Here is a 57671-nt window from a genome sequence, read left to right as displayed (position 1 = left end):
GTCGATATCGCGGAAGTCGCTCTTGACCGGTGTGACACGCTGCCATACATCCTTGAGGCGGTCCTTCGCGTTTTCGAGTGCTTCGTCATCTCTGTCAATACAGATCAAACGGCCGGTATCATGCAAACGCTCCGCAATGCGGAGCGAGTGACCGGCGCCGCCGGTCGTGGCGTCCACATAAACGCCGTCCGGCTTGATCTGCAGAGCCTCAAGGCAAGGCTCAAGCAAAATGGATACATGATGAAATTCCATAGTTCCCTGCCCTTTTGTTAAAAATCAATATCTTCTACGTCCGCGGCAACAACTTCCGCGTCGATCTCGTCATTGTAAGCGCGCCACTTGTCGCTGTTCCAGATTTCCGCGTGGTCGAGCTGACCGATCACAGTAACATCCTTCTGCAGCTCCGCAAAGGTACGTAGGTTTGCGGGAATGAGGATTCGGCCCTGTGCGTCGAGCTGTGCATCGAACGCATTGGCGAAGTAGTAGCGCTTGACGCGTCTTGCCTTTTCGCCGTTGCCGAGCGTGCGGATCTTGTCCTCCAGACGCTTCCATTCGGCTTCCGGATAGACGGACAGACAGCCATCGAGGCCCTTGGTGACCGTGAAGTGCTCGCCCAGCTCCTCGCGCAGCTTGGCCGGCATTGCCAGACGACCCTTAGCGTCTATGGAATGCTTGTATTCGCCCTTCACTCATTCACACCTGCCCTTCCGCTTTGGTGGAATTCGTGACACTTTACCCCACATCTCTCCACCTTGATTTTATTATAGCGGTACGGAGAATAGATTGCAAGATATTTTTTGCATTATTGCACGAAAAATTCGGGCGTTTTTCTTGCAAATTTTATAGTTTTCGCAATTTTTACGAACAGTTGTTCGATTGTGTTCGCACGCGGTGTTTTCCTGCATTTTACTGCGAAGTGGAGAGTTATCCCAAAGTTTATCCACAGAGTGTGTATTTTTGTGCAATTTCAGCCGGACATTTTTCAGCCCGGTGGCGCAAAGTGGGTGTGAGGTTCTCTTTTTCGGCGTTGGTGGTGAGGAGTGGTGATGGCGTGGTGCAGACAAGGTGACGGTCGTTATCAAATAAAATTCGCAGGTGCCGTCCGCGACAACGCGTAAGCGAATTGTGCGGCACTGTCATGCCGCACCCAGCGTAGAGTTGCCGATATGTGTAGCAGTACGCTGTCTGTGAACTGCAAATTTTTCACGAAAGGCACGCAACGGTAACCCAACTGCCGTTCCTCTATTTCGCAGCGGTCGCCGCTCTCTGGTTTGCGCCAGACTCTCTTAGGAAAGGGGTGATTCACAAGAGGGTAGAAACCTTGGTGTCTACCCTCTTGTGCGCCCGCCGCGCAGGCAAGAACCGTTCGCTTCGCAAGCGACAAATTCCCGTTGTGCCGGTACCGCAAAGAACACGAAAAAGCAGCCACCCGAAGGTGACTGCCTGCATTTCGGTTTTACTTTGCGATGCTCTTGAAGCGCTGGCGTGCCTTGCGGACCTCCTCCAGACCGAGAGCCACTGCCTCCTCGGTACGCTTGAGGGTATCCTCGCAGTACTCATTTGCCACGCGGCGCAGCTCACGAGCCTGAATCTCGGCGTTGCCCTGTACTTCCTTGGCCTTGCGGCGTGCCGCTACGACGATCTCGGTCTCGGAGACCATCTGACGTGCATCCTCCTCAGCCTGACGGCGGATCGCCTCAGCCTCGCGCTTGCCGGATGCCAGCATCTCACTGCGCTTTGCAACAATTTCCTGTGCCTGCTGCAGATCGTTCGGCAGAGCCTCACGCAGCTCGTCCAGCATATCCAGCATGTGGTCGCGCTCTACGATGCACTTCTCGCCTGCCAGCGGAATGCCCTTTGCGTCCTGCACCATATCATACATGCGGTTAATGAGTTCCTCTAAAGTTGCCATTTTACTCTCCCTTTCTAATTCGGCGCACAATGTCCTGCATAATCCCCTCGGGAACAAAATCGGCGACACCGCCGCCGTGTACCGCAATATCCTTCACGATCGAGGAAGAGAGGTACATATATTCCGCACTTGTCATCAAAAACACGGTATCCAGCTCAGGATTGAGCTTGCGGTTGGCAAGTGCCATTTGGAATTCGTATTCAAAATCCGAAACCGCACGCAGACCCTTTACGATGACGCATGCGTTTTTCTGCTTGGCGTAGTCTGCCAGCAGGCCGCCGAAGGATTCCACCTCGACGTTCGGCAGGTCAGCCGTTGTCCGCTTTAAGAATCCCACACGTTCCTCGGCGGAAAAAGCGGGTTTTTTGTTCTGGTTGTGCATTACCGCAACGATCAGCCGATCAAACATGACCGACGCACGGCGGATGATATCCAGATGTCCCAGTGTAACAGGGTCAAAGCTGCCCGGATAAATCGCAATTTTCATTTATTTCATTCCGTTTCGCCACTCTGCCGCTGCAGAATGGTAATCATGGTAGCGCCGTAGCGGCGTTCCCGCACGACTGCGAAGCCGTGGGAGAATCTGTCCTCTACTGCACTTTCGCATATTATTATACCATTTACAGAGAGAATGTCAAACGTTTCTATCTGTTTCAGCGCATTTTCTAAGATCACGCCGCCGTACGGAGGATCCAGAAAGATCACGTCGTACCGTTCCCTGCCTGCTTTGGAAACAAATTCCGCTGCCTCCGTGCGGTGGAGCGCCGCCTTATCCTTCACACGCGCACTTTCGACGTTTTTGCTCACGATGCCGTAAGCTGTCTTGTTGTGCTCGACAAAATCGCAGTGAGCAGCGCCGCGCGAGAGCGCCTCAATGCCAAGCTGACCGGTGCCCGCAAACAGGTCGAGCACCTCGGCACCGCGCACATGATCCTGTATCAGATTGAATACGTTTTCTTTTACCCGATCGGTGGTCGGGCGGGTGTTCATGCCGGGCACGGGCTGCAATTTACAGCCCCGCGCAGTTCCGGATACAACTCTCATGGTAGCCTCCTGCTGAAATTTTTTAACAATAACATCACTCTATCGTGTAGGGCGGGATGAGAGCACCCCGCCCTATGGAAACCCAGATACATCATACGGTTTCGTAATATTTATGAATCCTGATGAAAAAATTCGTATACGCTCTGCGCGGCATTCCTCGGCAGAATTCTCGCCAGCTCCTGCTCGGACGCCTGCTTGATATTCTCAATGCTGCCGAAGTGCTTGAGCAGGTCGGTTCTGCGCTTATCGCCCACGCCCGGGATTTTATCCAGTGTGGAGCCGCGCACCTTTTTGCCGCCCAGCTTGCGGTTATACTCGATGGCGAACCGGTGGACCTCCTCCTGCATGCGGCCGATGAGCGCAAACAGCGCCGGAGTCGCCGAGATGCCGAACTCACGGCCGTCCGGCGCAACGAGGGCACGGGTACGGTGGTGGTCGTCCTTGACCATGCCGAAGCACGGAACCGACAGCCCGAACGAGTCGAGCACCTCCTTGCAGACGTGCACATGACCCAGACCGCCGTCGATCATGAACGCGTTCGGCAGCGGCGCAAACTTCTCGTCGCCGTCCACATAGCGCTGCACGCGGCGCGTGAGCATTTCACGCATGGAGGCATAGTCGTCCTGCCCGTTGGCGGCACACGCAATCTTAAACTTGCGGTAATCGCTCTTTTTCGGCTGACCCTCGACAAATACGATCATCGAGCCGACCGTATCCTGTCCGGCGAAGTTGGAAATGTCGTAGGCTTCCAGCCGGAGCGGCAGTGCCGCCATACCGGTGACATTCTGCAGCAGTTCAAGCGATTTATGCCGTCTCTCGGACTGCTTCTCGCGGCGTTCGATCTCCTCGAAGGCGTTTTTCTCCGCGAGGCGGGTCAGCACCCGGCGTTCGCCGCGCTGCGGCACGGCAAGCTCCACCTTGCGCTCTGCGATGGACGAAAGATATTCGCCGACGGCGTCCTGCTCCTCGATCTCGTGCGAGAGCAGAACGGTTTTCGCCACCGCATTGCGCTGTGCATAATACTGCTTGATGAACGAGGAAAGCACCTCGGCAGGGTCGCTCTCGGTGACGTGGAAGAACGTGTATTCCTTATCCTGCAGCGTGCCGCCGCTGTAATGCAGCACGCAGACACACGCGCGGGTCTGTCCCTGCACAAAGGCGATAACATCCAGTTCCGCGAACGCACCCGCGACAACATGCTGCTTGGCGCCCAGCTTCTGGATGGCACGCAGACGGTCGCGCAGGACGGCGGCACGCTCGAACTGCAGTTCCTCGGCGGCTTCGTTCATCTTCTCGGTCAGCTCACGCTCGAGTTTTTTTGCGTCGCCCTCGAACAGCGAGATCGCCTGTTCGATCAGCGCGTGATACTCCTCCGGACTGACCTTGCCGGTGCACGGCGCGCAGCAGCGGCCGAGGTGCAGATTCAGGCACGGACGGTCCTTGCCGATGTCCCGCGGAAAGGAACGCGCACAGCTTTTCAGGTGCAGTGCTTCACCAATCGTATCAATCGCTCGTCTTGCGGCGCCGCGGCCCATGTACGGACCGAAGTACCGCGCTCCGTCATGTACAGGCTTGGAGACAATTTTGAAATCCGGGTAGGACAGAGTGGTGTCCAGCCGCACATAGGGATAGCCTTTGTCGTCCTTGAGCAGAATGTTGTACTTCGGCTTGTACTTCTTTATCATCGAGTTCTCGAGCACGAGCGCTTCAAACTCGCTGTCTGTGACGATGATATCGAAGTCGTCGATATGGCTGACCAGCTGGCGCGTCTTGGCGTTCAGCCGTTCGGGCGGCTGAAAGTAGTTGGACACGCGGTTGCGGAGCAGCTTGGCCTTGCCGACGTAAATCACCTTGCCGGTCTTATCCTTGTGCATATAAACGCCGGGCTGCATGGGCAGCCTGCGCACGCGCTCCTTCAGCTGTTCTCTTGTCATGCGGACTGTCCTCCTTGCCCTCAATCGTCATTTGCAAAAATAAAAGCGCCGATCAAAACAACCGGCGCTTTTCCCTCAGGACGCGATAACTTAGTCAGTAAAATTGGATGTGATAAGCTCAACCAGCGCGGAAACAGCCTCTTCCTCATCCGGGCCGTCAGCGATCAGGTTGATGGTAGTGCCCTTGGTGATACCCAGGGACAGAATGCCGAGCAGGCTCTTCGCGTTTACGCGGCGCTCTTCCTTCTCTACCAGGATGGTAGACTTGAACTCATTTGCCTTCTGAATGAAAAAAGTTGCCGGGCGGGCATATAAGCCTACCTGATTGGTAACCTGTACCTCTTTTGAATACATATCTGCATCGCTCCTATTTCTTCAAATCCGTTGTATATAGTCTATCGCTTTTTTGCATTTTCGTCAAGGACTATTTCCAGATGTGCCCTTTGCTTTTTAAATGAATTTTTCAAAAAACGTACTGATTTATAGGGCATTATGCCCTATTCGCCGGTTTCCGATTCCTAAAACAGGTATTTTTAGGGCAATACCACATAATTCATTAAAAGAGATCTATGCGTAAACTGTGCAGGATTGCCTCAGCGCAATTCGACGATCGTTACGCCCTGCTCTCCTTCGCCGTAAACACCGCTGCGGACGCTCTTGACGCGCTTGTTTTTCCGCAGATGCTGCTGCACAGCCGTGCGGAGCACGCCAGTTCCCTTGCCGTGGATGACCGTGACAGACGGCAGTCCGGCCATGATGGCGCGCGACAGGAAGTTGTCCACCTCGAAGAGGGCCTCCTCGGCGCTCATGCCGCGCACATCGACTTCGCTTTCCGCCGAGCGGATGTTAAGTTCGCGTCTCGGCGCATCTCTTCTCGGCTGCGGCTTGGGCTTGGGCGCGTTCTTCTTTTCCTCCACGAGACGCAATTCGTTCTCCTTAACCGTCATCTTCATCGGGCCGGCCTGCACCTGCACGCTGCCGTCCCTGTCCGCCGGAGCGAGCACGGTCGCAATGACGCCGCCGACGTTGAGCAGGCGCACGCGGTCGCCCTTCTGCACCGAACGAACCTCGTCAGCCTCGACAACGCGCTTCTGAATACCGCGGCGCTGTTCGTTCTCGGTCTGGGTGATGACACCGCGCAGCGCCGCCTTGGCTGCCGCAAGGTTCTGGTCGGCGTTCTTCTTCTGCGCCTTCTTTTTGAGCGTTTCCAGCTCGTCAAACACGGTTTCCGCCGTCATGCGGGCATTTTTGAGGATGTTGTCTGCCTGTCCGCGGGCGCTCTCCATCATCTTGTCCACACGATCCTCGGCGGCATCGCGCTCGGCACGCATCTTGTCGCGCTCGGACTGCGCCGCAGAGCGCATGCGCTGCGCTTCTTCCTTCATCTGCTCGACACGGCGGCGTTCGCGCTCAAGCTCGGCCAGAACGTCCTCGAAACGGGCATCCTCGGTGGAGACCTGTTCCTTCGCCCGCTCGATGATGGTCGGCTGCAGACCCAGACGAGCCGCAATCGCGAACGCATTCGACTTGCCCGGAATGCCGGTCAGCAGACGGTAGGTCGGCTGCAGGGATTTGACGTCAAACTCGCAGGAGGCGTTCTCAACGCCGTCCGTGGTCAGCGCAAAGGTTTTCAGCTCGGCGTAGTGCGTGGTGGCGGCAACGCACGCGCCCATCTGGCGGGCATAGCCGATAACGGCAACCGCTAGAGCCGCACCCTCAACCGGGTCGGTGCCCGCACCCAATTCGTCGAACAGCACGAGGTCGCCCTGCCCGCAGCAGTCCATGATGGACACGATGGTCTTCATGTGCGCGGAGAACGTGGACAGGCTCTGCTCGATGCTCTGCTCGTCACCGATGTCGGCGTAAACGTGCTCGAACAGGCCGATTTCCGACTGCTCGTTCGCCGGAATATGCAGGCCGCTGGCAGCCATGAGCGACAGCAGACCGAGGGTTTTGAGCGAAACCGTCTTGCCGCCGGTGTTCGGGCCGGTGATGACGAGGGTGTCGTAATCATAGCCGATGGCGATGTCGATAGGCACCGCCTTGTCCTTATCCAGCAGCGGATGGCGCGCGCGAAGCAGCTTGCAGCGGCTGCCGTCCTCAACAAGCACAGGCGCACAGGCATTCATGTCGAACGACAGCTTGGCACGCGCAAAGATGAAGTCCAGCGTGGTCAGCGCATCGTAGTCCTGCTCGATGGCACCCTTGTACATGGACACGCGCGACGACAGCTCCGCGAGGATGCGTTCGATCTCGTTTTCCTCTCGGCCTTCGAGCACCTTAATCTGGTTGTTGATTTCCACGACCTGCTGCGGCTCGACGAACACAGTCGCACCGGTGGACGAGGTATCGTGCACCAGACCGGGCACATCGCCGCGGTGCTCCACCTTGACCGGCACAACGAAGCGACCGTTTCTCTGGGTGATAATATTCTCCTGCAGGTACTTGGAGCGCTCACCCGAGATCATGCGGTTGAGCGTTTCGCGCACCTTGCCGGACACGCGGCGCAGTTCTCGGCGGATGCTCAGCAGCTCGGGAGACGCGCCGTCTGCAATCTCCTCCTCGGAGATGATAGCGGTCGTGATAGATTCCTCCAGATCACGGTTGCCGGAGAGCAGACCGAAAATGGGCGTGAGCGTGGTCTTGGTTTCGTGCTCGGCATCGTACAGCAGAGCACGGCGCGCGGTCTGCAGCAAGCTTGCCACCGCCAGCAGCTCGCGCGGGTTGAGCGTGCCGCCGCGGTCCGCGCGGGACAGGATCGCGCCTACTTCTCGGATGCCGCCAAAGGCAGGACTGCCCTGACGAACCATCAGATCCTTCGCATCCGTGGTCTGCTGCAGCCACAGCTCGGCCTGCTCGTGGTCGTCCAACGGACGAAGTGCACGGCATTTCTCCTTTGCCGCCTGGGATGCCGCCTGTCCGGCCAGTTTTTCCAGTATTTCGTAGTATTCCAGTGTTTTAAGGGATTTTTCGCCTAATTTGTTCATTTCAAACTCCCGTAAAATCTTCTTGTTGTTTATTCGCTTTCGCAGGGTGCGCCGAGGTCGCCGCACCCTGCGATATAGCTGTGCATTATCTTATAACTGCGTTTACCCCATCCAAACCAGCACCGCCATAACCGCCAGCGACACGATGACAAGCACCATATTGCCGCGCCAGATGCGCAGCAGTGCTGCACCGGTCTCGCCGCTTTCCTCGGCAACGTACTGCCACTGTTTTCTCCGACCGGGGTTCCAGAACCAGATAAAGCCGAACTCAGAGGCAATGCGCTGATAGTCCTCACCCGGCAGGCTGGTCTTGCAGTCGTTCAGAAAGCACCGTCCCAACCACAGCATATATCCGATGGCGCACAGTACACCGAGCAGCAGCGCAAGCATTTTTACGCTCGGTATGAGCCAGAACAAGGCAATCACACAGACGTCTGTAAGAATCAGGTTTTTGGTTACCTTCCACATGGAAACTGCTTTGCGATCCATACCGCTGCTCCTTTCTCGGGATAGGTTTGCATATCTGATGATAGATCGTGCAGGCTCATCACTTCTACACTCTTTTACACAGTTATTTTATCGGCACCTGCAGCGATTGATAAAACTGCAGACTTTCGAACCCGCGTCCGAGGTGATACTTGACATATTCCTCCGCCATATTGCAGAACTGCTCTCTGGCGGGTCCGCTGAGTGCGAACGCATAGACCTTGTTCGGCTCGGCTGTCAGCACATGAAGCATCGCCCGCAGGGTACTGTCCACAAGCTGTGCATAACCGCCGACTCTCCCCGCGCACTTTGCGTCCGCGGCTGTGCCCGCCCGAACGGAAAAGCACACCGGCGGGTTCTCTATCACCTCGCCGCACACACCGCACGAGGTTAAATCCGGTGCGTAGCCGCTCTCAGCCATAATGCGCCACTCGAAAGCTGCCTTGACAAGCTCGGGGTCGCGTTTGCCACCCTCGAGTGCGTATAGCGCGTACAGCAGCAGACGGCACAAGGCCGGATTGTCAAAATCCGGCACGGTCAGAGCGGTTGTCAGCTCGTTTAAGTAGCACGACAGCGCGTACTTCTCAATATCGCCTGCCAGCGCGAAAAACGAGTGTACCAGGTCGGCGTCCCGCAGGGTGTACCTGCCGCCGCGGTCCGACAGAATGAACTCGGAATAGCAGAGCTGCCGTGCCGCCGGATTTTGCTTTTTTCCGCGCCGCGCGTTCTTGCACAGGATTTCAATCCTGCGGCCGTCCTCGGTCAATGCAGTCAGATAGCGGTCAAAGTCACCGAAATCCACCTCGCGCAGACCGAGTGCCCGCAGCTTGACCTCGGCCATTTACTGATCCTCGTAGCCGAAGTTGCGCATCTGGTACTGGTTGTTTCGCCAGCCCTCCTTGACCTTGACCCACAGCTCAAGGAATACCTTGGCATCCAGCATGCGCTCGATGTCCGCACGCGCCTGCTGCCCGATTTCTTTCAGCATCGCGCCGCGCTTGCCGATGATAATGCCCTTGTGGCTGGCCTTCTCGCAGTAGATAACCGCGTTGATCTCCACCAGACCGTCCTCACGCTCGTTCCAACGCTCAATGCCGACGGCTACACCGTGCGGAACCTCGCGGTCGAGCAGGCGCAGCATCTTCTCTCGGATGATCTCGGCGACAAGCTGACGCTCGGGCTGATCGGATACCATGTCCTCCGGGAACAGCTGCGGGCCTTCGATGGCGTATTTGTCGATTTCGGTGAGCAGCTCCTCTACGCCCTCGCCCGTGCGTGCCGAGATCGGCACAACCGCGTCGAATTCATGCGCTGCCGCGTAGGTCGCAATGACAGCGAGCAGCTCTTCCTTCTTGACGGTGTCGATCTTATTGATGACGAGGATCGCCGGCATGTGATGCTGCTTGATCTGTGCGATCAGGGTTTCCTCGGCAGGACCGATGTTCGGAATCGGCTCTACCACCAGAACGGCAACGTCCACCTCGGAAACCGTGTCCGTCACCACCTTGCACATGTAGTCGCCCAGACGGGAGCGCGGCTTGTGCAGACCCGGGGTGTCCAGCAGAACATACTGCGTTTCACCGCGGCTGAGTACGCCCGTAATGCGCGTGCGCGTGGTCTGCGGCTTGCTCGATACGATAGCCACCTTCTGGCCCACCAGCTTGTTTGTCAGCGTGGATTTGCCCACGTTCGGCCGTCCTACAACGGATACGACCGCAGTTTTTGTAATTTTGCTCATTTATTTATCTCCAGTACAGTAATTGAGAATTGAGAATGGAAAATTGAAAATGTCGCTATCCTTGCGCGAGTTCCGTCCGCGCTGCGACGAGCTATCCTTGCGCGAGTTCCGTCCGCGCTGCGACGAGCTATTCTTGCGCGAGTTCCGTCCGCGCTGCGACGAGCTATTCTTGCGCGAGTTCCGTCCGCGCTGCGACGAGCTATCCTTGTGCGAATTCTCCATTCTCCATTATTATTGAATTCTTCCAAAGTGGAACACGAACCAGACAGCAATCGGCACGGTGACCACAACCGCCATGCCGAGCCACAGCCTATACCACAAGAATTTGATGGCTGCCGCAAGCACGCCGTTTCCGATAAAGATACACGCGCCGACCGCGACGCACGCTGCCGCGCACACAAACACACCTGCCGCCGCGATATCCTTCGCGTTGCGTACCATGCCGTCATATCCGCTCGCCTGCTTGTCGCACAGGCGCTCGATGGCGGTATTCAGCAGTTCCGCGCCCATAGTAAGGCCGAAGCAGATACACAGGATGGCCGCTTCGGTCATGCTCACGCCGCCGAACACGCCGAACAGGATGACGTAGAACGCCGCCGTCATGTGCACGCGGAAGTTGCGCTCGTCATGGATACACAGCCGCAGGCCGCGGAAGGCGTGCAGAAAGCTCTCGCTCAGTTTTCGGATATTCTTTTTCATGGCTCAGTCCCGCGTCAGTCCGAGGAACGCAAGGTTGTCCTCTTCCTTGCTGCGCATCAGGCGGGTGTCCTCGTCATTGCGCTCGTGGTCGTAGCCAAGCAGATGCAGCACGGAATGCGTGGTCAGGTATCCGCACTCTCTTGCAGGCGAGTGCCCGAACTGCTCTGCCTGCTCACAGGCGCGCGTGTAGCACAGGATCATATCACCGAGCATGACACAGCCGGAGTCCGGTTCGGCCTCCAACTCCTCCTGCGGCTCACCGTTGAGGAATTCGTACATCGGGAACGAGAGAACGTCTGTCACGGCATCCTTATTCCGGTACTCGGCGTTCATCTCGCGGATGGCGTCGGCATCGACAACGGTAACGTCGATTTCGGCGTCAAAGTCCACCTGCTCGCTCGTCAGCACGCGCTCCGCGCAGGTGCGAATGAGCTCGCGCACGCTGTTTTCGTCCGCTACCTCGGTTTCAAAGCCGATATTGATCTGATGGTTCATCATTTTCCCTCCTTGCGGCGGGTCGGAAGGCGCTTTCCTGCCGGTTTTGCGGCAGGCTTGCCCTTGCCCTTTTTGTTTTCGTACTCTGCATATGCCTTGACGATGCGCTGCACCAGCTCATGGCGCACAACGTCTTTTTCGGTCAGGAAGCACTGGGCGATGCCCTCTACGCCGTCCAGCACACGCAGCGCTTCGCGCAGACCGGACTGCTTGCCGTCCGGCAGGTCGATCTGGGTAATATCGCCCGTAATGACTGCCTTGGAGCCGAAGCCCAGTCGGGTGAGGAACATTTTCATCTGCTCGGGCGTGGTGTTCTGCGCCTCATCGAGAATGATGAAGCTGTCATCGAGGGTACGTCCGCGCATATACGCGAGCGGGGCAACCTCGATGGAGCCGCGCTCCTGATATTTGGTAAAATTGTCCGCGCCGAGCATGTCAAACAGACCGTCGTACAGCGGGCGCAGATACGGGTCTACCTTGCTCTGCAGGTCGCCGGGCAGAAAGCCGAGCTTCTCGCCTGCTTCGACCGCCGGACGGGTCAGGATGATGCGGGAGACCTGCTTGTCCCGAAAGGCCGCAACCGCCGCCGCAACAGCGAGATAGGTCTTGCCGGTACCGGCAGGGCCAACACCCATAACGATGGTGTTCTTGCGGATAGCCTCCATGTATTTTTTCTGACCGAGCGTTTTCGCCTTGACCGGCTTGCCCTTTGCTGTGATGCACAGCACATCGCGGCTCATCGTGTGGACCTCGCTCTCGCGGCCGTCCTTCGCCAGACCGATGACGTACTGCACGGTCTGTGTGCCGATGGATTCTCCTCGGCCTGCCATGGCCAGCAGCGCCGTAATCGCGCGTGCAGCGATGGACACGCCTTCGTCCTCGCCGGTGATTTTCAGCTCGGTTCCGCGGCTGATGACCGAGACGTTCAGTTCCCGCTCGATCTGCTTGATGTTTTCGTCAAATGCACCGAATACTGCCATCAGCAGCTCGGTCTGCTCGATTTGCATTACCTGTTCTATGGTTACACCCTCTTATGTTTAATTAGTAATTAGAGTTAGGAATTAAATGTTAGTTTTCATCCGTGCAAGGCAGGAGGCAGGCGTTTTCCCTGTCGTTACCTGCTCTCCTGCGGATAGTGTTTATCTATCAAATAAACTGTATGCAAGTGTATGTATCTGTTGCAATAACTCGTTCAACATACAGTTGCATACGGTTACATACAGTTAATTTTCATATATCTGCAGCAATACATGATGTTTTACCGTAGGGTGCGGCAAGGTGAATTGCGGCAACGCCGCAAGAGAAGGTGCCCTGAGGTACGACTCGGCGCACCGTTGTAAACGATCTGCACATTGCCTAACCGTAGGGGCGAACATTGTTCGCCCACACAACGTAAAATCATACGTTTTTCCAATTGTGAATCCAGTTTCCAACCGCGACAATCAGCCACACCACCGAAACCGCCGTCGGCAGAAACATTGCGGCAGCTGTGGACGTCATAAAATTCGTCACACCGAAAAACGGCACGAGGAACACGGTAAACGGCAGCAGCATCGAATTTGCCGGAAGGATATCCGTCGTCATAAGCAAACCGGCTGCCGCACCAATCGCAATCAGCGCCGATGCAATCGTCAGCAGACACATAGCGGCATTGCTTTTCCGCCATGCATACACCAGCAGCGATACCAGCACGATAAACACCGCGCTGACGCAGAATTTGCCTGCGCTCGCGGAACCGCCGTGAAGCCAGTCCGAGCCGTTAGCAGCAAATGCCGCTGCGGTGCTCAGTCCTGCGAGAATCGTCGCGGGTTTACGGTTCATAGGCGTCTCCTTTTCTGTCTCTACGGCACCTGCTCCATCTCCGCATTTTCCTCCGGAACGGTACTGTCATCCACGGCCTCGGTGCCGATCTGCTCCTCGGCGTGGACGGTGAGGTACAGCACTGCCGCGCCGTTCTGCTCGGTGAGCGTTTCGCTGTGGCTCGTCACCATGCCGTCGATATCCGCGGCTGTCTCGCCCAGTGCGCGCGACAGCATAGCCACCCGCACGTCCTCGGCGGTGCGCGTCGTCGGCTCCCGCTCGTAGAATGTATACGTTTGTGTGACCAGCGCCACCGGCAGCACCACGCTGTCCGACAGCCAAAAATGTCTGGTCGTTATTATTTTATCACAAGTGCCCCCTGCAATTCCACTGCCAATATAGAAATTTAACCGTTTATTTCCCATCACCAGTGCATATTGATGACGAATTTTACCCGTATACCGCTTTCTCTGCTCGGTGAGCGGCCGCGCTGCCCGAACCGTATGCGTGGTGTACGCCTGCACGGTGCCGTGCGCATGCGCTGTGCGGTACTTTCCGCCTTCGCGTGTTGGCTCGACAAGACCGCTGATGAGCGTATCGCCGGTCTGCACGGCATCTCCTGCCTGCACCATTGGCTGTCCCTCGAGCGCACGCACCTGCGTTACCACGCCGTCCCGCGCGGCCACCACCTTGGTGACCGCGTGCTCGTCCAGCACCTCCGGTGGGTCGGTACTGCCGTAGGCGACCACGGTCAAGCTGTTGCCCCGCAGATTGAGCGAGAAAAACGTGATATTCGGCTGCAGCTGCATCATCTTCCACCGTATCTGACGGGTGTTCAGGTCCTTGATGGGCATGCCGATATGCACCCCCATTTCGCTCAGCTGCTGCATGACAGCCGTTTCGTCTATCGCCGGTGCGATCTCGGTCTGTATCGCCCATACATGCGTGCCGAGCAGCCAGCACAACGCCGCGGCGAATACGGCTCCGCCCCAGAGCGCCGTACGCGGACACAAACGCGCCGCAAGGAACGGCAGACCGCGTTTCCGGAGAATATGCACGCGGCAGCCGGTGCGGCCCATGTGCCGCCTGAGCATCCGGAAATCCCGGATGGACAGGGTTGCGTGCAGCTCATTCCATGCCGTGCGGTCCATCTGCCGCAGCGTGATACCCTGCGCCGCGCACAGGTTGAGAAACCGCGTCAGGCTTGCGCCTGTCACGCGCACGCGCACCTGCCCGCAAGCCAGCAGCCACAGCCGCCCGATCATTCGCGCCCCTCCTTTCTCACTCGGTCGTAATGTATTCCACCGACGAGATCACGCCGATCACCGCCAGTTCGTCCATGGAAAGCGCCGTCAGTTCCAGGTCTGCACCCAGAATGCGTACCTCGCACCCGCGGCATCTGACGCGCAGGATGCTGTCGTCGTATTCCTGTATGCCGCAGTGGTTCTCCACGATCACCCGGCTGTCTCCGAGGATTTCCACGCGCGGGCGGTTTGGGTGGAGGTCCTCCATGAGTTCGGCGTATAAGTTATCTTTCAGCATATCGCGCCACCTTCATATCGCATTTTACCTTCTCCGTAGGGCAGGTATAACGGTATATGTTATGTATCAGCGTACTGAAACTTTCCTGCTTCTCATACACTGTTCCGAGGTGACGCTATGAAGCTGTTCTTATCGCTGGCTCTTTTTGCCGCGTTTTTGCTTTGCCCGACCGCCTGCGCGGATGGTGTCCGCGAGGGACTTTCCCTTGCTGCCGCGCAGGCTTTACCGGCTTTATTTCCGTTTTTCGTTATCAGCGGACTGCTTGTCCGCTGTGATACCGCGCGGCTGTCGCCGCTGCTGGCAAAGCCGCTCAGGCGATTATACGGCCTGCCGCCCGAGGCTGCGCCTGCTCTGGTGCTCGGACTCATCGGCGGGTATCCGGTCGGCGCCGCGACCGCATGTGCGCTGCTCTCCGAGAGTGTGCTATCCCGCGAAGCGGCAGAGCGCGTGAACCGGTTCTGCAACTGCGCCAGTCCGGGCTTCTGCATCGGACTGGTAGGGCTCGGCGTGTTCGGCTCCGCGCGGGCAGGCGCGATGCTGTACGGGATACATATCGTTTCGGCTTTGCTCGTCGGATTGTGTTTCGCGCGTACCCCGTTATCTGCCGTGTCGCAGCGTATCCATAACCGGAACCGCACCTCATTCCCTTCTATTTTCTGCGCGTCCGTACAGCAGGCAGCGTCCACGGCGCTGACCGTGACGGCGTTTCTGACCATGTTTTCCATCCTGCTGCGGCTGCTTTCGCCGGTTTTTGCACTTTTTCCATACGGAAACGTACTGGACGGCATGATCGAGCTGACCAACGGCTTAGACGAGCTGGCCGTGCTGCCGCTGCCGCGCAGAGCGCGGCTGACGCTTGCGTCCTTTCTGCTGGGATTTGGCGGACTGGCTGTGCAGTTTCAGGTGCGCGCGCTCGCGGAAGCACACGATTTGCCGGTGCGCGGCCTGTTTGCCGCAAAGCTGCTGCACGGTACGCTCGCAACTGTGCTGACGGCTTTCCTGTTTTCTCTCTCGCCTGCCGTGCTGACGGTTTCCTCACCGGAGCTGACACCGATATCGGTACGGTTCCGGTATACACTTGCTGTGCTGTTCGTTTCCGCTTTGTATCCAATTTGGGGGTGGAAAAAGCGCAGGAAATGATATATAATATTTTATATACGTCCTGTATTCACCGACACCACTCGGCAGGACACTTTTTCACCCGATTTTATCACGACTGGAGTGACCACGCATGAGGCTCAAAAAGCTGCTGCGAAAAAATATAGAACCGCGCTGCACCTACTGCGCGCACGGCTCTCCGCTGGCGGACGGCGAACGCATTGCCTGCCGCAAACGCGGTGTGGTAAACGGCACCGATCACTGCCGTTCCTTCCGCTATGATCCGCTGCGGCGCACACCGCCCAAGCCGGCGGTTCTGCGCGGGCACTTCACCGATGCCGATTTTTCTTTAGGAGATACCGATGAAGAGCAATAATTTCAAAAACCGTCTTACCGCACTCGCGCTGTGCTTTACGCTGCTGCTCGGTGCGGCGCCAATCACCCGCGCCTATGCCGTGAATGACGAGAGCGATACCTCATCGAGCCAGTCGGATTCCGACAGCACGGACACCTCGTCCACCGATTCGGGCAGCACGGATTCTGCCGGCAGCAAGGATTCCAAGGACACCAAGGACGCGACTGCTGACAACGACAAGGACGTTATCGCAGCGGCAAGTGAAGCGCCGGCTGTAACGGCTACCGCTGCCCTGCTCATCAGCCCGGATTCCGACATGGTGCTGTATGAGAAAAATGCGGACGAAAAGCGTTATCCGGCATCCACCACCAAGATCATGACCGCGCTGCTGACGCTTGAGAATGTCGAGGATCTGAACGAGACCGTCACCGCCGAACAGGGCGACTTCGCCAAGGTCACGTCGGACAGCTCGAACGCGGACATCAAGGTCGGCGAGACCGTGCGCGTCATCGACCTGCTGTATGCGCTCATGCTGCCGTCTGCGAACGAGGCGGCGTACATGCTTGCCCGCCATGTCGGCGGCACGAGCGAGCACTTTGTGGACATGATGAACACCCGCGCCGAGGAGCTTGGCTGCACCGGAACGCATTTCTGCAACCCGTGCGGTCTGCACGAAGAAGACCACTACACCACCGCCCGTGATCTGTACCTCATTGCCCGCGAGGCCATGAAGAACGACACGTTCACCAACATTATCGACACCGTGCAGTACCGCATGCCCAAGACCAACATGCACGAGGAACGCATCATCCTCACCACCAACCAGCTGATCTTCAGCTCGTTCAACCCGTGGTCGTACCCGTACAACAAGGGCATCAAAACCGGACATACCTCGCAGGCGGGCAACTGCTTTGTCGGCTACGCGGAGTACGGCGATGCCAAGCTGTATTCGGTCGTGCTCGGCAGTGCTACCTCGTCCAAGGAGTACCCGACGGTAGCGGCCAGCTTCACGGACACCAAATCGCTGTATCAGTGGGGCTTCACCCATTTCAAGACCAAGACCGTTGCGAAAAAGGGCGACACGCTCGCCCATGTCAAGGTAGACCTGTCCACGCAGACCGATCAGCTGGTGCTGACCGCGAAAACCGATCTGGTGGCGCTGCTCCCTGCCGATGTAGAGACCGATTCGCTGGAAGCGACACCCAATCTGCCGGAAGCCGTTGACGCGCCCATCAAGGCCGGCGATGTGATCGGCAGCATGACATACAGCTGCAACGGCACGTCCTACGGCACGGTCGAGCTGGTCGCACTCAGCGATGTGGAAATGAGTCGCGTGCTCTATTACTCGGACAAGCTGAGCCATTTCTTCCAGAGCACCGTGTTTAAGATCGTGCTGATCGCAGCCGCAATCTTCATCGTGCTGTACATCCTGTTCAACATCACATTCGGCGGAATCCGTCGCCGCCGTCGCCGCAAGGCGATGCGCAAGCGCTACGATAACGATGATTATCCGCGCAGACACCGCCGATAAACAATCGCATACCGGCGGTTCAGCGAACTGCAAATACAGAGGCGGACCCATGTGTCCGCCTTTCATCTTACCCCCCAAAATCATACGTCAAAAGGAGCCTTTTCCCATGCAAATCATCGCAGACCTGCATACCCACACCAATGTAACCGACCACGCATTCAGCACGCTCACCGAAATGGTGCAGGCGGCCGAGGACCGCGGTCTTGCGGCTATCGCCATCACCAACCACGGCCCCACCAATCCGGACGGCCCGCACGAGTGGCATTTTTCCAACCTGGACCTTATCCCGCGCAAGATTGGCAAGGTAACGGTCATTCGCGGCATTGAATTCGACATCACCGCTCCGGCAGGCGGCATCAACGTCATTTCCAACAAGAGTCTCAAGCCCGTTGAGTTTGCGCTCGCGTCCTTCCACGAGTGCATGTTCCCGCCGGCGGACAGCAGCGTGCACACGGCGGCGCTCGAGGCCATCCTGTACAACCCGTATGTCAACGCGTTCGGCCACCTCGGCAACTCCAACTTCCCGTTCGACCACGAGTACATCATCAGCCGCTGCAACGACCACGGCAAGATTGTCGAGATCAACAACGCGTCTCTGTCCATCCGTAAGGGCAGCCATGACAACTGCATGGACATCGCCCGCCTGTGCATGAAGTATGAGGTGCCTATCTCGGTGGACAGCGACAGCCATATCTGCTACCGCGTCGGTCATGTGGAGGGCGCACTGGAAATGCTCGAGGAGATCGGTTTCCCGGAGGAGCTGATCATCAACAGCAGTGTGGAGCGGCTGAACAACTATTTCAAGGGCCGCGGCCTGCATCTGTTCGACGAGGAGGATTTGCTGTGAGAATCGGTATTGATCTGGGCGGCACGACCGTCAAGGCGGCGCTCTGCACCGAGGACGGCACGCTGCTGTGCAAAGACAGCCTTCCGACCCGGACCGGCAACGCAGCCGGCCTGAAAACGGATATGAAAACGCTGGCGCTCTCGCTGTGCAGGGCGCACAGCTGTGCAGTAGAGGACGTAACGGCGATCGGCATCGGCGTGCCCGGCTCGTTTGACAAGAAAACCTGCACCCTGCGGTTCGGCACCAATCTGGGTCTGAATAACGTCAGCTTTGCGGATGCGTTTTTGCCTGAGTTCGGCTGTCCGGTGCATCTGGATAACGACGCGAACTGCGCCGCGCTCGGCGAAGCGACTGCCGGTGCGGCCAAGGGCACGCGCAACATGCTGATGGTAACGCTCGGCACCGGCGTTGGCGGCGGCATTATCATTAACGGCCAGCTGTACACCGGCTGCAACGGCATTGCCGGTGAGATCGGGCACATGGTTATCCGAAAAGACGGCGAGCCGTGCAACTGCGGACGGCGCGGCTGTCTGGAGGCGTACTGCTCGGCGGCTTCGCTCGTGCGGTTTGCCGAGCGTGCGCTCGAGGACGGACGAAAGAGCGTGCTTGCTGTACACAAGGGTCAGCTGAACGCCAAGCAGATCTGCGATGCAGTAGACGCAGGTGACGCGCTCGCGCAGGAGCTGTTCGACGAATACTGCGGCAATCTGGCGAACGGTCTGGCAAGTTTTGTCAATCTGTTCCAACCGGAGAGTATCGTGCTCGGCGGCGGACTGGCGGGCTATGGCGAAAAGCTGCTCGAGCCGCTGCGCATGCTTACTTTCCCGCAGACCTTCCGCGGTGAGGACCAAAATACCGAGATCGTCTGTGCGTCGCTCGGCAATGACGCAGGTCTGGTGGGCGCAGCGATGCTTGCAGAGTAATCGCTTGCGAAGCGAACGAATCTTGCCTGCCCGGCAGGGGCACAAGAGGGTAGACACCAAGGTGTCTACCCTCTTGCCCACCGCCGCGGGCGCGGCGAACCTCCCCGTCAAAGGTTGGCGCCTATTCGCACCTCTCCAGTGGAAAGTTAAACCAAAGAAAAACCGGCCGCTCACGCAGCCGGTTTCAATTTCACAAAATGCAGGGAATGTTATTCCTTGTTCAGTGCCTCCAGACGAGCCTTATTCGCTGCGATAACCTTTTCCTGTACCGGAACCGGTGCCTCATCGTAGCGCTCGAACTGGGAAACAAACGAGCCTCTGCCCTGCGTCATGGAGCGCAGCTTGATCGCGTAATCGCCAAGCTCTGCCATCGGGCACTCGGCTACGATCTCCTGCTTGCCGCCGTCGAGCGGATTCATGCCCATGATGCGGCCGCGGCGCTTGTTCAGATCGCCGATAACATCGCCCATGTAGGAATCCGGGATAACGACCTTGAGCGAGCATACCGGCTCGAGCAGTACCGGATTTGCCTCCGGGATACCGGCCTTGTATGCCAGACGTGCTGCCATCTTGAAGGACAGCTCGTTGGAGTCTACATCGTGGTAGGAGCCATCGAGCAGGGTTGCACGCAGGCCAACCATCGGGTAGCCGGCCAGAACGCCATGCTCCATCGCCTCGCGGATGCCCTTGTCAACTGCCGGATGGAAGTTCTTCGGCACGGAACCGCCGAAAATCTTCTCCTGGAACAGGTAATCGCCCTCGGCATACGGTGCAAATTCCATCTTAACGTGGCCGTACTGACCATGACCGCCGGACTGCTTCTTATGCTTGCCTTCTACCGTAACAGCCTTGCGGATCTTCTCGCGGTACGGAACGATCGGGTCGGTCAGCGTAACCTCTACGCCAAACTTATCCTTCAGCTTGGAGCACAGAACGTCCAGATGAATATCGCCGGCACCGGAGATCAGGTGCTGCTTGGTTTCCGGGTTAAACTCGGTATCGAAGGACGGATCCTCGTCACGCAGACGAGCAAGACCGGTGGAGATCTTCTCCTCAACGCCCTTTACCTTAGGCGCGATTGCCTGCGTGTAGCACGGCGGCGCAATCTCGATCGACTCAAGCTCAACCTTGCGAACGCTCATCGAAAGCGTATCGCCGGTCTTGGTGGTAACCAGCTTGGAAACGGCGCCGATGTCACCGCAGCCGATCACCGGAACCTCGGTCGTCTTTTTGCCGCATACGGTGAAGATGTGGCCCATCTTCTCGTTTGCATCGGCACGCTTGTTGACCAGCGTCATATCCTGCTTGACCTCGCCGGACATAACCTTAAAGTAGGAGAAGCGGCCGTACTGGTCAGCGACCGTCTTAAATACAAATGCACAGGCAGAGCCGTTCGGGGTGCAGTTGATCTCAATCAGCTCGCCCTTTTCGTCCTCGCAGATCTCGACCGGCTTTTCATCGGGAGACGGCATGTAGTCCGCAATGCCCTTGAGCAGTGCGTAGGAGCCGATACCGGTTGCAGCAGTGCCGCAGAATACCGGCGCGAGAACCAGATCCTTCACGCCCTGACGGATACCGGCAATCAGTTCTTCATCCGAGAACTCCTCACCTGCGAAGTAACGCTCCATCAGGTCCTCAGACAGCTCGGCGATGTTCTCGCACAGGGCTGCACGGTGCTGGTCAATACGGTCCTTCATGTTGTCCGGGATCGGGATCTCGACACGCTTGTTGCCTTCCATGCGGTACGCCTTGCGGATAACGCAGTCCACAATGCCGACGGTATCGCGGTTGCCCTCAAAAATCGGGACAACGATCGGCGCTACCGATACGCCGAACTGCTTCTGCAGCTTGTGCAGAGAGTTATAGTAATCCGAGTTTTCCTCGTCGATCTTGGAGATGTAGAACATACGCGGCATTGCGTGCTCCTCACAGTGAGCCCAAGCCTTTTCGGTGCCGACGCCCGGGCCGGACTTGCCGGTTGCGACGATCAGCGCGGACTCCGCAACGCGCAGTGCACACTGCACTTCACTTTCAAAATCAAAGAAACCCGGGGTATCGAGCAGATTGATCTTGCAGCCGTTCCACTCTACCGGCGCTACAGCCGTGGAAATGGAAAACTTGCGCTTGATCTCTTCGGGATCAAAGTCACAAACCGTGTTGCCGTCCGCGATCTTGCCAACGCGGTCGGTTACACCGGCGATATTGAGCAGGCTCTCGACCAGCGAGGTCTTGCCGTCGCCGCCGTGACCCATCAGACATACATTACGGATCTTGTTAACCGGATAATTCGCCATAGTTTATATTACACTCCCCTGCCCTAACCTGTTATCGTGCCCTGCCGGCACGTTATACTCCTGGGCGCTTTGTTTCGCGGGAGCGATCCTCTCTTTGCGGGATCGTTCCCCTTCTTCGTTATTATACACCACATAAGCCAGGTATGCAAGCTGTTTTTTGTGCAATTTTCATGTAGCATTTTTCACAACGCCGTCGAATAACAGCGGCGGCCACTTAGTGTACGTTTCGCACACATTCTGATAAAAAATCCGAATTTTCCTTTGTTTTTTGCATTTCTGAAAGATTTTCAGCGAAATCACTTACTTTTGTTCATTTCTTACAAATAAAATAATATAATTTTAGTGCTACTTCACAAAGGAAGAAAAAACGCCCTTCGCATAATCTGACAAAGGGAAGCCTGTGACGGCATTTTGCACAGCTGTCCGTTCTGCCGATCTCAGGCAAATTCTGCCGCAGTTTTACAACACGATAGACGCATCTCCGGCGGTCAAGCATTTTTTGCAGTATCTCGAATATCGCAGTAACTGAGAATGGAGAATGAACATAACGGTTTCATTCTCCGTCCTCAATTCTCCGTTTTCCATAAAAAAGCCGCTTACCAATGGTAAGCGGCTTTTGATATCTTGCTTAGTTCAGGAAATCCTTCAGCTTCTTGGAGCGCGACGGATGACGCAGCTTACGCAGCGCCTTTGCCTCAATCTGGCGGATACGCTCGCGAGTTACGTTGAATTCCTTGCCGACCTCCTCGAGGGTGCGGGTATGGCCGTCCTCGATGCCGAAGCGCAGGCGCAGAACCTTTTCCTCACGCGGCGTCAGAGTTTTGAGCACCTCAACGAGCTGCTCCTTGAGCAGCATAAAGGAGGCCGCCTCTGCCGGTTCCGGTGCGTCGTCGTCCGGGATGAAGTCGCCGAGGTGAGAATCCTCCTCCTCGCCGATCGGCGTCTCGAGCGATACCGGCTCCTGCGCGATCTTCAGGATGTCGCGCACACGGTCAACCGGCATGTTCATCTCCTTGGCGATCTCCTCCGGGCTGGGATCGTGGCCCAGCTCCTGCAGCAGCTGGCGGGAAACGCGGATAACCTTGTTGATGGTCTCAACCATGTGTACCGGAATACGGATCGTACGCGCCTGATCCGCAATCGCACGGGTGATCGCCTGACGGATCCACCAGGTTGCATAGGTGGAGAACTTAAAGCCCTTGGTGCTGTCGAACTTCTCAACTGCCTTGATCAGACCGAGGTTGCCCTCCTGGATCAGATCAAGGAACAGCATGCCGCGGCCGACATAGCGCTTTGCGATGGAGACAACCAGTCGCAGGTTCGCCTCAGCCAGACGCTTCTTGGCACGGTCGCCGAGCTTGATATCCTTCTCAAGCTGTGCGCGCTCCTCCGCCGGAATGGCATCGCCTTCGTTTGCGATACGCTCTGCGGCCTCGTTGCCCTTCTGCATGCGCTCTGCGAGCGTTACCTCCTCCTCGGGGGACAGCAGATCGACCTTGCCGATCTCCTTCAGATACATGCGGACCGGATCGTCAATGGCGAACGTTTCAGCCATGGCAGAGGTATCGACCAGTTCTTCCTCCGGAACCTCTTCCACTTCCTCCGGCTCAAAGGAGTCGTCATCGTCACCGATGACCTTCTCAAGCACACCGTTCGTCTCGACCTCGATGCCCATGGTCTCGAGCGTCTCGTACACCTTGTCGATGTCCTCACTCGACAGCTCCAGATGGCTCAGTGCATCCGAGATCTCCTTGAGGGTCAGGCGGCCGTTCTTCTTGCCAAGCGCGAGCAGGTCGCGCAGGATCTGCTGCTGTGCTGCCTGCTGCTCCTGTGCGTTTGCGGCTGCATTTGCGTTTGCTTTCGTCATATCGTTTGTCCTCCCGCGTTTTGTTTTTTGATGCGTCCGAATGTAAGCAGCGGGTCCTCTCCCGCCTGCGTAATGGTTCCATCCTTGACGCGCTGCATTCGTATAGTGTTTATGTATTCCTGCAGTTCCCCTCGATGCTCTCCGGCCGGAATGCCGGGTTCGAGTATCGCGGACAGCAGGCTCATTTCGTTAGGCTCCAGCCATCCCTCAAAGGACAGCACATCGACCATCTGGTCGTTTCGGTTCAGCTCCAGCACGCGCTCGTATATCTTACGCAGCACCGGTGCGGAAAACCACGCCGGCTGCAAGTCCTTTTCGGCAACGGCAATCAATTTCTGATCCGAGAACAGAAGTCTAAGCACATTCTCCTCGGCCTTGGCGGATTTCATGTCGGTATACGCCAGCGACCTGTCCTTCGGCTGCGCCAATCCGACCGGAGAGCGTATCTCACGCCGTTCGGCGGCCTTTCGCCGCTTGCGCTGAATGCCGAGTTCGCGCCGAACCTCAACGTTCATGGCTTCGGCGGTCACACCTGCCATCTTGGCGGCACGTCCGGCGTAGACCTCACGTTCGATGGTGCTCTCGATGCCGGCGAGCATCCGCGCTGCATCTCTGAGGAACAGTACGCGTGCTTCATCGTCCTCAAGGTCGTACTTTGCGGCAATCTGCTCAATGCGGAACGCATTGTGATCCTCACTGCGTTCAATGAGATTGCGGAACGCATCCGCGCCGCGTGCCTTGATGAACTCATCCGGGTCCTTGGCTCCCGGAATGCGCAGCACCTTGACCTGCAGGTCACATTTTTTCAGGATGTCGATCGCGCGCTGTGCCGCCGCCTGTCCGGCGCCGTCCGCATCATACGAGATGACAATGCGGTCGGTGTGCCGCGCGATAATGCGCGCCTGCTCCTCGGTCAGCGAGGTGCCGAGCGATGCAACCGCGGAATCAAATCCCGCCTGATGCAGCGCAATGACATCCATATAGCCCTCGGCTAAGATAAAATAATCGTTCTTCGTGCTTTTTGACAGGTTGAGCGCAAACAGATTGCGGCTCTTGTGGAAGATCGGCGTTTCCGGCGAGTTCAGGTACTTCGGCTTGGAATCGTCCAGCACACGGCCGCCGAATGCGATCACATGGCCGCGCACGTCGATGATCGGGAACATGACACGGTTGCGGAACCGGTCGTAAATATGTCCCTTTTCACTGCGGCTGACCAGACCGGCGTCCATGAGTTCCTCGCGCGTATAGCCTTTGGCCGTCATCGCATCGATGAGCGCGTGGAAGGAATCCGGTGCATAGCCCAGTCCGAAGCGGTTCATCGTCCTTCGGGACAGACCTCGGTTGATAAAATACTGCTGTGCGGTTCGGTTTTCCGGCCGCCAGAGTGTGTCATAATAATAGCGTCCGGCGTCCCTGCAGAGCGCGTACAGACGCTCTCTGTGGCGCGCCGCTTTGCGCTCAGCTTCACCCTGTTCGGGTATCTGCATACCCGCCCGCTCGGCGAGATAGTGTACCGCATCCGGGAAGGTCAGACCTTCCGCCTTCATAATAAAGGTGATGACACCGCCGCCTGCGCCGCAGCCGAAGCAGTGAAAGATCTGCTTGTCCGGCGAGACCGAAAACGAACCGGTTTTCTCGTTGTGGAAGGGGCACAGACCGAAATAGTTCGCGCCGCTCTTTTTCAGCTGCACATATTGCGAAACGATCTCTACAATGTCGTTCCGCGCGGACAGCTCGTCCAGAAATATGCGGTCAAATGGCATTTCGTGTCCCTCCTTCCCTATTTATCGAACGAAAACGAATATATGATACCCATTTTCGTTAATCCTCAATCTTATTCCAGCTTTTCGGAATAAACAAATTCTTATAGACCGCTATCGAGTAGCGGTCGGTCATGCCTGCAACATAGTCGCACGCAATCCGCTCGAGCGTCTCCCCCCGGGCCTGCAGCACGAAGTAATCGTCCGGCAGTTCGTCAGGATGCTCGATAAAATATTCGTACAAACTGCGCAGCATGGATTTTGCGCGTTTTTCCTCACGCTGTGCAGCCGTGCCGTGGTACACATGATCGAACATAAACTGCCGCAGCTCCATCATGTCCTCGTGCATCTGCTCGTCCATGCCGATCTCCAGATACCGCTGACCGTACTCGATCATCGCCGTCACCAGCGTATCAATACGCTTGCCGTGCGTCCCACCCAGGCGTTTTCTCAAATGCTGCGGAATATCGCTCTCGCGGATAATACCCGCGCGTACCGCGTCATCAATATCATGGTTGATATAGGCAATGCGGTCGGCAAAGTGGATAATGCGGCCTTCCGGCGTACTCGCCTTGCGCCTGCCGGTATGGCAGACAATGCCGTTGCGCACCTCGCGCGTGAGATTCAAATTCTCGAGCACATCCACAACGCGCAAACTCTGCTCGTTGTGCCGAAACCCGAATGGACAAACCTCATCGAGTGCCGCCTCTCCGGCGTGACCGAACGGCGTGTGCCCGAGATCATGTCCGAGTGCGATCGCTTCGGTCAAATCCTCGTTGAGTCCGAGCGCCCGCGCAATGGTCCGCGCAATCTGCGCGACCTCGAGCGTATGCGTCAGCCGAGCACGGTAGTGGTCACCCTCCGGCGAGATAAATACCTGCGTCTTGTTTCCCAGCCGCCGGAACGCCTTCGAGTGGATAATGCGGTCCCGATCGCGCTGAAAGCAGGTGCGGTACGGACACGGCTCCATCGGGCGCAGCCTGCCTGCGGAGCTGTCCGCAAAGGTCGCCCACGGCTCAAGCACCGCGTGCTCGCGTTGTTCGTTCTGCTCTCGAATGGTCATATGTACCGCCTCCTCAGCCTCGGAGAATCCGTCACATAATAGTTATACAAAACGAAATCTGAAAATCCTCTTTTTTTCACAAAAATTTTTTCAGAATTTTGTGAGCCTTGCAATCCGGTATTTACTTGACACGCCGACCCATGAATCGGGTCTCCATGACCTCGGCGTAAACCTGCCCTGCCGTGGCTTCGGCGAGCGCTTGATTCAGCTTGTCCTCCCGACCGGCGGGCAGCGTCACGGTCAGCGTTACATCCGCACCGTAGTCGGTCTCCTCGACCGCGCAGTCGTGGTCCGGCAGCAGGTGCAGAATAATCTCGTACAGATTGTACGGGCACGCGATGAGCGCCACCGTGTACAGGCTCATTCTCTGCACACCGGCCGCCGCGACAGCCACCTGCGCGCCCTGCGTGTACGCGCGGACCAATCCGCCCGTGCCGAGCAGAATACCGCCGAAATAGCGCGTGACAACGCAAACGCAGTCGGTCAGGTTCTCGTGGCGCAGCACCTCGAGGATCGGCATGCCTGCCGTGCCCTGCGGTTCTCCGTCATCCGAGTAGCGCATCACATTGCCTTCACGGAGAATGTAGGCGTAGCAGTTGTGTGTCGCGTTCCAGTAGGTCTCGCGCATCTCCTTTATCTTCGCTACCGCCTCTTCGGCGGTTTCAACGTGCCACAGCCGTCCGGTGAACTTGGAGCGTTTTTCTTCAAATTTGTCCTCGCCGTAATCGGCAAAAGGCACAAAGTAGTCTTTTTCCATCAGCAAATCCTTAAATAATCAGGAATTAGTAGTTAGTAATTGCGGTATCGCGCCATGCGCGATGATTCAAAATGCGCTTCGCGCACCTTAATTCCTAATTCCTCATTACTAATTACTCATTATCCATAATGTATGTCGAAACTCTGCCGTAGGTCTTATCATCCACGACCGCCTCGACAATCGTGCCTTCTGCGGCATAGTCGGTCGAGTCGATCTGCGCTTCACGGTGCAGCATATCGAGCACGGCACCATCGCTGTACGGGATGCACAGCTTTACCTTATGCTTGCCCTTGCCGAGCGCCTTTTCGATGGCTGTCAGCAGGTCGTCAATGCCTTCTCCGCTCTTTGCGGAAATCTTCACGCCCTCATCCGGTCGAATGAACGGAATAACGTCCGGGTCGCACTTATCCGCCTTGTTGTACACCATCACGCGCGGAATATCCTGTGCGCCGAGCTGTGCCACAACCTTATCCACAGTCTGTGCATGAATCTGCCAGTTTTCGTCCGAAACGTCCACAACGTGCAGCAGCAGATCGGCATACGCCAGCTCCTCAAGCGTTGCCTTAAACGCCGATACGAGATGATGCGGCAGCTTGCGGATGAAGCCTACGGTATCGGACAGAAGGATTTCCTGCGTATCCGAAATGCGTTTTTTACGCGTGGTCGGGTCGAGCGTATCGAACAGACGGTCGTTCGCCTCGATGCCCGCACCGGTCAGGGTGTTCAGCAGCGTGGACTTGCCCGCGTTCGTGTAGCCGACAATGGCAACCAGTGGCAGCTCGGCCTTTTTGCGCTGGCGGCGCTGCACAGAGCGCACCTGACGCACCTGCTCCAGATCACGGCGCAGCTTGTCGATGCGGCTGCGAATGTGACGGCGGTCGCTCTCCAGCTTGCTCTCACCGGGTCCGCGCGTGCCGATGCCGCCGCCGAGACGGCTCATTGCCTTGCCCATACCTGCCAGACGCGGCAGAATGTACTGGTACTGCGCCAGCTCGACCTGCAGCTTGCCCTCGCCGGTGCGCGCACGCTGCGCGAAAATATCGAGGATGAGCGCCGAGCGGTCGAGTACCGTGCGGCCGGTCAGCTCTTCCAGATTGCTCATCTGCGACGGCGACAGCTCGTTGTCGAACAGGATCAGACTTGCGTCGTTCATCTCGGCAAGCTGCTTGACCTCTTCCGCCTTGCCCTCACCGATAAACGTGCGGGCATCCGGTGCCGGACGGCGCTGCAGCGTCATCGCAACAGCTTCCGCACCGGCAATCTCCGCCAGCGCGCGCAGCTCGTCCATCGTGCGCTCGTCCGCATCCTGATCGGCGTTGAAGCTCGGACACGACAGACCAACCAGAACCGCCCGTTCGATCTGCTTTTCTTCTGTTTGATTGGTAAACGGCATGGAAAATTCCTCCTTGCTGTTAAGGCAACACCGCATAATTAAAGCGGCGGCTCCTCGCGCAGGCTCCGGTCGCGCTGCCGCGGTGCTTTGCGGAAATTTTGTGCCCTGACTTTGGCTTCGGTTCCTTGCGCGAGTTCCGTCCGCGCTGCCGAAGTTTCACGGTAATACATCAAGTATTACCGCAAAACTGCGCCTCGTCAGTACGCAAAATTTACTCGCAAATCACTCTTGTTCAATTATGCGGTATTGCCTTAAATTGTCCTCTATATTTATTACACCCAAACGCAAAACCGTACAAGACTTGATTTTCCGTCCAATTTGCGGTAATATAAAGGCAGACAAAGTGAATATTTTTCCGTCACGGCAAACCGTGGCGGATTTTTTGTTATATAGAAAATGCCCTATCGTTGTAAGTCAGCGCACCCTGCGGTAACATCTGTTATCAAATTAAACTCGTAGTTGCTGTCCATAACAACGCGTAAACGAGTTGCGCGGCACAGATATGCCGCGCCTGCGCAGAGTAAACCACCTGTGTAGCAGTACGGTATCCGAGAACTGCGAATCGGTCGAGTAATGGACGCGCAATGCGCGCCCCTACAGACGGGTAACCCGACTGCCGTACCCCTATTTCGGAGCGGTCGCCGGTCTCTGGTCTGCGCCAAGCTAAGAAACAAAGGGAAACGGGAGTTAAGAGGGTAGAAACCGCAGGTGTCTACCCTCTTGCCCACCGCCGTGGGTACGGCGAATCTCCTGCCGTCCGCAGACGGCAACTCTCCGCTGAGGTTCAGCGAAAAACTTTCCGCCCGGACAGGATGAACCGCCTGCGCGGTTCAAGCGCACCAGACCGCCTGTGCCGCAAACACCCTTCCGCAATCTGCAAACAGATAACGAAAAAGCCACCGAAAACACGTTTCGATGGCTTTTCTCATTACTTGTCCAGATTGAAACGCTTCTTGAAGCGATCAACACGTCCGCCGGTGTCTACCAGCTTCTGCTTACCCGTGAAGAAGGGGTGGCACTTGGAGCAAACGTCAACGACGATGTTCTCCTTGGTGGAGCCGGTCTCAATGACATTGCCGCAGGCACAGCGGATCGTGGTCTGCTTGTAGTCGGGATGGATGCCCTGTTTCATGTTGTTTCACCTCTTTCCACGGATATGTTTACATATCTCCAACAGTCGTAAAATTATCTTACCACATGTTTTCCGAAAATGCAAGCATTATTTTTCATAAATCAGATTTTCTTCTTTCCAGCCCTCGAGCACGGGAATCATGGACGCAGCAAGCTGCTTTGCGCCTGCCAGATCGTGCAGCAGATAATTGCCGCACTCAATGCGGCTCGCGCCCGGAATCTCGCCCTCGTAAGCGGCGATAAACGCCATGCTCTCCTGCACGAGCGCAATCGCATCCGACGGCTTCATATCGCGCACGAGAAAATAAAAGCCGGTCTGACAGCCCATCGGACCGCAGTAGATGATCTGATCGGCAAACTTCGAGTTGCGTGCATAGGTTGCAAACAGGTGCTCGAACGTATGCCCCGCCGCAGGCTGGATGTAAGTGCCCGCATTCGGGTACACCATGCGGATGTCATAGGTGGTGATGTCGCCGTCGATACGCGAGGTATACATACCCGGCTTCAGTTTGTCATGGTTTACTTCAAAGCTGGCAATTCGTTTCATGCCTTTGCCTCCCTTTCAACACCAAGGAATCGAAGCTCCGTGCGGTATTCGCGCCAGAGCAGAATATACGAGATAAAGAATGCCGCGATCTCCGCGATCGGGAATGCATACCATACCGCATTCAGACCGAACTGCTGACCCAGCAGCCATGCCGCCGGAAGGATAACGACCAGCTGACGGCAGACAGACACGATCAGACTGTTCATGCCGCGTGCGGTGGCCTGAAACAGCGTGGAGTTGATGATGCCGAACGCCGCGCCGAGGAACGACAGGCTGATGGTCTTGAGCGCCGGAACGCCGACCTCGATCATCTTCTGTGCTGCCGCCGCATCGGACTTGTCCACAAACAGCATGAGCATCTGCTCGGGCAGCAGCTGGAACAGCACCAGACCAAGCGCCATAATGACGACAGCCGCCGTCAGCGTGATCTTGTACGCCCCCATCAGACGCTTGCGGTTGCGTGCGCCGTAGTTGTAGCCCATAACCGGCAGCGCACCCTGATTGAGTCCGAATACCGGCATAAAGACGAAGGTCTGCAGCTTGAAATACACACCGAGTACGTTGACCGCCGTCTGCGAGAAGGCAATCAAAATACCGTTCATGCCCGCCGTCATAACGGAAACGACACTCTGCATGACAATACCCGGCAGGCCGACACGGTAAATGTCCTTGATCGTCTGTCCGCGCCACTTGAACTCGCGCATGTTGACATTCAGCACCTTCTGACGACGGAACACGCCCCACAGACCAAGCGCCATGCCGAAGATCTGGCCGATAACGGTCGCGAGCGCCGCGCCGCGAATACCCATCTCCGGGAACGGACCGATACCGAAGATCATCAGCGGGTCAAGGATGATGTTGATGATGGCGCCGGTCAGGCCCTGACACATCGGGATGATCATGTTGCCGCCGGACTGCTGGATCTTCTCGCACATCATCGAGATCATAACAAAAATACTCATGCCGACCGCAAGGTGCGAATACTGGATAGCGTAAGCCGAAACCGCCTCGCTCGCACCGAATGCGCCGACGAATACACCCGAAAATCCCCAGCCAAGGATGAAGAATGCGATGCCGCCAACAACCGCCAGCGCTACGCCGTGCTCTGCCGCCGAGTCCGCGTGCTTCTGGCGCTTTTCGCCCAGACGGCGTGCGATCAGTGAGTTTACGCCGACACCGGTGCCGACACCGATCGCCACGACCAGCATCTGCAGCGGATATACGAGCGAAACCGCCGCCAGCGCATCCTGCGAATACTTGGCCACGAAGATACTGTCCACGATATTGTACAGCGCGTTGATGATCATGGAGATCATCGCCGGCAGTGCCATCGAGAAGATCAGCGGGCCCATTTTGGCGGTTCCCATTTTATTCTGTTGTTCCAAAAATTTCAGCCTCCCAACGTAAAAGGAAGCCGCGTTAGGATTTCTAACGCAGCTCCATACTCTCTTTCCTATATATAATAGGATATGATGCGTTATATTGCAAGTGTTTTTTACAGTTTTCCGGCAAGTTCGGCAAAGGAATGCTCGACGAACACATCGCTGACCTGCCGAAGCGTGTCTTCGCCTTCCGCGTAGGCGGGTTCTGCCATGCCGCAGAGCGCAAAACCGGCTTTTTTCGCCGTTACGCCCGCATACGGTGCATCCTCGAACACCATGCACTCGCCTGCTGTCAGACCGAGACGGCGGGCGGCTTCGAGATAAATGTCCGGCTCGTACTTGGGCACGCCTACGTCCTCGATGGTGAGCATGAACTCGAAATATTTCATCATGTCGCGGTCGATGAGCGCCTTCTCCGCGTGGCGGCGTGCCGTCAGCGTAGCGATGGCCATTTTGATGCCGCGTGCGCGCAGGCTTTCGAGGAAGTCGATCACGCCGTCCTTCGGCCGGGCAATCGTCTCATAGCGCGAGGTGATCATCTCGTCCATGCCGTCGAGCATCTGCTGCCGGGTCAGCGGCAGGTTCGGATAGCGTTTCAGAAAATACTCCGCGACCTGCGGCTGGGAAAAGCCCTCGCATACCGCGTAGTCCGCGTCTGTGATGTGAACGTCGAACTGCGCAAGGTAGCGCTGTGTCAGTCGCTTCCAGACTGGCATGGAGTCCAAAAGCGTGCCGTCCATGTCGAAAATTGCACCTTTGAAATTCTGCATTGACTTTGTTCCTTTCGAGAACGTATATCGTAGGGCGTGACGGCCTCGGCACGCCGCCTTTTCAGCAACTGCACATGATTTACACGGCGCGCCGAGTCGTCGCGCCCTACGGATGGTTGGTTATTTGGTTTTTCGGTCGATATATCTCGGCTGGAGCTTGGAATAGATGATTTTCTGCTCACTGTACAGGCCATAGTAGCCGGAGAGCATGTACGCGATGGCGATGACCAGCGCAAACAGCGCAAGGCTCTGACCTCCGAACAGCTCATACGCCAGCAGGATAGATGTAAGCGGCGAATTTGTCACGCCGCAGAACACAGCCGTCATGCCGAGACCGGCCGCAAAGGACGGCGCCAGACCGAAAAATCCGCCGTAGGCGGCGCCGAAGGTCGCACCGATGAACAGCACAGGCACGATCTCACCGCCTTTATAGCCGACGCCGATGGTGATGGCCGTCAGCACCAGCTTGAGGAAAAACGCCTCGTATGCCGCGTGACCGGCAATCGCGCGTTCAATGACCTGCATGCCTGCACCGTTGTAGTCGCGCGTGCCGAGCAGCAGGCTGATGAGCACCACGACCGCGCCGCCAACCGCAATGCAGGCGTACTGGTTCGGCAGAAAATGCTTGAACAGATGACCGATTTTATGGAAGATGATGCACACGAGCGCACTCAGTCCGGCGCAGACCACGCCGAACGCCACCAGCTTTACAATGAGCAGCACATCCGTATTTTCCGGCACACCGGAGAGCGTAAACGCGGTCGTGCCGCCGCCAAGCTGCAGCGCTACCTGATGCGCGATCACGCTCGCGAGGATGGACGGAAACAGCGCCGCGTAGTACATCACGCCCACGCTGATAACCTCCATTGCGAACACGCTCGCCGCAAGCGGTGTGCCGAACAGCGCCGAAAAGCACGCTGCCATGCCGCACATGGTGATCGTGCGGGAATCCTTATCATCCAGGTGCATCAGATGTCCGATATTGCCCGAAATCGCACCGCCGAGCTGCAGCGCCGCACCTTCTCGTCCGGCAGAGCCGCCGCACAGGTGGGTCAGCACCGATGTGATAAAGATGCTCGGAGCAAGCCGCAGCCGCACCGGATGATCCTGCCGCACCGAGGTCAGGATGAAGTTGGTGCCGCGTTCAAGCGGCATATCCATTTTACTGTACCAGAACGCAATAAACAGACCGACCAGCGGCAGAAAATACAGCGTCCAGCTATATTCCTGACGGGTTTCGGTCGCCCATTCGAGTGCGTGCTCAAACGCCGCGCCGACTGCGCCCACCACCACGCCGATAATGACTGCAAACAGGCACCACCGCGCAAACGCGCTGATATTGCGCCGCACGCGGTACCACGAACCGTACAGCCGCCGCAGCAGACGGCGTCCCGGCTTATTATTCTGAGGCATAGCGCCCCTCCCCTTCATGCAATCTCATTTCCGATAAGAATTGCCCCGCAGAGATAACCTGTGGGGCAATTTGTTAGTAAACTATGCTTATTTGCTCGTAGATGTGGTTTCCTTGAGCACAACATCGTGTGCGCCGCCCTCGACGATCGAGGTTGCGGATACCAGCGTGATCTTTGCCTTCTTCTGGAACTCCGGAATGGACAGAGAGCCGCAGTTGCACATGGTGGAACGTACCTTGCTCAGGGTCAGGCCGAGGTTGTCCTTCAGCGAGCCTGCGTACGGAACGTAGGAGTCAACGCCTTCCTCGAAGGACAGCTTCTTGTCGCCGCCCATGTCGTAGCGCTGCCAGTTGCGGGCACGGGCAGAACCCTCGCCCCAGTACTCCTTCATGTAGCTGCCGTTGATGTTGACCTTGTTCGTCGGGGACTCGTCAAAACGAGAGAAGTAACGGCCGAGCATGAGGAAGTCGGCGCCCATAGCCAGCGCCAGCGTGCAGTGATAATCGTGAACGATACCGCCGTCCGAGCAGATCGGAATGTAGATGCCGGTCTCCTCGAAATACTCGTCACGAGCGGCTGCAACCTCGATCAGAGCGGTAGCCTGACCGCGGCCGATGCCCTTCTGCTCACGAGTGATGCAGATGGAGCCGCCGCCGATGCCGACCTTGATGAAGTCCGCGCCGGCCTCAGCAAGGAAGCGGAAACCCTCGCGGTCAACAACGTTGCCCGCGCCGACCTTTACACTGTCGCCGTACTTTGCGCGTACCCAGGACAGAGTGCGGCTCTGCCACTCGGAGAAACCCTCGGAGGAGTCGATGCAGAGAACATCTGCGCCGGCCTCAACCAGTGCCGGAACACGCTCTGCGTAGTCACGGGTGTTGATGCCTGCGCCGACTACATAACGCTTGTGCTCATCGAGCAGCTCAAGAGAGTTTGCCTTGTGGCTGTCGTAGTCCTTACGGAATACCATATAAACCAGATGCTGCTTGTCGTCTACCAGCGGCAGAGAGTTCAGCTTGTTGTCCCAGATAATGTCGTTTGCGATCTTGAGGCTGGTGTCTGCCGGAGCGGTGATCAGCTTGTCAAACGGCGTCATGAACTCCTCGACTTTAACGCTGCGCTCCATGCGGGAAACACGGTAGTCGCGGCTGGTGACAATACCGAGCAGCTTGCCGTTCGCGGTGCCGTCATCGGTAACAGCCATGGTGGAGTGACCGGTACGCTCCTTCAGCTTGAGGACTTCCTCAAGGGTGGTGTCCGGCTTTACGTTGGAGTCGGATACGATGAAGCCTGCCTTGTAGCTCTTTACGCGGGAAACCATGGCAGCCTCACTCTCGATCGACTGCGAACCGAAGATAAAGGAGATACCGCCCTCCTGCGCCAGTGCGATCGCCATACGATCATCCGATACCGCCTGCATGATTGCGGAAACCATCGGAATGTTGGCATACAGCGCGGATTCCTCGCCCTTTTTGTACTTAACGATTGGTGTGCGCAGGCTTACGTTCGCCGGCATGCACTCCGCAGAGGAATACCCCGGTACCAGCAGATATTCGTTAAAGGTATGCGAAGGTTCACTGAAATAATACGCCATTTCGTCGTTCTCCTTTTCTCCAAATAGGTCGTTTTTGATAGTTAAGTTTATTATATCCTTTTTGCCCTGTAAAGTAAAGCGGGCATATGACGGTTTTTCACGATTTTTGCCGCATGCGTGTTATGCAATCCGTGCAAACGGCTGTCGCGAAATCAGCCTCTGACAGATAGAAAAATCCGCAGACGTTCCCGTCTGCGGATTTTTCATTTGGAAATGAGGAATGAATGATGGTGGCGTATTGAGGTTCTGCGGAGCCGTCCGGTATTTTTCCGGTGCCCCTTTGCTTTTGTTGTACTCAATTTACCATCGTGCGGCCGCAATGTCAATGCGTGCAAATGAATCTTAACACGCTCTTAACTGCTGTGCGGTCGAATGCCGTCAGGTCTCGTCGAGCGACACCCATTCGGTATCGCCGGTGTGGAAAAAGTACAGCACACATGCGCGGACCGGTCTGCCGTAAATCTCATGCACGGCACGCGCGTAGGCGGCCAGCTGCGGACGGTACTGCTCGGCTCTCTCGACCGCACCGCCCTTCTTGATGCGGTCGGTCTTGAAGTCAAGGATAACAAAGCCGTCCCCGGTTTCGATCAGGCAGTCGATAACGCCCTGCAGGAGCACGTTTTCCTCGGGTGCATCCGCCGCAACCGGAAAATACGCTTGCGCCGGAACAAGCACGGAGAACTTGAACTCACGCCGCACCTTATTTTCCGCCATAAAGGTTTTGTACAGGTCGGAGGCGAAAAACCGTTCGATCTTGTGTTTATCCACAGCATGTGCCTGTTCTGTGGACAAAATCTTCTTTTCCGCCAGACGATTCAGCTCGTTTTCCACGCCGTTTGACGCATAGGCGGCGTCAAAGTCGCAGAACTGCATGAACAGGTGGTGTGCTGTGCCGATCTCGGCAGGCGTCAGCTTCTTTTCTCCCTGCTCGAACAGCGGCGCGCGCAGCTGCACCTCCTTCCGCGGAGGCGGTGTCTCTTCGGCGGCCTCGTCTGCGCGGTAGCCGCGGCCGACACCGGTGGCGGTCAGCTTACTCGGCAGATCCGCAAGGTAAGCATGCGGGTAGTCGAAGTGCGGCTGCACAGTGCAGTTGTCGGTCTCCCTGTCCTCGAAACGCAGGATTTCAGTTTCCTGCGGCTGCAGGTCGCTCGGATAATACACCTTGAGCATAAACGCATCATTGTCCGTGCCGTGCTCGGGCACCTCCGGCGCATACTCCTCGCGGAACGCACGCGCGCACGGATGCCGCAGCAGCGGTGTCAGAATCCACGCAAGCGGCGTGCGTGCCGCACCCATGGCGTACTGCGGCAGCTCGTCGAGCGATGCCAGCAGCGACCATTTTTTCAGCGAATTCCGCAGGCTGCCGGTGGCTGCCGTCAGAATCAATTTTTCCTTTGCACGCGTCATCGCTACATATAATACGCGCAGCTCTTCGGATATCATCTCGCGGCGCATCTGCACCGAGACTGCAATGCGCTCGGCTGTGTCGTACTGCACACCGCGGTCACGGTCGCGGCACTTACTGCCGAAGCCGAGATTCTGGTGCACGAGCACCGGCTCCTTGAGGTCACTGTCGTTGAACTGCTTGGCGCAGTCCGCCACGATAACGACCGGAAATTCCAGTCCCTTGGACTTGTGGATGGACAGAATGCGGACCGCACCGCCGATTGCCTCGGCGCCGACCGTCTGGAAATCCTCGCCCTGTTCGAGCATGCCGCGCAGCAGGCGCACAAAGTCAAACAGGCCGCGGAAGCCCTGTCCCTCAAACGAGCGCGCCCGCTCGAAGAACGTCAGCAGATTGCTCTGGCGCTGTGCGCCGTTCGGCAGAGCGCCGTACAGACCGAGCGCGCCGGTCTGATCGTAAATCTCCCACAGCAGGCGGTACACCGGCTGATCGCACGCAAAAGTGCGCAGAAAGTCCAGCCGCTGCAGAAAGGTTTCCACCTTCGGGAAATCCGTTCTCGACTGCAGCAGCGCGTCATAATAGCTGATCTTGCGGTCCACAAGGCGAATATCCGCCAGTTCCTGCTCGGTGAATCCGAACAGCGGCGAACGCATCACGCCGATAAGGTCAACGTCCTGCCGCGGGTTGTCAATGACGCTGAGCAGCGACACCATCGTGCCGACCTCGGCAGTCTCCAGCAGGCCGCCGCGCTGTTCGGCGCTGGCTGTTACGCCGATGTGCTCCAGCTCCGCAATGTAGGTCGGCGCCTTGTTTCTGGGCGAGCGCAGCAGGATTACGATGTCGCCCGGCGTGACCGGACGCAGCTTTCCGGTCTGCTTATCCGTCACCGGAAAGCCTTCGTCGAGCAGCGCACGAATTCGCTTCGCGGCAAGCCGCGCTTCGAGTTCGGTCTTATCCGGCGCATCATCGTCCTCGCCGAGTCCGTCCGCGTCCGCGAGCAGGACTTCGGTCTTGTACCGCTCGTTTCCGGCCTCCGGATAGTAGTCCGCGCCGAGGTGCAGCGCCTCCTTGTCCGTGTACACGAGATCGCCCACGGTCTCGCCCATGACGGCGGCAAACAGATAGTTGCACGCGTCCAGCACGGCCGCTCGTGAACGGAAATTCTGCCCGAGCACGACACGGCGCGGCTGCCCGTCAGCGGCGTCTGCCACCTCACCGAAGCTGCGGTATTTCTCAAGGAAAATGGACGGGTCAGCCAGTCGAAAGCCGTAAATGCTCTGCTTGACGTCACCGACCATGAACAGGTTGGTCTCGTTTCTGGAGAGTGCACGGAAGATGGCATCCTGCACGGCGTTGGTGTCCTGATACTCGTCCACCGCAATTTCGGTGAACTGCTCGGACATGGTTTTCGCCAGTGCGGACGGCTTGCCGTCTGTATACAGCAGACGCACGGCAAAGTGCTCCAAATCGTTGAAATCCGCAGCATTTCTCGCACGTTTCGCTGCCGTAAAGGCATCGTCAAAGGCGTTTACCATGTCAATGAGCGCGAACAGCGCGGGGGCTGTCAGGCCGCGGTCGTACTCCGCTTCTTCTGCGGTGACGGTCAGCCATTTCTCCCGAATATTATTGGCAACGCCCTTCCACTCCTCGCGCATGGCCTTGATCTGCTCGAGGAACGCCTTGTCCTCAAATTTCCTCGCGGCCTTCAGTCGGTCAAACGAAATCGACCGGGCAGCCTTCACGCAGTCATCCCAGCTGCCGCCAAACAGTGCGTCCAGCAGACGCTCGGCCTGATTTAAGTCGCTCGTCAGCGCGGGCAGATAGTTGTCCGCCAGCTCATCAATGCCGGTCAATTCATCCACAGCCATGTGCAGAAATGCCGCACCGTGCTGTGCCGCCGACTTCGCCTGCTCGCGCAGAACACGGCCGTGCGGCGTGTCCATGCCGCGCGTGTACAATCCCGCGCGCACATCCTCGAGGAACGCCCGCGGATCAGGATGCGCCTGAATCTTCTCGTAGGTGCCGAGAATGACCTCGCCCAGCTTTTGGTCGTCGCGCCCCGCCGTCAGCAGATCACAGAGCGCAAAAAACTTCTCGTCTGCCTGCTCGTAGGCCGTGTCGAGCACTTCTTCGAGCACCTCGGCGCGCAGCAGCTTGCCCTCGTTTTCGTCCATCAGGCGAAAGTCGGGTGCAATACCGAGCACCGCCGCCTGCTCGCGCGCGAGCGACAGACACAGCGCGTGCACGGTCGTGATTTTCGCGCGGTGCACGAGGAACAGCTGCCGCCGCAGACGGGTATCCCGCGGGTTTGCGGCTACAGCCGCACCGAGTGCCGCACCGATTCGCTCACGCATTTCGGCTGCCGCCGCGTTGGTAAACGTAACCAACAGCAGGCGGTCGATATCGACCGGATCCTTCTCGTCCGTCAGCCGACGGAGTACGCGCTCGGTCAGTACGGCGGTCTTGCCCGAGCCGGCTGCCGCCGAAACCAGCAATGCGCCGCCGCGATCGTCGATCGCGGTCTGCTGATCAGGTGTCCACTTCGGCATTGTCGTTCCCTCCTAACTGCTCCCAGAATTCCTTGTCCTTGATGTTTTTCAGCCAGCGTACCTTATCTCCGGCGGTCTCGTCGAACCGGCAGGCTGCCCGGAAATCGCACCATTCGCAGTAGCTGCGGTCGGTCTTGCGCGGATCGGCTTCAATGCTGCCGTTTCGCAGAGCCTGTCCCATTTCGAGCAGCTTTTTCTGCGTGTAGCGTGCCAGTCTGCCGAATTTCGCCAAATCAGCTACCGCGGACTTGGCGGCAAGCGTCGGCTCATCCTCGCCCTTCCCGGTCTTGATAGAGACCGGAATAAACCGTCCGTCACCCTCCAGACCGTGCTCCATCGCCTCGAGCAGCGACATATCGTCGCTCAGCAGACCCGAACGCCGCAGCGCCTTGTCGCGCAGAATGCGCAGTCCGTCCTCGTCCGTGTCGCGCGCCGCATCCGGCAGCTCATCGCGCACCGGAACGTACAGCACGCCCGCCGGTACGATTTCGTTCAGCTCGGCGGTCAGGCGGGCACGATAGCGGTCCAGACCCTCCTGCTGCAGCGCGTACAGATAGATGATAAGCTGCATGTTGAGTCCATACCAAATGTCGGACAGCGAAAATGACTTTTTTCCGCTTTTATAGTCCATAACGCGCAGATAGAGACGACCGTTTTTGATGTAGCCGTCCACGCGGTCCACCTTGCCGGAGAGTGAAACCGACACATCGCCGTCCTCACACTGCACGGGCGGCAGGTCGCCGCTGCGCGAGAAGTCCAGCTCATAGTCGATCGGCGCAAAGTCGGATACGCGCAGTTCTTCGATCACGTTGTCGAGGATCTGCTCCACGGCGCGCACCAGTCGGCGGAACAGGTACTGGAAACGCGCGGTTTTGTTCTCCAGGCCGCCCAGTTCCTCCGCGACATACTGCCGTACCACTTCACGACAGGCTTTGCGCACGGTCGGCTGATCGGCATGGGCGGCGCCGCCCTCGCACTTTCCAAGAGCATCCAGCGCATGCTCGAGCACATAGTGGATGAACGTGCCGGTCGAGAGCGCATCAAACTTCGCCACGCGGCGCGGCTTGGCCTTCAAACCATACTGCATAAAGAATGCAAACCGGCAGGAATAGAACGTATCCACGCGCGAAGCGGTCAGATTAAGACTTTTTCCGTACAAGCCGTCAATCGTGTGCGGACTGCTCAGCGGTCCTCTTCCGCGCCGCTGCGCCTGCGCGTTTTTGACGCGCTCATCATCCTTATAGTAGTCATAGGCAGCCCGCACGGCGGCTGTCCGGTCGCCCGAAAGATACGCGCACGCGAGTTCGACCGCCGGTCGTTCCGCCTGCAGGCGGTCACGCACGGTCTCCGTCCGGTGGGTGGAAAACGGCACATCCGGCAGCAGCTCCCGCACTGTGTTCACGAAGTAGGACGGCCGCGTTTCACCGCCGCCTGCGTCGATGGTGTGATACGTCAGCAGCAGCTCGTCTGTCGGGCACGCGAGTGCCCGATAGAGCGTTTCCTGCTCCATCAGCAGGCGTTCCTCGCCGTAGGCTTTGAGTTCCACGCCGAGCGCATCCATTTTGTCGCGGTCCATGTCACTCAGCAGCGAAGTCGAGGACGGGGTTTTCGGTATCAGGCCGTCGTTAACGCCCAGCAGGATAACATATTTCGCATTTTCCGTACACGCACGCTCGATGTTGCCGCAGGTCACGCGGTCGAGCGAAACCGGAATCGTACCCACATCGTACTCGCCGAGCACCAGCCGGAACAGCTGCGCGAAACGGTCGAGCGTCAGCGGCATATCCCCGCACACCCACGCGAACTGCTCCATCGCAGAGACCAGGATTTCCCACAGCTGGCGGTATTCGTCGGCCAGCTGCAGACGGCCCGCCTGCTCGTGTCCGGCGGCGCGGTCAGTCATGCGCTGCGGCGCATCCACCGCGAGAAGAAATGCATAGAGCGCACGCACGCAGTCGCCTGCAGGCTGCTCACCTGCAAGTGCCCCGCGCAGTGCGGAGAACGGCGCGATTGCTCGTTTGCGGAGTATGTTCAGCTCGGCAAGCTGTGCCTTCGCGTTCTCGTCGATGGACAGACCATAGCCGTCCGGATGCTCGGTCCACTCGCGTTCCCATGCTCCGCCGCGGATGTTCCAGGTGAGCACATAATTCTCTAATTTGTCAATTTCATCCCAATCCAAGCCCGCAAGTCCGGTCTTGAGACAGGAGAACAGATCTTCATATCGGAAGTGATTTCGCACCGCTTCCAGTGCATTCGTAACCAGCGCCATCGGCGGACGAGACAGCAGATCCGGCTTTTCCGCGAGGAACACCGGAATGTCGTACCGCGCCATCGCCATTGCAAGGAACGCGCTGTACGGCTCGATATCACGTGCCGCAACCACAAAATCGCGGCAGCGCGCGCCTTCGTCCCGCACCTTGCGCCGAATGTAAGCCGCCGCGTGCTCGCACTCGTCAAACGGCGAAGCCGCCTCGTACAGCCGGACGCCGTCCGCACTCTCCTGTGGGGTACGCACCGGCAGCAGGCTTTCGCGCTCGAGCGCAGCCAGTCCCGCCGGTCGGGCCACCTTGCTTTCGCCCAATTCGATGCGCTCGACCGTCTGGTTATGCTGCTTTGCCATTCGGGTTAATTTCTGCACTGTTTTACAGCCGGTAAGGAAAATCTCCGGGTAATCCGTATCACAGGTTACCGCCGCAGAGAGCGGCACACCCGCTGCCAGCATGGCATCAACCACTGCACTTTCCTGCACGGTAAAGCCGAGAAATCCATCCAGATAGACCGCTGCGCCGTCCAGCGTGTGACTTTCTGCCAGACGGTCGCGCAGGTGTGTCAGGCGGTCTCTCGGATCGGGCAGGGACTCCTCGCACAGACGCTCGTAGGCTGTTAAAATCTGTGCAAGATCGGACAATTTTTCTGCAAGTACCGCATCCTCACTCTCCTCGGCAGCCGCAAACAGCGTCTCCGGCGCGACCGCACAGGTTTTGCACTCGTCGATCAGCCGCAGCGCCTCCTGCAGCAGCTCCGACTTGTCTGCCAGACCCTTCCATGCACTCAGCCCGCCCTGCACACGGCGTGCCGCCTCCTGCAAGGTCAAAAGCTGACCTGCCGGCGTCAGCATCTGCTGTGCCAGTCCGCCGACCTCAGAGAACACACGGTCAGCCAATCGTGAGAACGTCAGCACCTCGGCCGTGCGTGCGCCGTGGTTGTGCGTGGCTGCGGCAAGCCGCCGCTCCATCAGGTGCGAGTTCAGCTCGGGCACGAGCAGAATCTGCCGTCCCTCTCCCTTTTCACTCAGCGCCGCGATCTCCCGCAGGATGACCGTTGTCTTGCCGCTTCCCGCTCGTCCGGTCCAGATCCGCATGGCACACTCTCCTTTCGTTTCATAGCTATTTGATTATAGCACAACCGGAGCAAATTGAAAATTGGTAATGGAAAACGGAAAATTACCAATAACAACCGTATGGTCATTTTATATTTTTTGTGCGTTATCTGCGTATTTTCCAGTCTTTTTCGAACTTTTGCGGTGCTTTGTTTGCATTCACATATTCTGTAAAATTATTTTTTTCAAAAAACTCTTGCATTTTTCTCCGCTTGGGACTATACTTTCCTCAGGCGGAACAATAAAGGCTCTGCCCCGCAAAACCAAATATTTGATTCTTCAGGGCAGGGTGCAATTCCCTACCGGCGGTACAGCCCGCGAGCGGATGCCATTCGGCGGAAGCATGATTCGGTGAAATTCCGAGGCCGACAGTATAGTCTGGATGAAAGAAGAATATGCGGAAAGACCTTCCGCTTGTTTACTGTTCTGAAATGCCGATTCGGTGTTTCAGACTTTTTATTTTCACAATGCTTTTTTCAGCGTCCCGAAGATTCTGTCTTTGGGACGTTTTTTTGGCTGTCGCCAAACTATCGTGAAATTTTCTACAGAATTATTATATCAGGTGATTCTATGCAGGAGCAAAAACAGGAATATATGCGTCAGGCGTTGGCGCTGGCCCAGCGCGGAGCCGGTCACGTCAATCCGAATCCGATGGTCGGCTGTGTCATCGTCAAGGACGGAAAAATCATCGGTGAAGGCTGGCACGAGCACATCGGCGGCCTGCATGCCGAGCGCAACGCGTTCGCGCACTGCACCGAGGACTGCACAGGCGCAGACCTGTACGTCACGCTTGAGCCGTGCTGCCACTGGGGACGCACGCCGCCGTGCACAGACGCAGTCATCGAGCACAAGATCGGCCGCGTGTTCGTCGGCTGCCTCGACCCGAACCCGCTGGTAGCCGGCAAAGGCGCACAGATCCTGCGCGACGCAGGCATTGAAGTCGAGACCGGCGTGTGCGAGGACGAATGCCGCCGCGTGAATGAAGTTTTCTTTCACTACATCACGCACAAGACGCCGTTTGTGACGCTCAAGTACGCGATGACGCTGGACGGCAAAATTGCCGCGCACACCGGCGACAGCCGCTGGGTTACCGGCGAGACCGCCCGCCGTCATGTACACGAAACGCGCAACCGGCTGCCCGCCATCATGGTCGGCATCGGCACCGTGCTTGAGGACGATCCGCTGCTCACCTGCCGCATTGACGGCGGGCGCGATCCGATCCGCATAATCTGCGACAGCCGCGCACGCACGCCGATCGACAGCAAAATCGTACAGACGGCGAACAAAATCCCGACCTATATCGCGGTCGTCGGTCGAAATGAGCGCACCGCTGAACTGGAACAGCACGGTGTACACATTCTCGAATGCAAAACGAAAGACGAGCGCGTAGACCTTGCCGACCTGATGCGCCAGCTCGGTGCACTCGGCATCGACGGCATATTGCTTGAAGGCGGCTCGGCACTTGCGTTCTCCGCGCTGGAGGCCGGTGTGGTGCACCGCGTGCAGGCGTACATCGCCCCGAAAATCATCGGCGGTGCAGGCGCGAAAAGTCCGGTCGGAGGTCTGGGGTTTGACAAGATGGTGCAGGCGCTTCCGCTGAAGGACGTGACTTGCACGCCGATGGACGAAGATTTCCTGATTGAAGGGAGATTGTAATGTTTACTGGACTTATCGAAGAAATCGGTACGGTGCGGCGCATCGAGCTCGGTGCAAAGGGCGCTCGGCTGACGATTGCGGCAGATACCGTGCTCGAAAATACAAAAATCGGCGACAGCATTGCCACGAACGGCGTGTGTCTGACCGTGGTCGCGCTGACGGACGACAGCTTCAGCGCCGACGTGATGGCGGAAAGCCTGCGGCGTTCCGCGCTCGGCAGTCTGCAGAGCGGCTCGCCGGTCAATCTGGAGCGCGCGATGCCTGCCGACGGACGGTTCGGCGGTCATATCGTATCCGGCCATATCGACGGCACCGGCTCGGTTCTCTCGCAGCGGCGCGAGGACAACGCCGTGTGGGTGACGATCAAAACACCGGCTCCCCTGCTCCGGTACATCGTCGAAAAAGGCTCGATCGCCATTGATGGCGTCAGCCTTACCGTGGCGGCTGTGACGGACACCGACTTTTCGGTCTCCATCATCCCGCACACCGGGGCACAGACTATTCTGCTCGGCAAAAAGCCGGGCGAGCCGGTCAACCTCGAATGCGATGTGATCGGCAAATACGTTGAAAAAATGCTCACGCCGCACAAATCCAGCGGTATTACAATGGATTTTCTTGCACAACACGGATTTTAACGGAGGTTTTCTTTTATGGAATATCAGTTCAATACAGTTGAAGAAGCGCTCGAAGAACTTCGCGCCGGACACCTCATCCTCACCATTGATGACCCGGACCGCGAAAACGAGGGCGACCTCATCTGCGCGGCACAGTTTGCCACGACCGAGAACGTCAACTTCATGGCAACTCACGCCAAGGGCCTGATCTGCACACCGATGAGTGAGCAGGTTGCACTCCGTCTCGGTCTGGAGCAGATGGTAAAGGTCAACACCGACAACCACCACACCGCGTTCACGGTCTCCATCGACCATGTGGACACCACGACCGGCATTTCCGCTGAGGAACGCGGCTTTACCTGCCGCAAATGCGCGGATATCCACACCAAGCCGGAGGAACTCCGCCGTCCGGGACACGTTTTCCCGCTTGTTGCACGCCGCGGCGGTGTGCTGACCCGCAACGGCCACACCGAGGCGACTGTCGATCTGTGCCGTCTGGCCGGACTCGAGCAGTGCGGTCTGTGCTGTGAGATCATGCGCGATGACGGCACGATGATGCGCACGCCCGAGCTGATGGAGAAGGCCAAGGAATGGGGTCTCAAGATCATCACCATCAAGGACCTGCAGGACTACTGCCGCCGTCATGATAAGCACGTTGTCCGTGAAGCCTGTGCGAAAATGCCCACCCGTTTCGGTGAGTTCCGCATCTACGGCTACGTCAACGACCTGACCGGCGAGCACCACGTTGCGCTCGTCAAGGGCGAAATCGGCGATGGCAAGAACCTGCTCTGCCGCGTGCACTCCGAGTGTCTGACCGGCGATGTGTTCGGTTCCCGCCGGTGCGACTGCGGTCAGCAGCTTGCGGCAGCCATGCAGCAGATTGACAAGGAAGGACGCGGCGTGCTGCTCTATATGCGCCAGGAAGGCCGCGGAATCGGTCTGATCAACAAGCTGAAGGCGTATGAACTGCAGGAAAAGGGCTTCGATACAGTCGAGGCAAACGTAAAGCTCGGCTTTGCGCCCGACCTGCGTGAATACTGGATCGGCGCTCAGATTCTGCAGGACCTCGGCGCAAAGGAGCTGCGCCTGCTGACCAATAATCCGGAGAAGATTTACGGTCTGGACGGTTTTGGTGTAGAGATCACCGAGCGCGTGCCGATCGAGATTGCACCGCAGAAGGACGACGCGTTCTACCTCAGAACCAAGAAAATTAAGATGGGTCACCTCTTTAGTGAAACATTGTAATCAATCTATCCCGCAGGGCGGGATGACCTCACCTCGCCCTGCAATATATCTGTTCACCATATTGAAAGGAAGATTTTAAGATGAAGGTACTCGAAGGCAAGTTAGTAGCAACCAAGGGCAAGTTTGCAATCGTTGGTGCACGTTTCAACGAATTTATCGTTTCCAAGCTGATCTCCGGCGCGGAGGACACGCTGGTTCGTCACGGTGTGGACACGGATGACATCACGCTCGTATGGGTTCCGGGTGCATTTGAGATTCCGCTGGCGGCGCAGAAGCTGGCGCAGAGCGGCAAGTATGATGCAGTTATCTGCCTCGGCGCGGTTATCCGCGGCTCGACCAGCCACTACGACCTCGTGTGCAACGAGGCTGCCAAGGGCATTGCACAGGTCAACCTGCAGACCGGTGTGCCGGTGACCTTCGGCGTGGTTACCACCGAGAACATCGAGCAGGCCATCGAGCGCGCAGGCACCAAGGCCGGCAACAAGGGCGCCGATGCAGCGATTGCCGCTCTCGAGCTGGCAAACCTGCTGCCGCAGATCTAAAATCGTACAAAAAATGCCGGTCAGCTGGTCAAGCAGCTGTTCGGCATTCTTTATTTTGTAGCTTCGATTGTCCAACAGAAGCTGTCCGTTTTCTGTGATTTGGATAGAATGCAGCAGTGAATCATCATGATAGACGTAGAGCGCCGCTGTTTTTCCGCCGATATCGGACAGCGATGTCTGCGGCAGCAATGTGCGCAGAGAACGTGTATATGTGCAATTTTCCAGCAAAGACGTTATACTTTTCTGCTGTTCCGTCGTGATATCGTTATAATCTGCCGTGTCGATGCCTGCTTCTCCGTTGGGAACGCTTAACGTGCTGATGGATAGCACAATTCGATCATCTGCGCCTATGCAATCGGATAGCGACATCGGACGAAAATATACCACACAGCAAATCAGCAATACTGCGATGCCGACAGCAGCCCACATTGTTTTCTTTCTCATACCGTACCTCCTGTTTTTTAATATAGCAGAATCCGTTAGAGAAATCCAGCACGGTTTTGTAAATTTTGCTGCTCCATCTCCATCCTCCATTTTCAATTTTTATCCCGCAAAAGAAAACCACCCGAGAAAATCCCGGGTGGTTTTCTTTATTCTACCGAGCCTTCTCCGCCCATGAGCGCGGTCAGCTCCTCAATCCGCTCCAGCGGGAACGGCGGGAACGCCACCGGCTTCATGGCGATGGACATCAGCTTCATCGGGTTATCGTCCGCCGCTGCGCGGTTAGAGTGCAGTACACCGCACCTGCGGGTACGACCGGACGGCCGCACACCCTGCAGGTGAAGCTGTCGTCGCAGGCATGCGTTTTGTAATAACCCTTTTGCTATTGCTTGCGTTTATTCTCCCGATTCATGGGAATTCCTCCTGAAAAGTCGATATTTTTCGTCCTTTGGGGAGGTGGTTTACGGATTCCTGTACAGCCGACCTCCCGGTCAGCGCACAAGCTCCAGTTTACCGAATTTGTTCAAAAAGCAATGCTCCTTTAATTATTTATCCTTGAGTGCGTCCTTTACCTTATCCCAGAAGCTCTTGCGCTTTACCTGATTCTCGTCCGTGGACGTTTCCTCGAACTCACGCAGTAGCTTTTTCTGCTTTTCGGACAGGTTCTTCGGCACCTCGATGTTTACGCGGACATACTGGTCGCCGCGACCGCGGCCGTTGACATTCTGAATGCCCTTGCCGCGCATGCGGAACGTCGTGCCGGTCTGCGTGCCTTCCGGAATCTTGTACTCGATGCGGCCGTCGATGGTCGGCACCTGCAGCGTATCGCCGAGTGCGGCCTGTGCGAACGAAATCGGAATATCGACATGTACATCCGAGCCGTTGCGGGTAAAGATCGGATGCGGACGGATGGCAACCGTTACGAACAGATCGCCTGCGGGACCGCCGTTCACGCCTGCATTGCCCTGACCGCGCTGCTGGATGGACTGACCATCGTCGATACCTGCCGGAATGTTGACCTTGAACTTGCGGGTCTTGCGAACACGACCCTGACCGCCGCACTTCGGGCACGGCTTCTTGATGATCTTGCCGGTGCCGCGGCAGTTCGGGCAGGCGCCCTGCGTCTGGAACATGCCGAGCGGCGTGCGCTGGGTCTGCGTTACCACACCGGTGCCGCGGCAGTTCGGACAGGTCTCTGCCGTGGTGCCCTTTGCGGCACCCGTGCCGCCGCAGTCGTCACAGGATTCGATGCGCTCGACCGTTATCTCCTTCTCACAGCCAAATGCGGCTTCCTCGAAGGACAGGATCACCGTCTGACGGATGGATTCGCCGCGCTGCGGTGCATTACGGCGGGACGACCGTCCGCCGCCAAAGCCGCCGCCAAAGAACGAACCAAACAGGTCGCCCAGATCGCCCATATCAAAGCCGCCGCCGAAGCCACCGGCACCGGCACCGCCGCCGTAGCTCGGGTCAACGCCGGCAAAGCCGAACTGATCGTACTTGGCGCGCTTCTCCTTGTCGGACAGCACTTCGTACGCTTCGTTTGCTTCCTTGAACTTATCCGCAGCCTCCGGATTATCTTTGTTGAGGTCCGGGTGGTACTTGCGCGCCAGCTTGCGGTATGCCTTTTTCAGCTCATCATCACTTGCGCCCTTCTGTACGCCGAGCACTTCATAATAATCTCTTTTATCAGCCATAAAAAATCATCCTATACACAGGGATAGGCGCACCGAAGCGCGCCTTCTCTTAGTGAGGAGATAGGAGTGAGGAGACAGGAGTTTTGATACCGTGCAATCTCGCTGCACTCTGCCGAAAACCGGCAGCCATAACTCCTAACTCCTACTTCCTAACTCCTATCTGTTATTACTTGTTGTCGTCGTCCTTGACCTCGGTGAAGTCAGCGTCTACAAAGTCGCCCTGCGGGCCGCCCTGTGCGCCTGCACCCTGAGCGCCGCCCATGTTCGGGTCGCCCTGCGGTGCCTGCTGCTGATAGATCTTGCCGGCCAGATCGGAGAACTTCTTGGACAGGCCCTCGGTTGCAGCCTTGATCATATCAGTATCGGTGCCCTTGAGTGCTTCCTTAACCTTTTCGATCTCAGCCTGAACGCCGCTCTTCTCGTCTGCGGACAGCTTGTCGCCCAGATCGGTCAACGCCTTCTCGGACTGGAATACCAGCTGCTCAGCGTTGTTGCGAACCTCAACTGCTTCCTTGTTCTTCTTATCCTGCTCAGCGTACTGCTCAGCCTCGTGCATTGCCTTGTCGATCTCGTCCTGAGACAGATTGGTGGATGCAGTGATGGTGATCTTCTGCTCCTTGCCGGTGCCGAGGTCCTTAGCGGATACGTTTACGATGCCGTTTGCGTCGATATCGAAGGTAACCTCGATCTGAGGAATGCCGCGCGGTGCCGGAGCGATGCCGTCGAGGGTGAAGCGGCCGAGGGTCTTGTTACCTGCAGCCATCTCGCGCTCGCCCTGCAGAACGTGAATCTCAACGGACGGCTGATTATCAGCTGCGGTGGAGAAGATCTGGCTCTTCTTGGTCGGGATGGTGGTGTTGCGGTCGATCAGCTTGGTGCATACGCCGCCGAGGGTCTCAATACCGAGGGACAGCGGAGTTACGTCGAGCAGCAGCACGTCCTTGACCTCGCCGCCGAGAACGCCGCCCTGGATGGATGCGCCGATTGCTACGCACTCGTCCGGGTTGATGCCCTTGAAGCCTTCCTTGCCGGTGATGCCCTTAACAGCCTCCTGTACAGCCGGAATACGGGTGGAACCGCCAACCAGCAGGACCTTGGACAGATCGGAAGCGGACAGACCAGCGTCGCTCATAGCCTGACGAACCGGGCCCATGGTGCGCTCTACGAGGTCTGCGGTCAGCTCGTTGAACTTTGCACGGGTCAGGGTCAGCTCGAGGTGCTTCGGACCGGTAGCGTCAGCCGTGATGTACGGCTGGTTGATGGAGGTCTGGCTCATGCCGGACAGCTCGATCTTCGCCTTCTCAGCAGCTTCCTTCAGGCGCTGCATAGCCATACGGTCGTTCGACAGGTCAATGCCGTTGGACTTCTTGAACTCGTCAACCATCCAGTCGATGATGCGCTGGTCGAAGTCATCACCGCCGAGGTGGGTATCACCTGCGGTGGACAGAACCTCCAGAACGCCCTCGCCGATGTCCAGAACGGATACATCGAACGTACCGCCGCCGAGGTCGTAAACCATGATCTTCTGCTCGGATTCCTTATCTACGCCGTAAGCCAGCGCAGCAGCGGTCGGCTCGTTGATGATACGCAGAACTTCCAGACCTGCGATCTTGCCGGCATCCTTGGTAGCCTGACGCTGCGAGTCGGAGAAGTAAGCCGGAACGGTGATGACCGCCTGATTTACCGGCTGGCCGAGGTATGCTTCTGCGTCAGCCTTCAGCTTCTGCAGGATCATAGCGGAAATCTCCTGCGGGGAGTACGGCTTGCCGTCGATGTTTACGCGGTAGTCGGTGCCCATGTGGCGCTTGATGGAAATAATGGTGCGGTCTGCGTTGGTTACAGCCTGGCGCTTAGCGACCTGACCGATCATACGCTCGCCGTCCTTAGAAAATGCAACGACAGACGGAGTGGTGCGCGCACCCTCAGCGTTAGGGATGACTACGGCTTCGCCGCCCTCCATAACAGATACACAAGAGTTCGTCGTACCAAGGTCAATACCAATGATCTTACCCATAATAAATACACTCCTTAAATGATAGGATTTTGTTTACTTTAATTAGTAGTTAGTAATCAGTTTGCAACCTTCACCATCGCATGGCGAATAACCTTATCGCCAATCTGGAAGCCCTGCTGGAAGGTTTCCGCGATGACATTCTCACCGAGGTTTTCATCCTCAACGTGCATAACCGCGTTGTGGAAGTTCGGATCGAATGCGGTGCCTGCGGCAGCGTCGATGACGGTGACGTTAATGCCCTTGAGGCTTTCGGTCAGCTGCGTCATGGTCAGCTCGACACCCTTTTTATATTCGGTGTCGGCGGTCTCTGCCTTGAGCGCCCGCTCGAGGTTATCGTAGGTCGGCAGCAGTGCGGTTACGGCGCGGCTGACGGCATCGGTGTACGCCTGCTCACGCTCGCGCTGGCTGCGCTTGCGGAAGTTATCGTACTCCGCCGCCATGCGGAGATAACGGTCGTTCAGGTCGTTATACTTGGCTTCCCAGTCCGTCGCGGGCTTTGCTTCAGCCTTGGCGGTCTCCTCTGCGGGAGCCTCGGTCTTTACCTGCTCCTGCTCTTCCGCCTCCGGCTTTGTCTTTTTGCTCATGTCGTTTTGTGCCTCCGTTTACAGGAAATCAGTGATTTCCGTCTTTTTCATCTAAAAATGTCTCGGCGATCAGTTTGTTCAGCCCTTTTGCGAAGCGGCTGAGCTGTGCGGACAGCTTGGCGTAATCCATGCGGGTCGGACCCACGATGCCGATCGCGCCCTGACCGATCTTACCGATATCGTATTTTGCGTAGATCGCCGAGGTTTCACTCAGCGGGTTTTCGCCGTTTTCTGGTCCGATAAAGAACTGGATGCCGTCGATCTTGCGGGTGGCCGGCAGCAGGTGCTTGCGGTCATCCTCCATGTAATCGAGCAGCGTCTGCGCCTTTTTCGTATCGCGGTACTCCGGAAAACGAAGCAGCTTGCTGGCACCGTCGAGGTAAACCTTCTGGTCGCTCAGCTCGGTGATCAGCTCTGCGATGTACTCGGCTACCGGAGCGAGCAGCGCGGTCAATCCCGCGGCGCGGCGCACAATGTCGAATCGCTCGGCGGTGATGCTCGAGAGCGGCAGTCCGGTCAGCGTCTGGTTGAGTACATAGGTGAGCAGCTCGGCCTCATCCTTGGAGACCTCAGCCACCGTGCGGACCATTTTATTCTTGACCGTACCCGAATCCGTAACTACTACGATTACGAAATTCATCTTATCGACTGCGATGATCTCAAACTGCCGGATGGCGATCTGTGTCATCGCCGGTGTGATAGCAACCGACGCGTAATTTGTCAGACTGGTGAGCAGCTTGCCGGCCTCCTGAATGAGGTGGTCAAGCTCCCGTACCTTGGTAAGCACGCTGTTCTGCAGTGCGTTTCCGTCCTCCGCATTGTCGGCCGGACGCTCCATCAGTTCATCCACATACAGTCGATAGCCCTGCGGTGAGGGGATTCGTCCCGCAGAGGTGTGCGGCTTTTCGAGGTAGCCCATGTCCTCCAGCTCACTCATCTCATTACGGATGGTGGCGGACGAGAACGGCAGCTCGTGTCCCTCGGTCAATGCCTTGGAGCCGACCGGCTCAGCCGTGCGGATGTAATCGCCGATAATGGCTTTGAGTATTTGCTTTTTACGTTCCGAAAGCTCCACCGAAGCAGACTCCTTTCTTTCGGTTGTTAGCACTCCATCTCCCCGAGTGCTAAACTTAATTTACCACCACATACGGGCAAAGTCAAGTGCTGTTTGTGAACAATTTATGAAATGATCATCGGAATTTTATCACACGCGCCTGCCGAGTGCTGAAATGCCAGTTTTCACCGTATAAAAAACGCTCTGATTTGGTCGTTTTTCCTTGCGTTCGCGTCCACGCAGTGATAGAATTAGTATGAGAGAGAGACAGGCAATCGTTCGATTGCCGTAGAGAGAAAATCCGCTCTATAAAAAGGAGAACAAACATGAAGGAAATCAAAGTTGGCATCGTCGGTTTGGGCCGTCTCGGTTCGGTACACGCGCAGAATCTCGCGTTCAAGATTCCCGGCTGCAAGCTGGTCGCTGCCTGCTCGCTCGAGCAGAAGGAGCTGGACTGGGCGAAGGACTACCTCAAGGTGGAGTACACCACCACGGACTACAAGAAAATGGTTGACGAGGCAGACATTGAAGCTGTCGTTATCGTCTCCTCCTCTCCGGAGCACTGCTGGATGATCGAGTACGCGCTCGATGCAGGCAAGCACGTCTTCACCGACAAGCCGCTCGGCTGCTCGCTCGAGGAGTGCAAGCGCGCTGAGGCTGCTGTTGAACGTCACCCGGACAAGATCTTCTTCCTTGGCTTTATGCGCCGCTACGATCCGTCCTATGCGGATGCAAAGGCACAGATCAACGCAGGCCGCATCGGCAAGCCGTATCTGGTAAAGGCTACCGGTCTGGACCCGGAAGCACTGGTCGAGAGCTGCATCAAGTTTTCCAAGACCTCGGGCGGCATCTTCATTGACGCGGCTTCGCACGACATTGACCTGATGCGCTGGTTCCTCGGCGGTGAGGTTACCGAGGTTTACGCCGCGGGCACCAACTTCAAGCACCCCGAGTTTGCCGAGAACGGTGACACCGAGACCGGCATGGCAATGCTCAAGTTTGATAATGGCACGGTCGCTTTCCTGCACGTTGGCCGCACTGCACCGCACGGCTACCACACCGAGACCGAAATCGTCGGCACCGAGGCGCATATCCGCGTTGCCGGTGTACCGTGGAAGGACCGCGTTATGGTATACGACCAGTACGGCGCCCGTCAGGAGATCATCGAGAACTTCCCGCAGCGTTTCGCAGAGGCGTACCTGCTCGAAATGGTGGACTTTATCGACTGCATCCAGAAGGACCGCAAGCCCGAGCTGACCGTTTACGACGGCACCAAGGCAACCCTCGTTACCTACGCGATTACGGATTCGTTCCACTCCGGCAAGCCGGTTCAGGTACAGTATTAATATATTGTAAAATCGCACAAAAGCAGAGCCGAAAGGCTCTGCTTTTTCTTGCACATTTCTATCTTCTCTGCTATTATAATGGCAAGGAGGTAGAGATTATGAACAACAACATTCCCATTGCCCGCTGGCTTTCCATGTTCTGGCTGTGCAGTGCCGTTTCGCTGGTGCTTGGACAATTCAGCGGCTCCGTCACTTTGAACGACACAAACGGCGCAACACTCACTGTTACCGGCATTCTCGGTATATTCTGCACCCTCGTGCAGTTTTATCCGTTTTACCGGTTCAGCCGCGTGTCCGAGCGCCTGCAGCGTGCGTTCACAGCCACTGTGCTCAGCGTGGCGGCAACCGTTGTCGGCCTGCTGGCCATGACGCTCGTTCCGAGCGACACGCCGCCGTATACACCCAGCACGTTTTATCTGCTGTTCAGCCTGATCGCACTTGCCGGTGTGATCGCAGCCTATGTCTCGCAGTTCTGGCTGTACACCGGACTGGACGATGTCTGTACAGAGCGCGGCTACGACTTTCCGCCCAAGCGTATTCGCTGGTGCTTTTATCTTTCCCTTATCAACATTTTGCTGCGCATGCTGCCAACTTCTATTCCGATTTTTCTCTCGCAGATTGCCAGCCTTGTGCTGCTTGCTCTGTTTATCCGCGCTGCATATCAAGCGGAGAAGCTGACCGTATAACCCAATATAAAAGAAAAAGGACCGCCCAACGGTCCTTTTTCTTTTATATGAGAGATTATTTGTAGAGAGCAGGTTTATCCATCATCTCGATCGGCAGGAACTGATTCGTGCCGCGGGAACGGTTGAGCGTGTCTGCTGCAACGCAGGCAGCGTAGCCGTCCCATGCGGACGGACCATCCGGCTCACCCTTCTCCTCGAGGGTCTTGACCCAATGGGTCAGCTCAATGTCATAGGCTTCAATAAAGCGGTCCTTCCAGTCGGTCAGGATCGGGAACGAACGGGTTGCATTCGAGCGCTTGACAACCGCATACGGATCAGGCAGGTTGACTGTGCCCTTCTCGCAGACGACCTGACACTGGATGTCGTAACCGTAAGCGTCCGCAACCTGAACCTCTACGTCAATACGCGCACCGGACTGGGTTTCCAGCAGCACGATCTGCGGGTTGTCGTAACCCTTGGTAGAGCACGCGGACTGGCGCACCTTGAGCACCTGACCGCTCTTATACTCATCGCCGAGCAGCCAGCGGCATATGTCCAGCTCGTGGATTGCAACGTTAGAAACGCCCATCTCGGTCTGGAAGCCGTCCGGCTGAGACACGTTGCGGTGGCACGCGTGAATCATCAGCGGCGCACCTAGCTCACCGGAGTCGATGATGCGCTTCATCTCGGCGTAGCCGCGGTCATAATGGCGCATGAAACCCACCTGCAACAGACGTTTGCCGTGCGCGGTTTCTGCGGCGATGATCTTCTCGCAGTCCTCTGCGTTCTGCGCCAGCGGCTTCTCGCAGAAAACGTACTTGCCGGCCTTGAGAGCCTCGAGCACATAGCCTGCGTGGCTCGGGTCGGACGAGGTGATAACGACCGCCTGCACCTCCGGTGCTGCGATCAGCTCCTCGCCGGTCTTGTATGCCTTCATGCCTTCATACTGCGCTGCAACCTTAATCGCAGCTTCTTCAAAATAGTCTGCACAGGCAACAACCTGACAGCCCGGAACAATGTCCGTCAGGCGTCGAATGTGATCGCGGCCAATTGCGCCGCAGCCAATAACACCAATATTCAGCATGCTGATCCTCTCCTTTTAACAGCAAGAATAATCACTTAAAATCTCGTTAATACTCGCGGATTCCCGCGTTTTTTCACACTTTTTTCTTCATTGCATACATTGTACCGCAATCCCGCCGTCACGGTCAACCGTCCCACCAAAACATTGGTAGCCTGCCTAAAAAAGCACCGCAAATTTATGGCAAAATGAAGGCTCAAAAGCAGATGAAAGTGCATTTTTGATTGTGCACTGTGCGTAGTTATACTTGACGTCAGCGCTGCTCTCCCCTATACTTTGAAGTAGAAAAGGAGAATGTGTCAATGGCAGTTACCATACAAAAAATCGCAGAGCTGTCCGGTGTGTCGCGCGGCACGGTGGACCGTGTGCTGCACGGACGACCCAACGTCAATCCGATGATACGCGAAAAAGTTGTCCGTGCCGCAGAAAAACTCGGCTACCAGCCTCCAGTGCCGCCGAAATCGGCAGATTGCAGGCAAGCGGCTATTCTCATTCCGCAATGGACGGACGGGTACTTCAACCGGCAGATCGTCAGCGGCATTCGCAAGGCGCTGCGCTATATCGCCGATCCAGCGTTTATACTGACCGAGCAGCCGCTGCGTACCATGACCATGCAGGAGCTTCTCCGCGCGATGGACGAACAGATTCGTTCCGGCGTGGACGGACTCATCATCCGTGCCGAGAACACGCCGGAGGTCCGCGCCGCCATCGAGCAGGCAGTGCAGCAAGGCGTGACCGTCATTACCTATGATGCCGATGTGCCGCACAGCGGCCGTCTGTGCCACGCCGGACAGGATCTTGTCCGCGCGGGCGCTATCGCCGCCGGTGTCATGGCGCGGCTCATCCGCCCGCCCGAGCACGTTCTCATTGTCACCGGAAATCTGCGTATGGAGGCCCACAAGGGCCGCGTGGACGGCTTCTGCCGCCGTCTGCTCGAGCTGGGCTTCTCCGAAGATGCCTACCGCGTGATTGAAACCAACGAAATGCCTGAACTCACCGGCGAACTCGTCGCGCAGGCGCTTCAGGCCGACAGTCGCCTGCACGCCGTCTATATGGCCTGCCAGCCGCTCTCCGGCTGCATCGCGGGCATCCGAAAAGCGCGGCGCACCACCCGGCCGCATATCGTCTGCAACGACCTCACGCCAACCGCGAAGCGGTATCTGCGCGAGGGAACGGTGGATTTCGTGATCGGTCAGTCATTCTCGCAGGAGTCGTTCCACGCCGTGCTGGCGATGTATCAAATGCTGCTGCGCGGCGTGCAGCCCAAACGGGAGCTGTATTATACCGATCTGCGGTTGATCACGCAGGAGATGTTGTAGCGAGAGATTGCATTTAGCGATTTGCAGTAATTGAGAATTGATAATGGAGAATGGAAAATTGACGTGACGGTTTACCGTTGTGTGGGTGGCCAATGGCCTCCCTACGGGATAGATTGTGCAGGTCGGATACAAGCGGTGCGCCGAGTCGTCACGCCCTACGGTATAACGAGTGCAATTCGTAGGTGTCGTGCAAAATATCCAAGCCAACGAGTTGCGCGACACTGTTATGTCGCGCTTGTGAAGAATAACCCGCATGTGTAGCAGTACGCTATCTGTGAACTGCGAATAGTTTGCGAAAGACACGCAATGGTAACCCGACTGCCGTTCCCCATATCGAAGCGGTCGCCGGTCTCTGATCTGCGCCAACCCAAGAAATAAAGGAAGATGGAGTCCCAAGAGGATAGAAACCTTAGGTGTCTATCCTTTTGGCCCCCCAGCCAAAGGTTGGCTACCATTCCCAATACTTTAGTAATCAGATAACGATTTACACAACAAAAAAGAGCCGCTTTACAGCGACTCTTTTTTTGTTTGATATGCGTGGACTGATTACTTAGCAGCCAGACGGCGAGCCTTAGCAGCCATGCGCTCACGAGTAACGTCGAGCAGTACGGCGCCGATGATAACCAGGCCGAGTACGAGGTTCTGTACTGCCGAAGAAACGGACAGCAGGGAGAAGCCGTTACGCAGAACAGCGATGATCAGCGCGCCGAGCATGGTAC

The 57671-nt window shown here is 57.2% G+C and carries 48 protein-coding genes and 1 riboswitch (1 of these 49 running past the window's edge); of the genes, 12 read left to right on the top strand and 36 right to left on the bottom strand.

Annotated features, from left to right (window positions below; genetic code table 11):
- From rsmH to ACWVX6_RS04245, 17 genes are all read right to left on the bottom strand, one after another.
- Window positions 1–252, bottom strand: the 5' portion of a protein-coding gene (rsmH, locus tag ACWVX6_RS04325; RefSeq protein WP_455152440.1) for a 16S rRNA (cytosine(1402)-N(4))-methyltransferase RsmH. It extends 684 nt beyond the left edge of the window; only the first 252 of its 936 coding nucleotides appear in the window; the start codon lies at window positions 250–252; its stop codon lies off the left edge, out of view.
- Between the two features lie 17 nt (window positions 253–269).
- A complete protein-coding gene (mraZ, locus tag ACWVX6_RS04320) occupies window positions 270–689 on the bottom strand; it encodes a division/cell wall cluster transcriptional repressor MraZ (protein WP_227600590.1) in 420 nt (139 codons plus the stop codon).
- 767 nt (window positions 690–1456) lie between these two features.
- Window positions 1457–1912 (bottom strand): hypothetical protein, encoded by a 456-nt coding sequence (locus tag ACWVX6_RS04315; protein WP_110436330.1) that lies wholly within the window; start codon window positions 1910–1912, stop codon window positions 1457–1459.
- A gap of 1 nt (window position 1913) precedes the next feature.
- Window positions 1914–2399: a pantetheine-phosphate adenylyltransferase gene (gene coaD, locus ACWVX6_RS04310; protein ID WP_118760304.1), complete on the bottom strand. Its 486-nt coding sequence runs from the start codon at window positions 2397–2399 to the stop codon at window positions 1914–1916.
- 5 nt (window positions 2400–2404) lie between these two features.
- A complete protein-coding gene (gene rsmD, locus ACWVX6_RS04305) occupies window positions 2405–2956 on the bottom strand; it encodes a 16S rRNA (guanine(966)-N(2))-methyltransferase RsmD (protein WP_117489382.1) in 552 nt (183 codons plus the stop codon).
- Between the two features lie 110 nt (window positions 2957–3066).
- Window positions 3067–4890 carry an excinuclease ABC subunit UvrC gene (uvrC, locus tag ACWVX6_RS04300; protein WP_455152439.1) on the bottom strand — a complete coding sequence of 608 codons (1824 nt, stop codon included), beginning with the start codon at window positions 4888–4890 and terminating at the stop codon, window positions 3067–3069.
- Window positions 4891–4980: 90 nt separating this feature from the next.
- Complete coding sequence (locus tag ACWVX6_RS04295; protein WP_107632189.1) at window positions 4981–5244, bottom strand: HPr family phosphocarrier protein; 264 nt, start codon at window positions 5242–5244, stop codon at window positions 4981–4983.
- Between the two features lie 239 nt (window positions 5245–5483).
- Complete coding sequence (locus tag ACWVX6_RS04290) at window positions 5484–7877, bottom strand: endonuclease MutS2 (protein WP_188885434.1); 2394 nt, start codon at window positions 7875–7877, stop codon at window positions 5484–5486.
- 102 nt (window positions 7878–7979) lie between these two features.
- The gene (locus tag ACWVX6_RS04285; RefSeq protein WP_455152438.1) at window positions 7980–8366 is read right to left on the bottom strand and encodes a hypothetical protein; all 387 of its coding nucleotides are present in this window, start codon (window positions 8364–8366) and stop codon (window positions 7980–7982) included.
- Window positions 8367–8448: 82 nt separating this feature from the next.
- The gene (recO, locus tag ACWVX6_RS04280; protein WP_455152437.1) at window positions 8449–9204 is read right to left on the bottom strand and encodes a DNA repair protein RecO; all 756 of its coding nucleotides are present in this window, start codon (window positions 9202–9204) and stop codon (window positions 8449–8451) included.
- Entirely contained in the window at window positions 9205–10101 is an 897-nt protein-coding gene (era, locus tag ACWVX6_RS04275; RefSeq protein ID WP_118760298.1) for a GTPase Era, read from the bottom strand.
- A 231-nt stretch (window positions 10102–10332) separates the two neighbouring features.
- Complete coding sequence (locus ACWVX6_RS04270; protein ID WP_118285623.1) at window positions 10333–10800, bottom strand: diacylglycerol kinase family protein; 468 nt, start codon at window positions 10798–10800, stop codon at window positions 10333–10335.
- Window positions 10801–10803: 3 nt separating this feature from the next.
- Window positions 10804–11295 (bottom strand): rRNA maturation RNase YbeY, encoded by a 492-nt coding sequence (ybeY, locus tag ACWVX6_RS04265; RefSeq protein ID WP_116705409.1) that lies wholly within the window; start codon window positions 11293–11295, stop codon window positions 10804–10806.
- The gene (locus ACWVX6_RS04260) at window positions 11295–12302 is read right to left on the bottom strand and encodes a PhoH family protein (protein ID WP_118285624.1); all 1008 of its coding nucleotides are present in this window, start codon (window positions 12300–12302) and stop codon (window positions 11295–11297) included. Before ACWVX6_RS04260 ends, ybeY begins: the two co-directional genes overlap by 1 nt.
- A 391-nt stretch (window positions 12303–12693) precedes the next feature.
- Window positions 12694–13116: a hypothetical protein gene (locus ACWVX6_RS04255; protein WP_455152436.1), complete on the bottom strand. Its 423-nt coding sequence runs from the start codon at window positions 13114–13116 to the stop codon at window positions 12694–12696.
- A gap of 20 nt (window positions 13117–13136) precedes the next feature.
- Complete coding sequence (locus tag ACWVX6_RS04250; RefSeq protein WP_455152435.1) at window positions 13137–14360, bottom strand: sporulation protein YqfD; 1224 nt, start codon at window positions 14358–14360, stop codon at window positions 13137–13139.
- A 16-nt stretch (window positions 14361–14376) separates the two neighbouring features.
- Window positions 14377–14637, bottom strand: coding sequence for a YabP/YqfC family sporulation protein (locus ACWVX6_RS04245; protein ID WP_116705406.1), 261 nt, complete (start codon window positions 14635–14637; stop codon window positions 14377–14379).
- A gap of 117 nt (window positions 14638–14754) precedes the next feature.
- On the opposite strand from ACWVX6_RS04245, the gene ACWVX6_RS04240 reads away from it, so the two are divergent.
- The 5 genes from ACWVX6_RS04240 (at window position 14755) to ACWVX6_RS04220 (ending at window position 19391) form a co-directional block, all read left to right on the top strand.
- Window positions 14755–15777 (top strand): nucleoside recognition domain-containing protein, encoded by a 1023-nt coding sequence (locus ACWVX6_RS04240; protein WP_455152434.1) that lies wholly within the window; start codon window positions 14755–14757, stop codon window positions 15775–15777.
- Window positions 15778–15868: 91 nt separating this feature from the next.
- Window positions 15869–16111, top strand: coding sequence for a hypothetical protein (locus ACWVX6_RS04235; protein WP_110436314.1), 243 nt, complete (start codon window positions 15869–15871; stop codon window positions 16109–16111).
- Window positions 16098–17621: a D-alanyl-D-alanine carboxypeptidase family protein gene (locus tag ACWVX6_RS04230; protein ID WP_455152433.1), complete on the top strand. Its 1524-nt coding sequence runs from the start codon at window positions 16098–16100 to the stop codon at window positions 17619–17621. Before ACWVX6_RS04235 ends, ACWVX6_RS04230 begins: the two co-directional genes overlap by 14 nt.
- A gap of 106 nt (window positions 17622–17727) precedes the next feature.
- Window positions 17728–18468 (top strand): phosphatase, encoded by a 741-nt coding sequence (locus ACWVX6_RS04225; protein ID WP_195386612.1) that lies wholly within the window; start codon window positions 17728–17730, stop codon window positions 18466–18468.
- Entirely contained in the window at window positions 18465–19391 is a 927-nt protein-coding gene (locus ACWVX6_RS04220) for an ROK family protein (RefSeq protein ID WP_455152432.1), read from the top strand. Before ACWVX6_RS04225 ends, ACWVX6_RS04220 begins: the two co-directional genes overlap by 4 nt.
- Before the next feature lie 209 nt (window positions 19392–19600).
- On the opposite strand, the gene ACWVX6_RS04215 is transcribed toward ACWVX6_RS04220, so the two are convergent.
- The 14 genes from ACWVX6_RS04215 to ACWVX6_RS04150 form a co-directional block, all read right to left on the bottom strand.
- Window positions 19601–21685 carry an elongation factor G gene (locus ACWVX6_RS04215; protein WP_188885423.1) on the bottom strand — a complete coding sequence of 695 codons (2085 nt, stop codon included), beginning with the start codon at window positions 21683–21685 and terminating at the stop codon, window positions 19601–19603.
- Window positions 21686–22313: 628 nt separating this feature from the next.
- Window positions 22314–23552, bottom strand: a complete 1239-nt coding sequence (rpoD, locus tag ACWVX6_RS04210; RefSeq protein ID WP_110436306.1) for an RNA polymerase sigma factor RpoD — start codon at window positions 23550–23552, stop codon at window positions 22314–22316.
- Window positions 23549–25315 carry a DNA primase gene (dnaG, locus tag ACWVX6_RS04205; protein WP_455152431.1) on the bottom strand — a complete coding sequence of 589 codons (1767 nt, stop codon included), beginning with the start codon at window positions 25313–25315 and terminating at the stop codon, window positions 23549–23551. Before dnaG ends, rpoD begins: the two co-directional genes overlap by 4 nt.
- 58 nt (window positions 25316–25373) lie before the next feature.
- Window positions 25374–26375, bottom strand: coding sequence for a deoxyguanosinetriphosphate triphosphohydrolase (locus tag ACWVX6_RS04200; protein WP_455152430.1), 1002 nt, complete (start codon window positions 26373–26375; stop codon window positions 25374–25376).
- A 121-nt stretch (window positions 26376–26496) separates the two neighbouring features.
- A complete protein-coding gene (locus ACWVX6_RS04195) occupies window positions 26497–27132 on the bottom strand; it encodes a YigZ family protein (protein WP_455152429.1) in 636 nt (211 codons plus the stop codon).
- Window positions 27133–27244: 112 nt separating this feature from the next.
- Entirely contained in the window at window positions 27245–28525 is a 1281-nt protein-coding gene (gene hflX, locus ACWVX6_RS04190; RefSeq protein WP_455152428.1) for a GTPase HflX, read from the bottom strand.
- A 928-nt stretch (window positions 28526–29453) separates the two neighbouring features.
- A complete protein-coding gene (rpmE, locus tag ACWVX6_RS04185; protein WP_016147979.1) occupies window positions 29454–29657 on the bottom strand; it encodes a 50S ribosomal protein L31 in 204 nt (67 codons plus the stop codon).
- Window positions 29658–29744: 87 nt separating this feature from the next.
- Window positions 29745–30203 carry an S-ribosylhomocysteine lyase gene (locus ACWVX6_RS04180; protein ID WP_110436301.1) on the bottom strand — a complete coding sequence of 153 codons (459 nt, stop codon included), beginning with the start codon at window positions 30201–30203 and terminating at the stop codon, window positions 29745–29747.
- Window positions 30200–31588 (bottom strand): MATE family efflux transporter, encoded by a 1389-nt coding sequence (locus ACWVX6_RS04175; protein ID WP_455152427.1) that lies wholly within the window; start codon window positions 31586–31588, stop codon window positions 30200–30202. The genes ACWVX6_RS04180 and ACWVX6_RS04175 overlap by 4 nt, the downstream gene beginning before the upstream one ends.
- 110 nt (window positions 31589–31698) lie before the next feature.
- Window positions 31699–32355, bottom strand: coding sequence for an HAD family hydrolase (locus ACWVX6_RS04170; RefSeq protein WP_455152426.1), 657 nt, complete (start codon window positions 32353–32355; stop codon window positions 31699–31701).
- A gap of 120 nt (window positions 32356–32475) precedes the next feature.
- On the bottom strand, window positions 32476–33768 hold the full coding sequence (locus tag ACWVX6_RS04165; RefSeq protein ID WP_118760282.1) for a chloride channel protein: 1293 nt from the start codon (window positions 33766–33768) through the stop codon (window positions 32476–32478).
- Between the two features lie 87 nt (window positions 33769–33855).
- The gene (locus ACWVX6_RS04160; RefSeq protein ID WP_118285641.1) at window positions 33856–35361 is read right to left on the bottom strand and encodes an IMP dehydrogenase; all 1506 of its coding nucleotides are present in this window, start codon (window positions 35359–35361) and stop codon (window positions 33856–33858) included.
- 378 nt (window positions 35362–35739) lie between these two features.
- Entirely contained in the window at window positions 35740–39315 is a 3576-nt protein-coding gene (gene addA, locus ACWVX6_RS04155) for a helicase-exonuclease AddAB subunit AddA (protein WP_455152425.1), read from the bottom strand.
- Complete coding sequence (locus ACWVX6_RS04150; RefSeq protein WP_455152424.1) at window positions 39296–42676, bottom strand: PD-(D/E)XK nuclease family protein; 3381 nt, start codon at window positions 42674–42676, stop codon at window positions 39296–39298. Before ACWVX6_RS04150 ends, addA begins: the two co-directional genes overlap by 20 nt.
- Before the next feature lie 289 nt (window positions 42677–42965).
- Window positions 42966–43092: riboswitch (FMN riboswitch) on the top strand.
- Window positions 43093–43264: 172 nt separating this feature from the next.
- On the opposite strand from ACWVX6_RS04150, the gene ribD reads away from it, so the two are divergent.
- The 4 genes from ribD (at window position 43265) to ribH (ending at window position 46751) form a co-directional block, all read left to right on the top strand.
- Window positions 43265–44350 (top strand): bifunctional diaminohydroxyphosphoribosylaminopyrimidine deaminase/5-amino-6-(5-phosphoribosylamino)uracil reductase RibD, encoded by a 1086-nt coding sequence (gene ribD, locus ACWVX6_RS04145; RefSeq protein WP_118760279.1) that lies wholly within the window; start codon window positions 43265–43267, stop codon window positions 44348–44350.
- On the top strand, window positions 44350–44985 hold the full coding sequence (locus ACWVX6_RS04140) for a riboflavin synthase (RefSeq protein WP_118760278.1): 636 nt from the start codon (window positions 44350–44352) through the stop codon (window positions 44983–44985). Before ribD ends, ACWVX6_RS04140 begins: the two co-directional genes overlap by 1 nt.
- A 15-nt stretch (window positions 44986–45000) precedes the next feature.
- Window positions 45001–46209: a bifunctional 3,4-dihydroxy-2-butanone-4-phosphate synthase/GTP cyclohydrolase II gene (locus tag ACWVX6_RS04135; RefSeq protein ID WP_117491331.1), complete on the top strand. Its 1209-nt coding sequence runs from the start codon at window positions 45001–45003 to the stop codon at window positions 46207–46209.
- Window positions 46210–46289: 80 nt separating this feature from the next.
- A complete protein-coding gene (gene ribH, locus ACWVX6_RS04130; RefSeq protein ID WP_118760277.1) occupies window positions 46290–46751 on the top strand; it encodes a 6,7-dimethyl-8-ribityllumazine synthase in 462 nt (153 codons plus the stop codon).
- Between the two features lie 986 nt (window positions 46752–47737).
- Here ribH and dnaJ read toward each other — a convergent pair.
- The 4 genes from dnaJ to hrcA form a co-directional block, all read right to left on the bottom strand.
- A complete protein-coding gene (gene dnaJ / locus ACWVX6_RS04125; protein ID WP_118360297.1) occupies window positions 47738–48889 on the bottom strand; it encodes a molecular chaperone DnaJ in 1152 nt (383 codons plus the stop codon).
- Between the two features lie 166 nt (window positions 48890–49055).
- The gene (gene dnaK, locus ACWVX6_RS04120) at window positions 49056–50903 is read right to left on the bottom strand and encodes a molecular chaperone DnaK (protein WP_455152423.1); all 1848 of its coding nucleotides are present in this window, start codon (window positions 50901–50903) and stop codon (window positions 49056–49058) included.
- A 56-nt stretch (window positions 50904–50959) separates the two neighbouring features.
- On the bottom strand, window positions 50960–51487 hold the full coding sequence (gene grpE / locus ACWVX6_RS04115) for a nucleotide exchange factor GrpE (RefSeq protein ID WP_116705396.1): 528 nt from the start codon (window positions 51485–51487) through the stop codon (window positions 50960–50962).
- 28 nt (window positions 51488–51515) lie between these two features.
- Entirely contained in the window at window positions 51516–52562 is a 1047-nt protein-coding gene (gene hrcA, locus ACWVX6_RS04110; RefSeq protein WP_158557228.1) for a heat-inducible transcriptional repressor HrcA, read from the bottom strand.
- 305 nt (window positions 52563–52867) lie between these two features.
- Here hrcA and ACWVX6_RS04105 point away from each other — a divergent pair, with 305 nt between their 5' ends.
- Window positions 52868–53887: a Gfo/Idh/MocA family protein gene (locus ACWVX6_RS04105; protein ID WP_455152422.1), complete on the top strand. Its 1020-nt coding sequence runs from the start codon at window positions 52868–52870 to the stop codon at window positions 53885–53887.
- Window positions 53888–53985: 98 nt separating this feature from the next.
- Entirely contained in the window at window positions 53986–54573 is a 588-nt protein-coding gene (locus tag ACWVX6_RS04100; RefSeq protein WP_455152421.1) for a hypothetical protein, read from the top strand.
- A gap of 55 nt (window positions 54574–54628) precedes the next feature.
- Here the strand turns inward: ACWVX6_RS04100 and ACWVX6_RS04095 are convergent, their stop codons facing one another.
- Window positions 54629–55636, bottom strand: a complete 1008-nt coding sequence (locus ACWVX6_RS04095) for a Gfo/Idh/MocA family protein (RefSeq protein ID WP_270439661.1) — start codon at window positions 55634–55636, stop codon at window positions 54629–54631.
- 299 nt (window positions 55637–55935) lie between these two features.
- Here ACWVX6_RS04095 and ACWVX6_RS04090 point away from each other — a divergent pair, with 299 nt between their 5' ends.
- The gene (locus ACWVX6_RS04090) at window positions 55936–56952 is read left to right on the top strand and encodes a LacI family DNA-binding transcriptional regulator (protein WP_455152420.1); all 1017 of its coding nucleotides are present in this window, start codon (window positions 55936–55938) and stop codon (window positions 56950–56952) included.
- Window positions 56953–57671 lie beyond the last annotated feature (719 nt).

The organism is Butyricicoccus sp., from assembly GCF_977037065.1.
This window is presented reverse-complemented; position numbering and strand designations above follow the sequence as displayed.

What these genes read in the sequence shown, in the direction of transcription:
- ACWVX6_RS04315 (WP_110436330.1), bottom strand. Translation starts at nt 1,912, where the DNA reads ATGGCAACTTTAGAGGAACTCATTAACCGCATGTATGATATGGTGCAG.
- coaD (WP_118760304.1), bottom strand. Translation starts at nt 2,399, where the DNA reads ATGAAAATTGCGATTTATCCGGGCAGCTTTGACCCTGTTACACTGGGA.
- rsmD (WP_117489382.1), bottom strand. Translation starts at nt 2,956, where the DNA reads ATGAGAGTTGTATCCGGAACTGCGCGGGGCTGTAAATTGCAGCCCGTG.
- uvrC (WP_455152439.1), bottom strand. Translation starts at nt 4,890, where the DNA reads ATGACAAGAGAACAGCTGAAGGAGCGCGTGCGCAGGCTGCCCATGCAG.
- ACWVX6_RS04295 (WP_107632189.1), bottom strand. Translation starts at nt 5,244, where the DNA reads ATGTATTCAAAAGAGGTACAGGTTACCAATCAGGTAGGCTTATATGCC.
- ACWVX6_RS04290 (WP_188885434.1), bottom strand. Translation starts at nt 7,877, where the DNA reads ATGAACAAATTAGGCGAAAAATCCCTTAAAACACTGGAATACTACGAA.
- ACWVX6_RS04285 (WP_455152438.1), bottom strand. Translation starts at nt 8,366, where the DNA reads ATGGATCGCAAAGCAGTTTCCATGTGGAAGGTAACCAAAAACCTGATT.
- recO (WP_455152437.1), bottom strand. Translation starts at nt 9,204, where the DNA reads ATGGCCGAGGTCAAGCTGCGGGCACTCGGTCTGCGCGAGGTGGATTTC.
- era (WP_118760298.1), bottom strand. Translation starts at nt 10,101, where the DNA reads ATGAGCAAAATTACAAAAACTGCGGTCGTATCCGTTGTAGGACGGCCG.
- ACWVX6_RS04270 (WP_118285623.1), bottom strand. Translation starts at nt 10,800, where the DNA reads ATGAAAAAGAATATCCGAAAACTGAGCGAGAGCTTTCTGCACGCCTTC.
- ybeY (WP_116705409.1), bottom strand. Translation starts at nt 11,295, where the DNA reads ATGAACCATCAGATCAATATCGGCTTTGAAACCGAGGTAGCGGACGAA.
- ACWVX6_RS04260 (WP_118285624.1), bottom strand. Translation starts at nt 12,302, where the DNA reads ATGCAAATCGAGCAGACCGAGCTGCTGATGGCAGTATTCGGTGCATTT.
- ACWVX6_RS04255 (WP_455152436.1), bottom strand. Translation starts at nt 13,116, where the DNA reads ATGAACCGTAAACCCGCGACGATTCTCGCAGGACTGAGCACCGCAGCG.
- ACWVX6_RS04250 (WP_455152435.1), bottom strand. Translation starts at nt 14,360, where the DNA reads ATGATCGGGCGGCTGTGGCTGCTGGCTTGCGGGCAGGTGCGCGTGCGC.
- ACWVX6_RS04245 (WP_116705406.1), bottom strand. Translation starts at nt 14,637, where the DNA reads ATGCTGAAAGATAACTTATACGCCGAACTCATGGAGGACCTCCACCCA.
- ACWVX6_RS04240 (WP_455152434.1), top strand. Translation starts at nt 14,755, where the DNA reads ATGAAGCTGTTCTTATCGCTGGCTCTTTTTGCCGCGTTTTTGCTTTGC.
- ACWVX6_RS04235 (WP_110436314.1), top strand. Translation starts at nt 15,869, where the DNA reads ATGAGGCTCAAAAAGCTGCTGCGAAAAAATATAGAACCGCGCTGCACC.
- ACWVX6_RS04230 (WP_455152433.1), top strand. Translation starts at nt 16,098, where the DNA reads ATGAAGAGCAATAATTTCAAAAACCGTCTTACCGCACTCGCGCTGTGC.
- ACWVX6_RS04225 (WP_195386612.1), top strand. Translation starts at nt 17,728, where the DNA reads ATGCAAATCATCGCAGACCTGCATACCCACACCAATGTAACCGACCAC.
- ACWVX6_RS04215 (WP_188885423.1), bottom strand. Translation starts at nt 21,685, where the DNA reads ATGGCGAATTATCCGGTTAACAAGATCCGTAATGTATGTCTGATGGGT.
- rpoD (WP_110436306.1), bottom strand. Translation starts at nt 23,552, where the DNA reads ATGACGAAAGCAAACGCAAATGCAGCCGCAAACGCACAGGAGCAGCAG.
- dnaG (WP_455152431.1), bottom strand. Translation starts at nt 25,315, where the DNA reads ATGCCATTTGACCGCATATTTCTGGACGAGCTGTCCGCGCGGAACGAC.
- ACWVX6_RS04200 (WP_455152430.1), bottom strand. Translation starts at nt 26,375, where the DNA reads ATGACCATTCGAGAGCAGAACGAACAACGCGAGCACGCGGTGCTTGAG.
- ACWVX6_RS04195 (WP_455152429.1), bottom strand. Translation starts at nt 27,132, where the DNA reads ATGGAAAAAGACTACTTTGTGCCTTTTGCCGATTACGGCGAGGACAAA.
- hflX (WP_455152428.1), bottom strand. Translation starts at nt 28,525, where the DNA reads ATGCCGTTTACCAATCAAACAGAAGAAAAGCAGATCGAACGGGCGGTT.
- rpmE (WP_016147979.1), bottom strand. Translation starts at nt 29,657, where the DNA reads ATGAAACAGGGCATCCATCCCGACTACAAGCAGACCACGATCCGCTGT.
- ACWVX6_RS04180 (WP_110436301.1), bottom strand. Translation starts at nt 30,203, where the DNA reads ATGAAACGAATTGCCAGCTTTGAAGTAAACCATGACAAACTGAAGCCG.
- ACWVX6_RS04170 (WP_455152426.1), bottom strand. Translation starts at nt 32,355, where the DNA reads ATGCAGAATTTCAAAGGTGCAATTTTCGACATGGACGGCACGCTTTTG.
- ACWVX6_RS04165 (WP_118760282.1), bottom strand. Translation starts at nt 33,768, where the DNA reads ATGCCTCAGAATAATAAGCCGGGACGCCGTCTGCTGCGGCGGCTGTAC.
- ACWVX6_RS04160 (WP_118285641.1), bottom strand. Translation starts at nt 35,361, where the DNA reads ATGGCGTATTATTTCAGTGAACCTTCGCATACCTTTAACGAATATCTG.
- addA (WP_455152425.1), bottom strand. Translation starts at nt 39,315, where the DNA reads ATGCCGAAGTGGACACCTGATCAGCAGACCGCGATCGACGATCGCGGC.
- ACWVX6_RS04150 (WP_455152424.1), bottom strand. Translation starts at nt 42,676, where the DNA reads ATGCGGATCTGGACCGGACGAGCGGGAAGCGGCAAGACAACGGTCATC.
- ribD (WP_118760279.1), top strand. Translation starts at nt 43,265, where the DNA reads ATGCAGGAGCAAAAACAGGAATATATGCGTCAGGCGTTGGCGCTGGCC.
- ACWVX6_RS04140 (WP_118760278.1), top strand. Translation starts at nt 44,350, where the DNA reads ATGTTTACTGGACTTATCGAAGAAATCGGTACGGTGCGGCGCATCGAG.
- ACWVX6_RS04135 (WP_117491331.1), top strand. Translation starts at nt 45,001, where the DNA reads ATGGAATATCAGTTCAATACAGTTGAAGAAGCGCTCGAAGAACTTCGC.
- ribH (WP_118760277.1), top strand. Translation starts at nt 46,290, where the DNA reads ATGAAGGTACTCGAAGGCAAGTTAGTAGCAACCAAGGGCAAGTTTGCA.
- dnaJ (WP_118360297.1), bottom strand. Translation starts at nt 48,889, where the DNA reads ATGGCTGATAAAAGAGATTATTATGAAGTGCTCGGCGTACAGAAGGGC.
- dnaK (WP_455152423.1), bottom strand. Translation starts at nt 50,903, where the DNA reads ATGGGTAAGATCATTGGTATTGACCTTGGTACGACGAACTCTTGTGTA.
- grpE (WP_116705396.1), bottom strand. Translation starts at nt 51,487, where the DNA reads ATGAGCAAAAAGACAAAGCCGGAGGCGGAAGAGCAGGAGCAGGTAAAG.
- ACWVX6_RS04105 (WP_455152422.1), top strand. Translation starts at nt 52,868, where the DNA reads ATGAAGGAAATCAAAGTTGGCATCGTCGGTTTGGGCCGTCTCGGTTCG.
- ACWVX6_RS04100 (WP_455152421.1), top strand. Translation starts at nt 53,986, where the DNA reads ATGAACAACAACATTCCCATTGCCCGCTGGCTTTCCATGTTCTGGCTG.
- ACWVX6_RS04095 (WP_270439661.1), bottom strand. Translation starts at nt 55,636, where the DNA reads ATGCTGAATATTGGTGTTATTGGCTGCGGCGCAATTGGCCGCGATCAC.
- ACWVX6_RS04090 (WP_455152420.1), top strand. Translation starts at nt 55,936, where the DNA reads ATGGCAGTTACCATACAAAAAATCGCAGAGCTGTCCGGTGTGTCGCGC.